This window comes from Pseudomonas onubensis (assembly GCF_965653655.1).
Classification (GTDB): domain Bacteria; phylum Pseudomonadota; class Gammaproteobacteria; order Pseudomonadales; family Pseudomonadaceae; genus Aquipseudomonas.
In genome coordinates this window covers 1-53,319 of record NZ_CBFHAZ010000025.1, presented here as the reverse complement: position 1 = coordinate 53,319, position 53,319 = coordinate 1, and the positions used below count along the sequence as shown (strand labels likewise).

At 59.8% G+C, this 53,319-nt stretch carries 61 protein-coding genes, 1 tRNA gene, 1 pseudogene and 1 riboswitch (1 of these 64 only partly in view); of the genes and pseudogenes, 29 read left to right on the top strand and 34 right to left on the bottom strand.

The genetic code is table 11. The annotated features are described in order from the left end of the window. From uca to ACTD9P_RS11315, 6 genes are all read right to left on the bottom strand, one after another. Window positions 1–1,695, bottom strand: partial view of an urea carboxylase gene (gene uca, locus ACTD9P_RS11340; protein ID WP_438867804.1) — the 5' end (the start) only. The gene continues 1,932 nt to the left of window position 1, outside the view; 1,695 of the gene's 3,627 nt are visible here — the first part of the coding sequence; the start codon lies at window positions 1,693–1,695; the stop codon falls past the left edge of the window. A 257-nt stretch (window positions 1,696–1,952) separates the two neighbouring features. Continuing rightward, window positions 1,953–2,582 carry an urea amidolyase associated protein UAAP2 gene (locus ACTD9P_RS11335; protein ID WP_438867802.1) on the bottom strand — a complete coding sequence of 210 codons (630 nt, stop codon included), beginning with the start codon at window positions 2,580–2,582 and terminating at the stop codon, window positions 1,953–1,955. A gap of 9 nt (window positions 2,583–2,591) precedes the next feature. After that, window positions 2,592–3,317 carry an urea amidolyase associated protein UAAP1 gene (locus ACTD9P_RS11330; RefSeq protein WP_438867801.1) on the bottom strand — a complete coding sequence of 242 codons (726 nt, stop codon included), beginning with the start codon at window positions 3,315–3,317 and terminating at the stop codon, window positions 2,592–2,594. Further along, on the bottom strand, window positions 3,314–4,078 hold the full coding sequence (locus ACTD9P_RS11325) for an ABC transporter ATP-binding protein (protein WP_438867800.1): 765 nt from the start codon (window positions 4,076–4,078) through the stop codon (window positions 3,314–3,316). The genes ACTD9P_RS11330 and ACTD9P_RS11325 overlap by 4 nt, the downstream gene beginning before the upstream one ends. Continuing rightward, a complete protein-coding gene (locus ACTD9P_RS11320) occupies window positions 4,075–4,890 on the bottom strand; it encodes an ABC transporter permease (RefSeq protein ID WP_438867799.1) in 816 nt (271 codons plus the stop codon). Before ACTD9P_RS11320 ends, ACTD9P_RS11325 begins: the two co-directional genes overlap by 4 nt. A gap of 12 nt (window positions 4,891–4,902) precedes the next feature. Continuing rightward, window positions 4,903–5,970 (bottom strand): putative urea ABC transporter substrate-binding protein, encoded by a 1,068-nt coding sequence (locus ACTD9P_RS11315; protein ID WP_438867798.1) that lies wholly within the window; start codon window positions 5,968–5,970, stop codon window positions 4,903–4,905. Between the two features lie 60 nt (window positions 5,971–6,030). After that, window positions 6,031–6,134, bottom strand: a riboswitch (guanidine-I (ykkC/yxkD leader). 312 nt (window positions 6,135–6,446) lie between these two features. Between ACTD9P_RS11315 and ACTD9P_RS11310 the strand changes: the two genes are divergently transcribed. Both ACTD9P_RS11310 and ACTD9P_RS11305 read left to right on the top strand, forming a co-directional pair. Then, window positions 6,447–6,785 (top strand): hypothetical protein, encoded by a 339-nt coding sequence (locus tag ACTD9P_RS11310; protein ID WP_438867797.1) that lies wholly within the window; start codon window positions 6,447–6,449, stop codon window positions 6,783–6,785. Between the two features lie 165 nt (window positions 6,786–6,950). Further along, window positions 6,951–7,382, top strand: coding sequence for a DUF3757 domain-containing protein (locus tag ACTD9P_RS11305; protein ID WP_438867796.1), 432 nt, complete (start codon window positions 6,951–6,953; stop codon window positions 7,380–7,382). 7 nt (window positions 7,383–7,389) lie between these two features. On the opposite strand, the gene dspII is transcribed toward ACTD9P_RS11305, so the two are convergent. Beyond that, on the bottom strand, window positions 7,390–8,502 hold the full coding sequence (dspII, locus tag ACTD9P_RS11300; protein ID WP_438867795.1) for an enoyl-CoA hydratase/isomerase DspII: 1,113 nt from the start codon (window positions 8,500–8,502) through the stop codon (window positions 7,390–7,392). A 136-nt stretch (window positions 8,503–8,638) separates the two neighbouring features. Here dspII and ung point away from each other — a divergent pair, with 136 nt between their 5' ends. Continuing rightward, entirely contained in the window at window positions 8,639–9,331 is a 693-nt protein-coding gene (gene ung, locus ACTD9P_RS11295) for a uracil-DNA glycosylase (RefSeq protein WP_438867794.1), read from the top strand. A 126-nt stretch (window positions 9,332–9,457) separates the two neighbouring features. Here ung and ACTD9P_RS11290 read toward each other — a convergent pair whose 3' ends face one another. From ACTD9P_RS11290 to ACTD9P_RS11270, 5 genes are read right to left on the bottom strand one after another with little or no spacing between them, the layout of a single operon-like run. Then, on the bottom strand, window positions 9,458–10,495 hold the full coding sequence (locus tag ACTD9P_RS11290; protein WP_438867793.1) for an AbrB family transcriptional regulator: 1,038 nt from the start codon (window positions 10,493–10,495) through the stop codon (window positions 9,458–9,460). After that, window positions 10,488–12,002 (bottom strand): tripartite tricarboxylate transporter permease, encoded by a 1,515-nt coding sequence (locus ACTD9P_RS11285; RefSeq protein ID WP_200430701.1) that lies wholly within the window; start codon window positions 12,000–12,002, stop codon window positions 10,488–10,490. The genes ACTD9P_RS11290 and ACTD9P_RS11285 overlap by 8 nt, the downstream gene beginning before the upstream one ends. 1 nt (window position 12,003) lies before the next feature. Beyond that, the gene (locus tag ACTD9P_RS11280) at window positions 12,004–12,462 is read right to left on the bottom strand and encodes a tripartite tricarboxylate transporter TctB family protein (protein WP_056857383.1); all 459 of its coding nucleotides are present in this window, start codon (window positions 12,460–12,462) and stop codon (window positions 12,004–12,006) included. Window positions 12,463–12,522: 60 nt separating this feature from the next. Then, the gene (locus ACTD9P_RS11275; RefSeq protein WP_438867792.1) at window positions 12,523–13,506 is read right to left on the bottom strand and encodes a Bug family tripartite tricarboxylate transporter substrate binding protein; all 984 of its coding nucleotides are present in this window, start codon (window positions 13,504–13,506) and stop codon (window positions 12,523–12,525) included. A gap of 32 nt (window positions 13,507–13,538) precedes the next feature. Next, entirely contained in the window at window positions 13,539–14,828 is a 1,290-nt protein-coding gene (locus ACTD9P_RS11270; RefSeq protein WP_438867791.1) for an OprD family porin, read from the bottom strand. Between the two features lie 235 nt (window positions 14,829–15,063). Here ACTD9P_RS11270 and ACTD9P_RS11265 point away from each other — a divergent pair, with 235 nt between their 5' ends. Next, window positions 15,064–15,735, top strand: coding sequence for a response regulator (locus ACTD9P_RS11265; RefSeq protein ID WP_200430697.1), 672 nt, complete (start codon window positions 15,064–15,066; stop codon window positions 15,733–15,735). Then, a complete protein-coding gene (locus tag ACTD9P_RS11260; RefSeq protein WP_438867790.1) occupies window positions 15,728–17,113 on the top strand; it encodes a sensor histidine kinase in 1,386 nt (461 codons plus the stop codon). Before ACTD9P_RS11265 ends, ACTD9P_RS11260 begins: the two co-directional genes overlap by 8 nt. Here ACTD9P_RS11260 and ACTD9P_RS11255 read toward each other — a convergent pair whose 3' ends face one another. Together ACTD9P_RS11255 and ygfZ are read right to left on the bottom strand one after the other, a co-directional pair. Next, a complete protein-coding gene (locus tag ACTD9P_RS11255; protein WP_438867788.1) occupies window positions 17,114–17,935 on the bottom strand; it encodes an HDOD domain-containing protein in 822 nt (273 codons plus the stop codon). 36 nt (window positions 17,936–17,971) lie between these two features. Continuing rightward, window positions 17,972–18,913, bottom strand: coding sequence for a CAF17-like 4Fe-4S cluster assembly/insertion protein YgfZ (gene ygfZ, locus ACTD9P_RS11250; protein WP_438867787.1), 942 nt, complete (start codon window positions 18,911–18,913; stop codon window positions 17,972–17,974). A 140-nt stretch (window positions 18,914–19,053) separates the two neighbouring features. On the opposite strand from ygfZ, the gene ACTD9P_RS11245 reads away from it, so the two are divergent. Beyond that, complete coding sequence (locus ACTD9P_RS11245) at window positions 19,054–19,308, top strand: FAD assembly factor SdhE (protein WP_438867786.1); 255 nt, start codon at window positions 19,054–19,056, stop codon at window positions 19,306–19,308. Next, complete coding sequence (locus tag ACTD9P_RS11240) at window positions 19,292–19,738, top strand: protein YgfX (RefSeq protein WP_438867785.1); 447 nt, start codon at window positions 19,292–19,294, stop codon at window positions 19,736–19,738. The genes ACTD9P_RS11245 and ACTD9P_RS11240 overlap by 17 nt, the downstream gene beginning before the upstream one ends. Here ACTD9P_RS11240 and nadB read toward each other — a convergent pair. After that, a complete protein-coding gene (nadB, locus tag ACTD9P_RS11235) occupies window positions 19,707–21,323 on the bottom strand; it encodes an L-aspartate oxidase (RefSeq protein ID WP_438867783.1) in 1,617 nt (538 codons plus the stop codon). The two genes, ACTD9P_RS11240 and nadB, sit on opposite strands and share 32 nt — an antisense overlap. Window positions 21,324–21,786: 463 nt before the next feature. Here nadB and rpoE point away from each other — a divergent pair, with 463 nt between their 5' ends. From rpoE to ACTD9P_RS11215, 4 genes are all read left to right on the top strand, one after another. Continuing rightward, the gene (gene rpoE, locus ACTD9P_RS11230; RefSeq protein WP_003172477.1) at window positions 21,787–22,368 is read left to right on the top strand and encodes an RNA polymerase sigma factor RpoE/AlgU; all 582 of its coding nucleotides are present in this window, start codon (window positions 21,787–21,789) and stop codon (window positions 22,366–22,368) included. Between the two features lie 32 nt (window positions 22,369–22,400). Then, the gene (locus ACTD9P_RS11225) at window positions 22,401–22,988 is read left to right on the top strand and encodes a sigma-E factor negative regulatory protein (protein ID WP_034096393.1); all 588 of its coding nucleotides are present in this window, start codon (window positions 22,401–22,403) and stop codon (window positions 22,986–22,988) included. Window positions 22,989–23,004: 16 nt separating this feature from the next. Continuing rightward, window positions 23,005–23,964, top strand: coding sequence for a MucB/RseB C-terminal domain-containing protein (locus ACTD9P_RS11220; protein WP_438867780.1), 960 nt, complete (start codon window positions 23,005–23,007; stop codon window positions 23,962–23,964). A gap of 234 nt (window positions 23,965–24,198) precedes the next feature. Further along, window positions 24,199–25,647 (top strand): DegQ family serine endoprotease, encoded by a 1,449-nt coding sequence (locus tag ACTD9P_RS11215; RefSeq protein WP_438867779.1) that lies wholly within the window; start codon window positions 24,199–24,201, stop codon window positions 25,645–25,647. Window positions 25,648–25,714: 67 nt separating this feature from the next. Here the strand turns inward: ACTD9P_RS11215 and ACTD9P_RS11210 are convergent, their stop codons facing one another. Further along, complete coding sequence (locus ACTD9P_RS11210) at window positions 25,715–27,148, bottom strand: M48 family metallopeptidase (protein ID WP_438867778.1); 1,434 nt, start codon at window positions 27,146–27,148, stop codon at window positions 25,715–25,717. 95 nt (window positions 27,149–27,243) lie between these two features. Here ACTD9P_RS11210 and ACTD9P_RS11205 point away from each other — a divergent pair, with 95 nt between their 5' ends. Together ACTD9P_RS11205 and ACTD9P_RS11200 are read left to right on the top strand one after the other, a co-directional pair. Then, window positions 27,244–27,483: a sulfurtransferase TusA family protein gene (locus tag ACTD9P_RS11205; RefSeq protein ID WP_438867777.1), complete on the top strand. Its 240-nt coding sequence runs from the start codon at window positions 27,244–27,246 to the stop codon at window positions 27,481–27,483. 31 nt (window positions 27,484–27,514) lie between these two features. Next, complete coding sequence (locus tag ACTD9P_RS11200) at window positions 27,515–28,585, top strand: AI-2E family transporter (protein ID WP_200430689.1); 1,071 nt, start codon at window positions 27,515–27,517, stop codon at window positions 28,583–28,585. Window positions 28,586–28,623: 38 nt separating this feature from the next. Here ACTD9P_RS11200 and ACTD9P_RS11195 read toward each other — a convergent pair whose 3' ends face one another. Next, window positions 28,624–29,097, bottom strand: coding sequence for a peroxiredoxin (locus ACTD9P_RS11195; protein WP_017137335.1), 474 nt, complete (start codon window positions 29,095–29,097; stop codon window positions 28,624–28,626). Window positions 29,098–29,107: 10 nt separating this feature from the next. Next, window positions 29,108–29,668 (bottom strand): glycine cleavage system transcriptional repressor, encoded by a 561-nt coding sequence (locus tag ACTD9P_RS11190; RefSeq protein ID WP_017137336.1) that lies wholly within the window; start codon window positions 29,666–29,668, stop codon window positions 29,108–29,110. A 273-nt stretch (window positions 29,669–29,941) separates the two neighbouring features. Here ACTD9P_RS11190 and dapA point away from each other — a divergent pair, with 273 nt between their 5' ends. The 7 genes from dapA to hepT all read left to right on the top strand — a co-directional run bounded on the left by dapA (window position 29,942) and on the right by hepT (window position 34,584). Further along, complete coding sequence (dapA, locus tag ACTD9P_RS11185; RefSeq protein ID WP_438867776.1) at window positions 29,942–30,820, top strand: 4-hydroxy-tetrahydrodipicolinate synthase; 879 nt, start codon at window positions 29,942–29,944, stop codon at window positions 30,818–30,820. A gap of 17 nt (window positions 30,821–30,837) precedes the next feature. Then, window positions 30,838–31,953, top strand: coding sequence for an NlpB/DapX family lipoprotein (bamC, locus tag ACTD9P_RS11180; RefSeq protein ID WP_438867775.1), 1,116 nt, complete (start codon window positions 30,838–30,840; stop codon window positions 31,951–31,953). A 4-nt stretch (window positions 31,954–31,957) separates the two neighbouring features. Continuing rightward, window positions 31,958–32,716 (top strand): MBL fold metallo-hydrolase, encoded by a 759-nt coding sequence (locus ACTD9P_RS11175; protein WP_438867774.1) that lies wholly within the window; start codon window positions 31,958–31,960, stop codon window positions 32,714–32,716. A 27-nt stretch (window positions 32,717–32,743) separates the two neighbouring features. Then, the gene (gene purC, locus ACTD9P_RS11170; protein WP_017137340.1) at window positions 32,744–33,457 is read left to right on the top strand and encodes a phosphoribosylaminoimidazolesuccinocarboxamide synthase; all 714 of its coding nucleotides are present in this window, start codon (window positions 32,744–32,746) and stop codon (window positions 33,455–33,457) included. An 83-nt stretch (window positions 33,458–33,540) separates the two neighbouring features. After that, window positions 33,541–33,630 (top strand) — tRNA-Ser (locus tag ACTD9P_RS11165). 119 nt (window positions 33,631–33,749) lie between these two features. Next, on the top strand, window positions 33,750–34,145 hold the full coding sequence (mntA, locus tag ACTD9P_RS11160) for a type VII toxin-antitoxin system MntA family adenylyltransferase antitoxin (RefSeq protein WP_438867773.1): 396 nt from the start codon (window positions 33,750–33,752) through the stop codon (window positions 34,143–34,145). After that, a complete protein-coding gene (gene hepT / locus ACTD9P_RS11155) occupies window positions 34,135–34,584 on the top strand; it encodes a type VII toxin-antitoxin system HepT family RNase toxin (RefSeq protein WP_438867772.1) in 450 nt (149 codons plus the stop codon). The genes mntA and hepT overlap by 11 nt, the downstream gene beginning before the upstream one ends. A 69-nt stretch (window positions 34,585–34,653) precedes the next feature. Here the strand turns inward: hepT and ACTD9P_RS11150 are convergent. Continuing rightward, window positions 34,654–34,941 (bottom strand): annotated as a pseudogene (locus ACTD9P_RS11150) (type II toxin-antitoxin system RelE family toxin). Next, entirely contained in the window at window positions 34,931–35,170 is a 240-nt protein-coding gene (locus tag ACTD9P_RS11145; RefSeq protein WP_026013721.1) for a type II toxin-antitoxin system RelB/DinJ family antitoxin, read from the bottom strand. The pseudogene ACTD9P_RS11150 and the gene ACTD9P_RS11145 overlap by 11 nt, the downstream one beginning before the upstream one ends. A 535-nt stretch (window positions 35,171–35,705) precedes the next feature. Here ACTD9P_RS11145 and ACTD9P_RS11140 point away from each other — a divergent pair. Then, entirely contained in the window at window positions 35,706–35,990 is a 285-nt protein-coding gene (locus tag ACTD9P_RS11140; RefSeq protein ID WP_438867770.1) for a DUF6124 family protein, read from the top strand. Between the two features lie 73 nt (window positions 35,991–36,063). Here the strand turns inward: ACTD9P_RS11140 and ACTD9P_RS11135 are convergent, their stop codons facing one another. Further along, complete coding sequence (locus tag ACTD9P_RS11135; RefSeq protein WP_069788564.1) at window positions 36,064–37,290, bottom strand: MFS transporter; 1,227 nt, start codon at window positions 37,288–37,290, stop codon at window positions 36,064–36,066. 355 nt (window positions 37,291–37,645) lie between these two features. Continuing rightward, window positions 37,646–38,512, bottom strand: coding sequence for a DUF6216 family protein (locus ACTD9P_RS11130; RefSeq protein WP_438867769.1), 867 nt, complete (start codon window positions 38,510–38,512; stop codon window positions 37,646–37,648). 277 nt (window positions 38,513–38,789) lie between these two features. Between ACTD9P_RS11130 and ACTD9P_RS11125 the strand changes: the two genes are divergently transcribed. The 3 genes from ACTD9P_RS11125 (at window position 38,790) to ACTD9P_RS11115 (ending at window position 39,782) form a co-directional block, all read left to right on the top strand. Beyond that, entirely contained in the window at window positions 38,790–39,044 is a 255-nt protein-coding gene (locus tag ACTD9P_RS11125; protein ID WP_056857345.1) for a hypothetical protein, read from the top strand. A 186-nt stretch (window positions 39,045–39,230) separates the two neighbouring features. Further along, on the top strand, window positions 39,231–39,386 hold the full coding sequence (locus tag ACTD9P_RS11120; RefSeq protein WP_438867768.1) for a hypothetical protein: 156 nt from the start codon (window positions 39,231–39,233) through the stop codon (window positions 39,384–39,386). A 147-nt stretch (window positions 39,387–39,533) separates the two neighbouring features. Beyond that, entirely contained in the window at window positions 39,534–39,782 is a 249-nt protein-coding gene (locus tag ACTD9P_RS11115) for a hypothetical protein (RefSeq protein ID WP_438867767.1), read from the top strand. 34 nt (window positions 39,783–39,816) lie between these two features. On the opposite strand, the gene ACTD9P_RS11110 is transcribed toward ACTD9P_RS11115, so the two are convergent. The 5 genes from ACTD9P_RS11110 to ACTD9P_RS11090 all read right to left on the bottom strand — a co-directional run bounded on the left by ACTD9P_RS11110 (window position 39,817) and on the right by ACTD9P_RS11090 (window position 43,501). Next, entirely contained in the window at window positions 39,817–40,842 is a 1,026-nt protein-coding gene (locus ACTD9P_RS11110) for an AraC family transcriptional regulator (protein WP_438867766.1), read from the bottom strand. A 17-nt stretch (window positions 40,843–40,859) separates the two neighbouring features. Further along, entirely contained in the window at window positions 40,860–41,681 is an 822-nt protein-coding gene (locus ACTD9P_RS11105) for an SDR family NAD(P)-dependent oxidoreductase (protein ID WP_138816291.1), read from the bottom strand. A gap of 121 nt (window positions 41,682–41,802) precedes the next feature. Further along, window positions 41,803–42,222 carry a type II toxin-antitoxin system YafO family toxin gene (locus ACTD9P_RS11100; protein ID WP_438867765.1) on the bottom strand — a complete coding sequence of 140 codons (420 nt, stop codon included), beginning with the start codon at window positions 42,220–42,222 and terminating at the stop codon, window positions 41,803–41,805. 6 nt (window positions 42,223–42,228) lie between these two features. Then, the gene (locus ACTD9P_RS11095) at window positions 42,229–42,375 is read right to left on the bottom strand and encodes a hypothetical protein (protein ID WP_200430620.1); all 147 of its coding nucleotides are present in this window, start codon (window positions 42,373–42,375) and stop codon (window positions 42,229–42,231) included. Between the two features lie 187 nt (window positions 42,376–42,562). Beyond that, complete coding sequence (locus ACTD9P_RS11090) at window positions 42,563–43,501, bottom strand: LysR family transcriptional regulator (RefSeq protein WP_438867764.1); 939 nt, start codon at window positions 43,499–43,501, stop codon at window positions 42,563–42,565. A gap of 155 nt (window positions 43,502–43,656) precedes the next feature. Between ACTD9P_RS11090 and ACTD9P_RS11085 the strand changes: the two genes are divergently transcribed. The 3 genes from ACTD9P_RS11085 (at window position 43,657) to ACTD9P_RS11075 (ending at window position 47,392) form a co-directional block, all read left to right on the top strand. Beyond that, window positions 43,657–44,976: an MFS transporter gene (locus ACTD9P_RS11085; protein ID WP_438867763.1), complete on the top strand. Its 1,320-nt coding sequence runs from the start codon at window positions 43,657–43,659 to the stop codon at window positions 44,974–44,976. Between the two features lie 13 nt (window positions 44,977–44,989). After that, the gene (locus tag ACTD9P_RS11080; RefSeq protein ID WP_438867762.1) at window positions 44,990–46,219 is read left to right on the top strand and encodes a Zn-dependent hydrolase; all 1,230 of its coding nucleotides are present in this window, start codon (window positions 44,990–44,992) and stop codon (window positions 46,217–46,219) included. Window positions 46,220–46,366: 147 nt separating this feature from the next. Beyond that, entirely contained in the window at window positions 46,367–47,392 is a 1,026-nt protein-coding gene (locus ACTD9P_RS11075; protein WP_438867761.1) for a histone deacetylase family protein, read from the top strand. On the opposite strand, the gene ACTD9P_RS11070 is transcribed toward ACTD9P_RS11075, so the two are convergent. The 5 genes from ACTD9P_RS11070 to ACTD9P_RS11050 form a co-directional block, all read right to left on the bottom strand. Continuing rightward, complete coding sequence (locus ACTD9P_RS11070) at window positions 47,389–47,613, bottom strand: cold-shock protein (protein ID WP_438867760.1); 225 nt, start codon at window positions 47,611–47,613, stop codon at window positions 47,389–47,391. The two genes, ACTD9P_RS11075 and ACTD9P_RS11070, sit on opposite strands and share 4 nt — an antisense overlap. A gap of 69 nt (window positions 47,614–47,682) precedes the next feature. After that, on the bottom strand, window positions 47,683–47,895 hold the full coding sequence (locus ACTD9P_RS11065) for a cold-shock protein (RefSeq protein WP_438867759.1): 213 nt from the start codon (window positions 47,893–47,895) through the stop codon (window positions 47,683–47,685). A 175-nt stretch (window positions 47,896–48,070) separates the two neighbouring features. Continuing rightward, a complete protein-coding gene (locus ACTD9P_RS11060; RefSeq protein WP_438867758.1) occupies window positions 48,071–48,943 on the bottom strand; it encodes an NHL repeat-containing protein in 873 nt (290 codons plus the stop codon). A 49-nt stretch (window positions 48,944–48,992) separates the two neighbouring features. Continuing rightward, the gene (locus ACTD9P_RS11055; RefSeq protein ID WP_438867757.1) at window positions 48,993–49,307 is read right to left on the bottom strand and encodes a type II toxin-antitoxin system RelE/ParE family toxin; all 315 of its coding nucleotides are present in this window, start codon (window positions 49,305–49,307) and stop codon (window positions 48,993–48,995) included. Next, complete coding sequence (locus ACTD9P_RS11050; protein WP_438867756.1) at window positions 49,304–49,720, bottom strand: ribbon-helix-helix domain-containing protein; 417 nt, start codon at window positions 49,718–49,720, stop codon at window positions 49,304–49,306. The genes ACTD9P_RS11055 and ACTD9P_RS11050 overlap by 4 nt, the downstream gene beginning before the upstream one ends. A 209-nt stretch (window positions 49,721–49,929) precedes the next feature. On the opposite strand from ACTD9P_RS11050, the gene ACTD9P_RS11045 reads away from it, so the two are divergent. Continuing rightward, window positions 49,930–50,832, top strand: a complete 903-nt coding sequence (locus tag ACTD9P_RS11045; RefSeq protein ID WP_438867755.1) for a LysR family transcriptional regulator — start codon at window positions 49,930–49,932, stop codon at window positions 50,830–50,832. On the opposite strand, the gene ACTD9P_RS11040 is transcribed toward ACTD9P_RS11045, so the two are convergent. Both ACTD9P_RS11040 and ACTD9P_RS11035 read right to left on the bottom strand, forming a co-directional pair. Further along, on the bottom strand, window positions 50,824–51,582 hold the full coding sequence (locus ACTD9P_RS11040; protein WP_438867753.1) for a substrate-binding domain-containing protein: 759 nt from the start codon (window positions 51,580–51,582) through the stop codon (window positions 50,824–50,826). The two genes, ACTD9P_RS11045 and ACTD9P_RS11040, sit on opposite strands and share 9 nt — an antisense overlap. Continuing rightward, complete coding sequence (locus ACTD9P_RS11035) at window positions 51,582–52,886, bottom strand: MFS transporter (protein WP_438867751.1); 1,305 nt, start codon at window positions 52,884–52,886, stop codon at window positions 51,582–51,584. Before ACTD9P_RS11035 ends, ACTD9P_RS11040 begins: the two co-directional genes overlap by 1 nt. Window positions 52,887–53,082: 196 nt before the next feature. Between ACTD9P_RS11035 and ACTD9P_RS11030 the strand changes: the two genes are divergently transcribed. Beyond that, entirely contained in the window at window positions 53,083–53,226 is a 144-nt protein-coding gene (locus tag ACTD9P_RS11030; RefSeq protein WP_178112694.1) for a hypothetical protein, read from the top strand. Window positions 53,227–53,319: the final 93 nt, after the last annotated feature.

Below are 53,319 nucleotides of genomic sequence, written 5' to 3'. Positions count from 1 at the left end.
GCACAGGTAGCTGCGCGCACCTGCTCCAGCAATAGTGCCAAGGCTCAACGTCGAGCCTGCTTCAACCAACAGCGCGGTGTTCATCGACACCGGCTGGTCATTCAGCAACAGCGTGATGGCTGCACCGGTAACGGCGACAACCGCCGTGCAGTTGAAGCGCAGCCGCGGCCCGTTCATGGTGATTTCCAGCGCCGCCGCGCCGTCATCATTGCCCAGCAGGCGATTGCCCAAGCGCAGCGCGCGGCTGTCCATCGGCCCGGAGGGCGGCACGCCGACGGCCCAGTAGCCGAGGCGGCCGGGGTAGTCCTGCACACTGGTTTGGGTGCCGGCGCTGAGCACTTCGAAGGTGCTGGCGTTGTAGACCAGGCCTTCCAGGCAACGCGTCCACGGGCGGCCGCTGGCAAACGGCGGGGCCAGCAGGATTTGGCGCAGGTAATCGCGGTTGGTTTCCACGCCGTAGAGCTGGCTGTCGCTCAAGGCCTGATGCAGATTCAGACGCGCCTGTTCGCGGGTCGGCGCCCAGCTGATGAGCTTGGCGATCATCGGGTCGAAGTAGGGCGGGATCTCACAACCGGCTTGCACCCAGGTGTCGATCCGCAAACCTTCAGCCGTCGGGAAGTCCACTCGGGTCAACAGGCCTGGGCTCGGCTGGAAGTCCTTGCCTGGGTCTTCCGCGTACAGCCGCGCCTGAATCGCGTGGCCCTGAGGGCGCAGCTTCAACTCGCTCAACGCGGGTAATTCACCGGCCGCCAATTGCACCATCCAGCGCACCAGGTCGACGCCCCAGACTTGTTCGGTGACGCCGTGTTCTACCTGCAGGCGCGTGTTCACTTCGAGGAAGTAGAAGCGGCCATCAGCGCTGTCAAAGATAAACTCCACGGTGCCGGCGCTGCGGTAGTTGACGGCCTTGGCCAGGGTGATGGCCGCCGTGCACAAGGCCTGCGCCATGCCGTCGGGCAGGTTCGGCGCAGGTGTTTCTTCGAGCACTTTCTGGTTGCGCCGTTGCACGGAGCAGTCGCGCACGCCAAGGGCGATGACTTCGCCCAAGCCGTCGCCGAATACCTGCACTTCCAGGTGGCGGGCGTGCTCGATGTATTTCTCGATAAACACACCGGCGTCGCTGAAGTTGTTTTGCCCCAGGCGTTTGACTGCCTCAAATGACTCGCTCAACTCGGTTGCATTGCGGCACACACGCATGCCTATACCGCCGCCGCCTGCGGTGCTTTTGAGCATGACCGGATAGCCCACAGTTTCGGCTGCCAGCAACGCGGTATCGAGGCTGTCGAGCAGCTCGGTGCCTTCCAATAATGGAATTTGATGATGCTTGGCCAAGGCCCGCGCGGTGTGCTTGAGGCCGAATACACGCAGCTGTTCGGGTGTAGGGCCGACGAAGGCGATACCCGCATCTTCACAGGCTTGGGCAAAGGCGGCGTTCTCTGAGAGAAACCCGTAGCCGGGATGAATCGCCTTGGCGCCACAGGCCTTGGCGGTGGCAAGTATTTTTTCCACTACCAGGTAGGTCGCTGCCGCCGCGCCATCACCGAGGCTGTAGGCTTCGTCGGCTTGTTGAATATGCAGGCTGGCTGCGTCGGCTTCGGCGTACACGGCGATGCCTTTGACCTGCAGCTCGCGCAAGGTGCGCAGGATGCGGCAGGCGATGGCGCCACGGTTGGCGATCAAGAGTTTTTCGAACATGGCAAAACCCTGCGGGCCGTCCCGCAAAGTGGGGGAGCGACTGCGGTCGTCCGCAGTGCTAATTCTGAAAGCAATGAAGATCCAAGTGTGGGAGCGGGCTTGCTCGCGAAGGCGTAGTGTCAGTTACAGATGCACTGGCTGACCCACCGCATTCGCGAGCAAGCCCGCTCCCACATTTGAACGTCAGTGTTTTCGGATGCATTGCCCGGCTCGGGCCTGGCACAGGGCGAAGAGCCAACGGCGCAGGTGTTTCATTTTCAGTTCCATACCAGTAACTCCGCAGGGGTCGGGTTGTAGCCATTGCACGGGTTGTTCAATTGCGGGCAGTTGGAGATCAGCACGATCACGTCCATCTCTGCGCGCAGGTCGACGTACTTGCCGGGCGCGGAAATGCCGTCTTCAAAGGTCAGCCCGCCGTCGGCGGTGACTGGCACATTCATGAAGAAATTGATGTTCGGCCCGATGTCGCCTTTGCCCAGTCGACCGTCATGGGCGCAGGCGCGCAGGTAGTTGTCGCGGCAGCTGTGCATGTAGCGTTTTTCCAGGGCGTAGCGCACGGTGTTGCTCTCTTGGGCGCAGGCGCCGCCGAGGGTGTCATGGCGCCCGCAAGTGTCGTCGACGATGGTCAGCATCGGCTGGCCAAGGTTGGAATACAGCACGCTGCCGGTGCCCAGGTACACGCGGTTTTGCCGACGTAATGTGCGCTGTACGTCGTAGCGTTCCTTGGGGTTTTTGCAGCTGTAGAACAGCGTGTCGACGGCCTGGTTGCCCTCCAGGTCGAGGATGCGCAGGGTTTGCCCGGCCTTGACCTCCATCAGCCACGGCTCGCCGGCAGGAATGGTGGCGCGGTACACGGCGGCCTCGGGTTGTTTCAGCGCGATTGACATGGCAGCTCCTCAGGCGAACAGGCGGTCGGTGTTGATAAAGCCGCGCTCGTTTTCCGGGCGCGACGTACGGCAGTGTTCGGCGACGCTGGAATCGGCGTTCATCCAGCTGAGTTTCAGCGGTTGCGGCGCGTAGTTCGGGTTGGGGTCCATCGGGTGTTGCAGCGCGGTCAGCACCACCAGTGTGTCCATCGGCGCGTAGAGTTCGATGTAGTCACCCGCCCTGGAATTGCCCGGCACAAAGTGCAGGCCGCCGCTTTCGTCAACGCTGACTCGGCTGAACAGGTTGAGGGTCATCAACAGGTCGCAAAGCCCCAACCCCCACTTGCCCAATTCCACCAGCAGGTTGTCGGTGCCGTTGCGGAAGAAGCCGTTGCGCAGTTCCTGATAACGGCCCTGGCCGTACTTTTCAGCGACCTCGGCGGCGCACAGCACGCCGCCGATGCTGTCACTCCAGCCACAGGTGTCGGCGGTGATGGCGGCCAGTACGCGACCCATGTCCGAGTACAGGCAGTGGCCGCGGGTGAGCTTGGCGGTGTGTTGGCATTTGAGGCTGTCGGGCAGGCTCAAGCGCTCGGCTTTTTCATTGGCATTGAGCAAGGTCAGGCTGACGTTGGCGCCGCCGCGAATATCCGTGAGGCGCAGCAGTTGGCCGCGCTTGAGCACAAAGGAGCGGTGGCCGCCGCCGGGTAGCATTTCTTCGGCGAAGGGGGGAAACAGTTGAATGGAATCGGTCATTTGGCAGTCGCTCCAAGTTCGGCGGCCAGCGCTTTGCGGCGCTCGCTGTTCAAAGGGATGTCGTAGGTGATGCGCGCGCCATAGGCGCCGGGGGCGTGTGGGTCGACGCGGACTTTGTCGAACACCAGCAAGCGCGTGCCGAGGCTGAAGCCTTCGCTGAGGTCGTGGGTGACCATGAACACGGTCAGCCGGGTTTCGCGCCACAGCGCCAGCAACAGCTGATGCATGTCTTTGCGAATGCCCGGGTCGAGGGCGCCGAAGGGTTCGTCCAGCAGCAATACGCGCGGTTTCATGATCAGGGCCTGGGCGATGGCCAGGCGTTGTTGCATGCCGCCGGAGAGCTGCGCCGGGTATTTGTCCAGTGCGTGGCCGAGGCCGACTTTTTGCAGCAGGGCGGCGGCCTGTTCCCGTGCCTCTTGTTTGGCTTTGCCGAACAGCCGACCCAGCAAGCGTGAGCGCGGTAGCTCAAGGCCCAGCGCAACGTTGTCCAGCACAGTCAGATGCGGGAACACCGAGTAACGCTGGAACACCACGCCACGGCTGGCATCCGGCTCGCCGGCAAGGGGTTGGCCGTCCAGCAGGATCTGGCCCTTGCTCGCGGTTTCCTGGCCCAGCAACAAGCGCAGGAAGGTCGATTTGCCGCAGCCGGAGGTGCCCACCAGTGTGCAGAATTCGCCTTCATCGACGTGCAGGTTGAGCCCTTCCAGCACCACCTGTTCGCCATAGCGCTGCCACACATTGTTGACGCTGATAAAGCTCATGCCCGCGCTCCTTCGTACCAGGGGAACGCACGCCGCGTGAGGGTTTTGAGGCCCCAGTCCATCAGCCAGGCGAGCAGGGTGATCCACACCACGTAGGGCACAATCACGTCCATCGCCAGGTAGCGGCGCACCAGGAAGATCCGGTAGCCGAGGCCGTCGGTGGAGGCGATGGCTTCGGCGGCGATCAGGAACAACCACGCCGAGCCGAGCATCAGCCGCAGCGAGATCAGCAGGCGCGGCAGCAATTGCGGCAGCACCACGCGCAGCATCAAGGTCCAGGTGGACGCGCCGAGGGTTTGCGCCTTGACCAGCAGCTCCACGGGGATTTCCCGCGCGCGTTGCTCCAGGTCACGGGCCAGCGCCGGGGTGATACCGATGACAATCAGCATCACCTTGGACAGTTCGCCCAGGCCGAACACGATGAACAGAATCGGCAATATCGCCAAAGGCGGCACCATTGACAGCACCGTGAGCAGGGGCGACAACGGCGCGCCAAACAGCGGCAGCGTACCGGCGGCAATCCCCAGGCACAGGCCGGCGAGGGCACTGATGCCTAAACCGATGGCCAGGCGGCGCAGGCTGGAGGCGCTGTCTTGCCACAGCACGTATTCACCGGTGCGCGTATCGGCACTGAACGCCAGGCGTTTAACCGCGTCGCCCATCTGCAGGGCGCTGGGCAGCAGCTTGTCATTGGGGTTATCCGCCAGGCGCTCGGCCGAGCCCACAAAGTAGGCGAACAGCAGCAGGGCGAACGGCAGAAGCACCAACAGCAGGCGGCTGGAGCGTTCCGGGTGACGGTTGATCAGGCGCATGGCCGGGTCCTCTTACAGCGTGCCGTCGGCGGCCATCTGCACGTAGCTGGGGTCGAAATGCAGCTTGAGGTTGGTGGTGTCGCCGCTGGTTATGCCATTGGCGAAGCTCATGCCCACGGCGTTGGTGTCCTTGGCGCCTTCGCCGAGCAGGCCGTGTTCAAACGAGAACTCGGCGACCTTGCGCATGGTGGCAGGCAATTGCGCGCTGGTGGCGAAGGCCAGGGCTTCCTTGGGCGTGGCGAACAGCTTGGTGGTGTCCAGTTGCGCCTGGAAACCCTTGAGGTCGGTGCCCGAGGCTTTGGCCATATGCCCAAGCGCCTCGGTGCTGGCAGCGTTTTTGGCGTTCATCAGCGCGACGACTTCAAACCACGCGCCGGTCAGCGCTTTGCCCAGGGCCGGGTTGTCTTTGAGGGTTTGGGTGTTGACCACCATCATGTCCATGATTTCGCCGGGCACTTTGCTGGAGTCGAACACTTGGGTGACGCCCGGTTTGGCCTTGATCTCGGAGAGCATCGGGTTCCAGGTGGTCACGGCTTGTACCTGGTCGGTGTTGAAGGCCGCAGCGATGTCGGCGTCGGAGGTGTTGACCACTTTGAGGTCTTTTTCGGTGAGGTCGGCCGACTCCAGCGCGCGGGCCAGCAGGTAGTGGGAGACCGAGAGTTCCACCAGGTTGACGTTCATGCCCTTGAGGTCGGCCACGGTCTTGCCGGTGCCCTTGATCACCACGCCATCGTTGCCATTGGAGAAGTCGCTGACCACCAGCGCAGTGCTGTCCACACCACCGGCGGCGGGAATGGTCAGGGCGTCCATGTTGGTCATGGTGCAGCCGTCGAACTGGCCGGCGGTGTATTGGTTGATGGACTCGACATAGTCATTGAGCTGCACCATGTCGATCTTGATGCCGTACTTGCTGGCCCACTTGTCGAGGATGCCTTGGCTGCCGGCGTATTCCCACGGCATCCAGCCGGCATAGATCGTCCAGCACACACTGAAGTGGTCTTTGGCAGCAGCTTGGGTTTGAAAGCTCAGCACGGCGGCGAAGGCGGCGGCGAGCAGGGCGGGTAAACGGATTGCGGGCATGGGGCTTCTCCAGTTGAACATGGGCGAGCAGGAGCAACGCGGCACCGTGAACGGTGGCTTGTCTCCCGGGCTTTTATCCCGCCGTGTAACCTCAACTGGAGGTCGCCAACTCTCGGACCAGCCACTCGCTTTTCAAGCGAGCCGGAACCCTAGTCGGCCATTGCAAATTGTGGTGCCGCGAACCTGTGATGAATCCTGCACAGGCTTGCTAAAGCGAGAGTCGTGCCAAGTACTCGGCGGGCCTGTAGGACGCAGGTTTGCATGGGGTGGGTGTGCGTTGTGACGCTGAAGTGCGTTGTGCTGGTGCGCCATCGCACTGCAATGAGGCGTTCATCTCGTCTGAAACAGGTATTTCAAGCTGTGTCAAAAACGCACCAGATTCGGTTTTTGATGTCAGATATTTCGTCATTCATTGAAAGACGAATGCCGCCCTTCAGCGTCGCTGGAGGTGCTCCCCAGCGGTCCAGGAGGCCGCCATGTATCGACGACTGCTGCTTAGTGCTTTATTCGGCCTGACCCTTTCTGCGTGTGTGCCCTATTACGATGGCGGTGCCACTTACTACCGCTCCGAGGTCTACACCGCACCGGCGCCAGCTTATTATTACGGCGGCCCCACCTACCTGTACGGGCGCGGCTACTATGCGCCGCCGCCGCGCTATTACTCGGCGCCGCGCTATTACCAGCCGGCGCCGCGTTATTACCCACGGCCCGGTTACCGGCCTTACCCGAACCAGGGCTGGGGAGGCGGGCATTGGGGCAACGGCGGGCGGGGCCCGGGCGGCGATCATGGCGGTGGCCGCGGTGGCCATCGATAGCGGGCAATGACTTCAAGCGGCGCGCCAAGCGCCGCTTTTTTTTTTTATGTGTACCGTTTATCCATACTGTCAGAATTAACAGCTATCTTCGGGGTTTCAGTTGTACTTCACTGCCGGTACGCCGTTGTGCGTGCCGTTGGTATCAGTGGGTTAATGGAACGTCTTATGATCAAGCGATTGGTATGTTTATGGTTTGTGATAGCCATGGGTATTGCACAGGCCAAGGCCGAGCAGGGGTGCCCTTATGCCGAGTCGGTCAAGTATATGGACGGCCACTTCCAGGCCGAGAGTGGGAGTGCGCTGTGGCAGAGCCCCAATGTCGGCTTAAGTGATTTTGCCGACCGTTTTGTGGGTGCGCTCTTTACGCCGGGCAAAGGGCAGGAGCGGCAAAACGGCTTCCTGGAAAAGTGTGTATACCGTATGGGCAGCGGTGGGGTGGTCGCGTTGCGGTACGGCGTGCCGGGAAAACTCAATACGATGTCGCTGACCTCGACCTTGTATTGGCAAGCCACCGTTGATCCGTTGGGGCAGCCTGTTTATATCTGCCAGGACAGCCAGCCGGATAATTGCTCATTTACCGTCCGGCGGCTGAATTGATCGCCTGTCAATAGTCGGACAAGTCTGCCAGCGGGTGCCTGCCATCCCACGCTTTGGCGAAGTGCGCCTGCACCACAGCGTCCGGCACGCTGTTGACATCCGGCCAATGCCAATGGGGCGTCTGGTCCTTATCGATCAAGCGCGCCCGCACACCTTCGGCAAACTCCGGGTGACGGCAGCAATTGAGGCTCAGGGTGTATTCCATCTGAAACACTTCGGCCAAGGACAGGTGCCGCGCTCGCTGGATCTGCTCCCACACCAAATGAGCAGTCAGCGGGCAGCCTTCACTCAGGTTTTTGCCGGCGCGGCTGAACAGCGGGTCGGCATGTTCGCGTAACAGGCTCAAGGCACGCCAGGCACAGCGCACATCACCCACATCCAGCCACTCATCGATCTGCGCACGGCGGGGCAGCCATTGCGCTTCGGGTTGCTGGCCGACGGCTTCCTGGGCGAGTGCCTTGAGCAGGCTGTTGAGCTGCATCGCGGTTTGTTCCTGCCAGTTCAGTTGCAGCAGGCCGTCTATCAACGCTTCCTGCTGGTCATCGCGCAGGAAACGGTCGGCCAGGCCCAGGTCCAGCGCATCACGGCCGTTGATATGGGCGCCGGTGAGGCCAAGAAATAACCCCAGCTTGCCCGGTAACCGCGACAGGAACCCACTGGCCCCCACATCCGGGTACAACCCTATGCTGATCTCGGGCATGGCCAGGCTGCTGCTCGGTGTGACGATGCGCACCGAAGCGCTCTGCAGCAGGCCCATACCGCCGCCCAGCACATAGCCGTGGCCCCAGCAGATGAGCGGTTTGGGGTAGGTGTGCAGGCGGTAGTCGAGGCGGTACTCAGCGGCGAAGAACTGCGCGGCCAGCGCTGGCACGACGCCGGGCTGCTCACGGCAGGCCTGGGCAAGGCTGCGGACTTCGCCACCGGCGCAAAAGGCTTTTGGCCCATTGCCGCGCAGCAGCACACACACGATATTCGGGTCTTTGGCCCAGGCCTCCAGGCGTTCGTCCAAGGCCAGAATCATGGGCAGGGACAGCGCGTTGAGGGATTTTTCCGCGTCCAGGCTAGCGATGCCGAGGCGGGCACCGTCGCTGCCGGTCAGCTCTTCGAAGTGCAGGTTCATTGTGACCTCAATCGAGACAGTGAGAGATCAGTATGATCGCTCCGTGGGAAAGTGCCGATGATGTGTCAGATCAATTGACAAGCGGGGTCGGCTTTCCTAGGGTTCGCCCATTCTTTTTTTACACGATGAACAGACCATGACCGAAGGCGACCGTATCAAACTCGAACCCAGCTGGAAACACGCCCTGCGGGATGAGTTCGACAAGCCCTACATGGCCGAACTGCGCGAATTCCTGCGCCAGGAACATGCCGCCGGCAAAGAGATCTACCCGCCTGGCCCATTGATTTTCAACGCGCTCAACTCAACGCCGTTGGACAAGGTCAAGGTGGTGATCCTCGGCCAGGACCCTTACCACGGCCCCGGCCAGGCCCATGGCCTGTGTTTCTCGGTACAACCGGGCGTGCCGACGCCGCCGTCGCTGGTCAATATCTACAAAGAACTCAAGCGTGACCTGAACATCGACATCCCCAGCCACGGCTGCCTGCAAAGCTGGGCCGACCAGGGCGTGCTGATGCTCAACACCACCATGACCGTGGAGCGCGCGAATGCCAATGCCCACGCGGGCAAGGGCTGGCAGTTCTTTACTGATCGTGTGATCGAAGTGGTCAGCGAGCACCAGCCGCATCTGGTGTTCCTGTTGTGGGGCGCCCATGCGCAAGGCAAGCAAAAGCTGGTGGATGCGACCAAGCACCTGGTGCTGACGTCGGTGCACCCGTCGCCGCTGTCGGCGTATCGTGGGTTTTTGGGGTGTGGGCACTTCGGCCGTACCAACAAGTTTCTTGAGCAGAATGGCGAGACGCCGATTGAGTGGCGATTGCCGCCCATTTAAGGCCAAACACATTCAAATGTGGGAGCGGGCTTGCTCGCGAAGAGGGAGTGCCAGTCACTGAATGTATCGACTGACACACCGCTTTCGCGAGCAAGCCCGCTCCCACATTTTGAACTGCGCCTGGCTTTATATCTTGTTCGGCTGACGATTCCAGTGCCTGAACAACGGCTCGGCCAAAAACAGCACAAACAACAAACGCATTACCTGCATCGCCGTTACCAAAGGCACCGACAGTTGCAAGGTCTCGGCGGTGAGGCTCATTTCGGCAATGCCGCCCGGCATCATGCCCAGGGTGAGTGAGCGCAAGTCCAGCTGCGTCAGCGCACTCAAGCCCACTGCCGCCAATGTCGCAAGTGCCATGGTCAAGGCGGTGCCGATCAAGGTACGGCCCATAAACGACGGCGCACGGCGGAAGAACTGACGGTTGAAGTGGCAGCCCAGGCCGCTGCCGATCAGCCATTGGCCGATCTGGCTGCCGCCGTCCGGCAGGCCGTAATGCAAGTCCCAGACAACACTGGCCGTCGCGCTGACCAACAGCGGCCCGAACAGCCACGGGTTGGGTTGACGTAAACGCTGCCAGCCCCAGGCCACCAGCGCACCCAGCGGAAACAGCAGCGCCAGCCAACCCCAACTTACCGGCGCGGGGTGAAACTGCGGCGTGCCACCTTCGAGCAAGTACTTGAAGATCGCCGGTACACACAGCACCACCACCAGCACCCGCAGGCTTTGGCCCGCCGCGACGCGGCTGAGCACTGCGCCATTGCGGGCGCCGAGGTTGACCATTTCACCGGAACCGCCCGGCATGCTGGAGAAAAACGCGGTGGCGCGGTCTTCACCGCTGCGGCGCATCAACCACACACCGACCACGCTCGACAGGCTGGTGATCAGCGCACCGAAGAAAATCAGGCCGAAGTGGCTCATCACCTGCTCGATCACCACCGGCGTGAAGTGCAGGCCGATGCCAATGCCTACTACCCATTGGCCACATTTGCGCCCGCCGGGAATCTCGGCCAACTGCCACGGCGTGAGGCAGCGCACCAGGATAATCGCCAGCAACGAGCCGACCATATACGGCAAAGGCCAGCCGACAAGGCTGGCCAGGTAACCGCCGGCCAGGCCGACCAGCGGTGTTGCCCACCATTGTTTAAAAGTGACCTCAGACATCGGCCAGGGCACGACGCTGTTGGGCACGTTTACGCCAGATACGCAGCAGCGGTACGAACAACATGATTGCCGTCAGTACCCACACGCCAAAGGTGATGGGGCTGGACCAGAGGATCTCCAGCGCACCGTTGGAGATCGACAGCGCGCGGCGCAGGTTCTGCTCCATCAGGCCACCGAGGATAAAGCCCAGCAGTACCGGCGACAGCGGGAAGTCGAGCTTGCGCAGGATGTAACCGAAGATGCCGATGCCGACCATCAGGAACAGGTCGAAGGTGGTGGCGTGAACCGCGTACACCCCGATTGCGGTGATGATGGCGATGATTGGCACCAGCGCCCAGTTCGGCACGGCGAGGATGCGCGTGAAGATGCGGATCATCGGGATGTTGAGGATCACCAGCATGACGTTGGCGATAAACAACGAAGCGATCAGGCCCCAGACGATGTCCGGCTGTTGTTGGAACAGCAGCGGGCCGGGGGTGATGTTGTACAGCGACAGGGCGCCGATCATCACTGCGGTGGTGCCAGAACCTGGCACGCCGAGAGTCAACATGGGGACCAGAGCGCCACAAGCGGCCGCGCCGATCGCGGTTTCCGGTGCAGCCAGACCGCGTTTGTCACCTTTACCGAATTCGCCCGAGGCACCGGCGATGCGCTTCTCGGTCATGTAGGCCACGGCACTGGCCAAGGTCGCGCCGGCACCCGGCAAGACACCCATGATAAAGCCGAGCACGCCGCAACGAATGTTCACGACAAACACCGATGCGGCTTCCTTGACGTTGAACATCATGCGCCCAGTGGCTTTCACGGCTTCCTGGCCACGGTGGGTTTTTTCCAGCAACAACAGGATTTCGCTGATGGAGAACAGGCCCAGTACCAACACCACAAACTGGATGCCGTCGGTGAGGTGGATGTTGTCGCCGGTAAAACGGTACACGCCGCTGTTGGCATCGATGCCGACGGCGGAGAGGAACAGGCCGATCAACGCCGCAACAAACGTCTTCAGCGGTTTGTCACCGGCCATGCCGCCCAGGCAGACAATCGCGAACACCATCAGTACGAAATATTCCGCCGGGCCGAAGGCAATCGCCCATTTGGCCAACAGCGGCGCAAACAGCACCATGCCGCAGGTGGCGATAAACGCGCCGATGAACGAACTCCATGCCGACAGCGACAACGCCACACCGGCCAGGCCTTTGCGGGCCATCGGGTAGCCGTCGAGGGTGGTCATTACGGTAGACGCTTCGCCCGGGATGTTGAGCAGGATCGAACTGATACGGCCGCCGTATTCGCAGCCCAGGTACACGGCTGCGAGCAGGATCAGCGCCGACTCCGGCGGCAGGCCCAAGGCGAACGCGATGGGGATCAACAAGGCCACGCCGTTGATTGGGCCCAGGCCCGGCAACAGGCCGACCACAGTGCCGATCAAGGTGCCGCACAGCGCGGTCACCAGGTTGTAAGGGGTCAGTGCAACGCCGAAGCCCTGGCCCAAATAGCTGAACGTATCCATATCAGTTCTCCAGAACTTCAAGCAGGCCGAGGGGCAGCGGTACATCCATGGCCTTGTCGAACAGCAGGTACAGGCCGATAGCCATGAGGGTGACGATCACCACGCTGGGCAGCCAGCGCCCGCCATACAGGCGTGCCATCGGAATGCCGATCAGCATGCTGCTGAGGATGAAACCCAAGGGCTCGAAAGTGCCGGCAAACACGATCAGCAGGGCGACGCAGATACTGATCTTGATCAGGGTTTCGCGGTCCAGTGCCGGTTCTTCTTCGGTGTGCTTGGTAGGCTGCGGGCGAAAGATCATGTAGATCAGGCCCAGGCTCATCAGGCCGAGCATCAGCAGCGGGTAGGCACGTGGCCCGACCGGCTCGTAGGAAAACGCCGCCTGATACGGCCAGGCCATCAGTGCCAGGCCGGCGCAGACCAGCAGCATCACCGAGGCGAAAATGCGTTGTAAGAGCATGTGGAACTCCTGGGCCGCGCCGCCCGTTGAGGAGGGCGCGGCCGAGCAAAAGAGGGGCGATTACTGGATCAGGCCGAACTCTTTGGCCAGCACTTTGTAGTCAGCCACCTGCTTCTTCACGTAGGTGTCCAGCTCCGGGCCGGTCATGGCAAACGGGAACAGCTCGCGCTGGTCACGCAGCTTGGCGAACTCTTCGGAGGCCAGCAGTTTGTCGAACGCGTCTTTCCACCAGGCGTAATCGGCATCGCTGACTTTTGGCCCGAGGTAGAAGCCACGAACCACTGGCCAGACGATGTCGTAGCCTTGCTCTTTGGCGGTCGGAATATTCTTCATTTCCGGCTCGTCCAGGCGCTCTTCAGCGAACACGGCGAGCAGGCGCATGTCACCGCTGAGGATGTGCGGCATGGAGTCGGAGATGTCGGTACTGCCCACCTGGATGTGGCCGCCGAGCAGGGCGGTGGCGATTTCACCGCCGCCTTCGAGGGCCACGTAACGCAGCTCGCGCGGGTTGATCCCGGCGGCCTTGGCGATCAGGGCGGTTTGCATCCAGTCCTGGCTGCCAACTGTGCCGCCGGAACCGATCACCACGCTGCCCGGATCTTTCTTCAGGGCTTTGACGAGATCGTCGAGGTTTTTGTAGGGCGAGTCGCTTTTCACTGCGATGGCACCGTAGCTGGTGCCGACCGCTGCCAACCAACGCACCGCGCTTTCATCAAAACGGCCGAACTTGCCTTGGGCCAGGTTCAACAACGAACCGCTGGACCAGGCCACCAGCGTGCCGGCGTCGGCCGGGCGCTGGGCGACCACCGCGTTGTAGGCCACCGCGCCTACGCCGCCGGGCATGTAGGTGACGCGCATCGGTTTACTCAACAGCTTTTCATTGACCAACGCGCTTTGCGCCAGTTTGCAGGTCAGGTCAAAACCACCGCCAGGCGAAGCTGGGGCGATGCATTCCGGGCGCTTGGGTTCGTCGGCGGCCAGCAGTTGCCCGGCGAACAGCATGCAGCCGGCGGCGAGGGCCAATTTACGCAGTGAATAGGTCATTTTTAACTCCGTCTTGTTGTTATGGGGTACGACTACCAAAGAGCCAGGCTGTAACTCACCAGCACGCGCACTTCATCCGCATCACGGGCCGAGTAGTTGGAACGATACGTGGCATTACGCAGGCGAAACGCGACATCCTTGAACGTGCCGCTTTGTACGATGTAGCGAATCTCGCTGTTGCGCTCCCACTCCTTGCCGGTCTCGCCGTTCTTGAGCTTGATGTTGTCACCTGACAGGTAACGGCTCATGAAACTCAGGCCGGGAATGCCCAGCTTGGCGAAGTCGTAGTCGTAGCGCGCTTGCCAGGAGCGTTCTTCGGCGCCGGCAAAGTCGTTGATCTGTACGAAGTTGACCAGGTACGGGTCGGCCCCATCCACATACGGAAAGGCGCTGTCGCCGGACATGTGCTGGTAGCCGGCGCTGAGCTTATGGCCATTGAGGGCATAGCTGAACAGGCCGTTGAGGGATTTGTTGTCGATCTTGCCGCCATGGGCCGCGCCCGTGTCATCGCTGATGGCCAGGCGCAGGTCGGTGCCGAAGGTGCCGGGGCCCAACGGGCGCGAGGCGACCAGGCCGAGGAAGTGCTGGCGGTACACGTCATCAAGTTGGGCGAAGTGGTAGCTGCCGGTGATCTTGTCGGCGAACTTGTAGTCAACGCCGCCGAAGTTGAAGTGCTTGCCGGTAGCGCCGCTGACGAAACGGCTGTTCTTGTTGTTGAGGGCGATTTCTTCGTAGTCGGTGGAGTCGCGGTCTTTGGCTTTATCCAGGCGGCCGCCGGTAAACACCAGGTTCTTGAATTCTTTGGAGGTCAGCAAGCCACCGTTGAAGGTCTGCGGCAGGATGCGGCCGTCGTTGGGCTTGAGGATCGGCAGTTCAGGGATCAGCGCGCCGATCTTGAGTTCGGTGGCCGAGATCTTCACTTTGCCGGTCAGGCCGAGTTTGGAGTAGTCGTCAACAGCCCGGCCGTTGTCGGTGGGCAGCAAGCCGCTGCCGGTGCGGTCGGGGCTGGAGTCGAGCTTGACCCCAAGCATGCCCAGCGCGTCCACGCCAAAGCCGACGGTACCGTCGGTGTAGCCCGATTGCAGATTGAGCATGAAGCCCTGCGCCCATTCGTCGCGCTTGGATTGTTGCGCGCTGGTGCCGTCGCGAAAGTCGCGGTTGAAGTACATGTTGCGAGTTTCCAGCGTAGCGCTGCTGTCTTCGAAGAAGGCAGCCTGGCTAAGCGGCGAAAAGCTGGCAAGGGCGGTGGCACTGGCAAGGGCGGTCTTGGCAAGACGGGAAAAACGCACAGGCGGGCAAGCCTGGGGCTGGGTCGACAGCATTGTGGTGTACTCCGTTATTGTTCTTATTTTGGCGAAAACGCTTCGAGGCGTTTTTCGGGCGCTACGGATCAGGTAGCTCAGCGGGCATTACCCACCGTTGCTGGATGCTAAAGGGCGAAGCTTTCACTAACCTTTCAGTTGTCTTTCAATGTTTTCGGGCTTCACAGGGCAGGCGGCGCCTGTAAACTGCCCGCCAAAGCGTGGCGTCGACCATGCCAGAACGAGGTGAAAATCCATGCGCGTCCTCTTGGTTGAAGACCATCTGCAACTCGCCGAAAGTGTTGCCCAAGCGCTCAAGAGCACGGGTTTGACCGTCGACGTGTTGCACGACGGCGTGGCCGCGGACCTGGCCTTGAGCAGCGAGGAATATGCAGTGGTGATCCTCGATGTGGGGCTGCCGCGCATGGACGGTTTTGAGGTGTTGGCGCGTCTGCGGGCGCGTGGGAAAAATCTGCCGGTGTTGATGTTGACGGCGCGCAGTGATGTAAAAGACCGTGTGCATGGCCTGAACCTGGGCGCTGATGACTACCTGGCCAAGCCCTTCGAGTTGACCGAGCTGGAAGCGCGGGTTAAGGCGCTGCTGCGCCGCAGTGTGCTGGGCGGGGAGCGTCAGCAGGCGTGCGGCGTGCTGGTCTATGACCTGGATACCCGGCGTTTCAGCGTGGGCGGCGAGCTGATGACGCTGACCTCCCGCGAGCAGGCGGTGCTTGAGGCGCTGATCGCGCGACCCGGCCGCGTGATGAGTAAGGAGCAACTGGCCTCGCAAGTGTTCGGCCTGGACGAGGAAGCCAGCCCTGACGCGATCGAAATCTATGTGCACCGCCTGCGCAAGAAACTCGACGGCCAGCCCATCGCCATCGTGACCTTCCGTGGCCTTGGCTACCTGCTGGAAGCCCGCGATGCATAAGCCCAGCAGCCTGCGCTGGCGGTTGCTATGGAACCTGGCGCTGCTGCTGGTGGTGTTGATGCTCGCCAGCGGCATGAGTGCCTATTGGAATGGTCGCGAAGTCGCCGACACCGCCTATGACCGCACCTTGCTGGCCTCGGCGCGCACCATCGCCGCCGGGTTGACCCAGGTGGACGGCACCCTGAGTGCCAATGTGCCGTATGTGGCGCTGGACACGTTCGCCTACGACAGCGCCGGGCGAATTTACTATCAGGTCAATGACATCGATCGCAAGCTGATCTCCGGCTACGAAAACCTCCCTGGCCCGCCGCCGGGCACGCCGCGCACCGATGATTACCCGGCGTTGGCGCGCTTCTACAACGCCATGTACCAGGGCCAGCATGTGCGGGTGGTGAGCCTGCTCAAGGCGGTGTCGGAGCCGAACATGAACGGTATGGCGGAAATTCGCGTGGCCGAAACTGACGAGGCGCGCGAAAGCATGGCCCGCAGCCTGATGGCCGACACGCTGCTGCGGCTGGGCATGTTGGCGGTCGGTGCGTTGTTGCTGGTGTGGTTTGCCGTGAGTGCGGCGCTGCGCCCGTTGGAGCGCCTGCGCACCGCCGTGGAGGAACGCCAGCCCGACGACTTGCGCCCGCTGCCGCTGGTGGAGGTGCAACATGAGTTCGGCCCGTTAGTGCGCTCGCTCAATCACTTCACCGAGCGCTTGCGCGGCCAGTTCGAGCGCCAGGCGCAGTTTATTGCCGACGCCGCCCACGAACTGCGCACTCCGCTGGCGGCGCTCAAGGCCCGGCTTGAGCTGGGCTTGCGCAGCAGTGACCCGGCAACCTGGCGCAGCACCTTGGAAACGGCGGCCCAAGGCACCGACCGTCTGACCCACTTGGCCAACCAATTGCTGTCGCTGGCGCGTATCGAAAACGGCGCCCGCGCGATTGCCGAAGGCGGTGCGCAATTGCTCGACCTCAGCCAGCTGGCGCGGGAACTGGGCATGGCCATGGCGCCGCTGGCCCACGCGCGGGGCGTTGCCCTGGCGTTGGAAGCGGATGAGCCGGTGTGGCTGCGCGGTGAGCCGACGTTGTTGAATGAACTGCTGAGCAACCTGGTGGATAACGCCCTGGCCCACACGCCACCGGGCGGCAATGTGATTCTGCGGGTGACCGCGCCGGCCATCCTCGAAGTTGAAGATGACGGCCCAGGCATCCCGCTGGATGAGCGGGACCGGGTCTTCGAACGTTTCTACCGCCGCAGCCAGCAGGGCATGGGCTCAGGCTTGGGGCTGGCAATTGTCGGCGAGATCTGCCGCGCGCATTTGGCCCAGATCAGCCTGCATGATGGTGAATTGGCGGGGTTGAAGGTGCGGGTGAGTTTTATCGCGGGGTAGTCAATAGAACATCGAGCGCGCTTCATCCAACTCCGCACGCAATGTTTCGCTGTACGGGTCGATGCGCAGTTTTTTGAGCGCCGGCAGGCTGATAATGTCTACGTTGGCCAATGGATGCGCGGTGCCGCGGTGGCAATACAGTGCGGCGATTTGCACCACGTCGATGTAATCCAGGCGTGGGGAGTCGCGCTCCAGGTCCAGGTACCGCCCCGGCAGCTTGGCCAGCATCTCCGGGAAATCCCACACACCCAGCAATTTGTCGCCCAGCAACGGATGGATGCTGTCGATCACATGGTTGAGGCTGACCGGGTCGGCCAGCAGCTCGTAATGGTCTTCGGCGTAGGTGAGGATCGGCAACACGCCAATCTGATGCACCAGCCCACCGAGGGCCGCCTGGTCTGGCTTGAGTTGGCTATGGTTGCGGCACAGGGCATAACTCACGCCCGCCACTTCCAGGCTGCGGCGCCACACTTCGCGCATTTTCAGTTCGACGACTTCGGAGCGGGCGTGGAAGATCTGTTCCATGACCAGGCCGATGGCCAGGTTGCTGCTGTAGTTGGTGCCCAGCCGCGTGATGGCGGTATGCAGGTCGGTGACTTCCTGGGTTGCGCGCAGCAGCGGGCTGTTGACCACTTTGATCAGGCGCGCCGACAGAGCGGTATCGCGACCGATCACTTTGCTCAAGTGGCTGATGCTGATTTCCGGGTCTTCGGCCGCCTGACGTATGTTCAGGGCAACTTCCGGTAATGTCGGCAGAACCAGGTCATCGTTGTCGATGGCCGTCACCAAAGCCTGTTGGACTTTTTCCGCCAGCTTGTTCATTCATGCTCTCTAGGGTGTTGCAAAAAGGTACGGCGATTAACGCTGGATCTCTTTATCGCGATCCAGTAGGTACGGCAGGTCGAGCAGTTGTAAACCGGGGCCTTCCAGGGTGCCGACATGCACATCGCCGCTTTCGGCAGCTTCGGCTTGCAGCACGGCCAGAAGTTCAATTGATTGGTCAGCTTTTGCCGCGATGACGACTTCGCCGATCGCGCTGTTATGGTTGGGCGAGAACATCGGTGTGCCTGGCTCGGGCAATTGCTCGGCATTGAGGCTCAGGCGATACAGGCGGCGCTTGAGTTTGCCCAGGTACTGCATGCGCGCGACGATTTCCTGGCCGGTGTAGCAGCCTTTTTTGAAGCTGACGCCGCCAATGGCCTGCAAGTTGAGCATTTGCGGGATGAACAGTTCGCGGGTCTGCGGCATGACCTGGCCGATGCCGGCGCGGATTTGGCCGAGCAGCCAGGCATTCAAGTCAGCTTGTTGCAGTTGGCTGGCCAATTGCTGGCGTACCGCTTCGGCGTGCTCGGCAGGCACCCAGAGTTCGGCGCGGTTCGGGGAGACACGAATGGCAATCAGTGTGTTGGTGCGCACCACGCTGTCGGTGTCGGCCGGCAACTCAAGGCCGAGGGCAGCCAGGGTGTGATCCGCATTCGACAAGCCAAAGCGTGCCCAGGCGGCGCTTTCGTCGGTGAGCTTGGATTTGGAGAACACCGCGTATTTCTTCAGGTCTGCCAGTTGCGGTTCGAGCAGCTCGGTGGCCATTGCCAGCAACACGCCGTCACCTTGCAGCAGGATGCGAAAACTCGACTGCATGCGGCCTTTTTGCGTACAGCGCGCGCCGAGGCTGGCCTGGGCGTCGCTCAGGTAATTGAGGTTGCAGGTCAGTTGCCCTTGCAGGAACTTGGCAGCGTCGGAGCCGCGGACGGCAAGGACGCCTTCGTGTGTCAGGGGGCAGAAAAATGCAGAGTCGGCCATGGGTCTTCGCAGGTCAAAAAGTCATGCGTGCATCATAGAGGGGCGCCCGGCAAATGGATAGTTTCCGTATGGGGCGACCAAAGCCGAGTGTCCCGCTGCCGTCGGGCCTGTATACTTGCGCGCTATTTGAGGAGCAGTCCATGGTAGAAGAAGTAGAAATCAACCGCCTCTACTGGCACAGCCGCCGTGGCATGCTGGAGTTGGATGTGTTGCTGGTGCCGTTCACCAGAGAGGTGTACTCGACACTCGATAAGGTGGACCGCGAACTTTATGAGCGGCTGCTGACGTGCGAAGACCAGGACATGTTCGGCTGGTTCATGGAGCGCGCCGAATCTGACGATCCGGAGCTGCAGCGCATGGTTCGCAAGATTCTGGATCGTGTCCAGCCCAAGTAATCGCTTCGAATGCCGCTGGCAGGCCTCTCGGCTGTTGCTGGCGGCGTACCTGCTTGCCCAGTTGTTCGCGCTGGGTGCCTTGTTGTTTATCGATTTGCCCTTCGCAAGCCTCGGCATTCTGCTGTGCCTGGCGCATGCCGCCTGGGTGTTGCCGCGTCATATCCAGCTGACTCACCGTTCGTCGATTCGTGGCCTGCGCCGCGATGAAGACGGCTGGCAGTTGTTCAGTGCCGAGCGCGGCTGGCACAGCGTGCAGTTGCGCCCCGACAGCCTTGCGTTGCCGCTGATCGTGGTGCTGCGCTATCGGGTGCAGGGCGAGTGGTGGGTGCGTTCTGTTTGCGTACCGATGGATTCGCAGGTCGCCGATGTGCATCGGCGCCTGCGGGTACGCCTTAAGTTCAGCCGCCGTAGGTGGCTGGCACCAGAATAGTGTCGCGGGCTTCGGGCAGCATTTGCGGGTAGTCGAGGGTGTAATGCAGGCCGCGGCTTTCCTTGCGCTCCATGGCTGAGCGGATCATCAATTCCGCAACCTGGGCCAGGTTGCGCAACTCGATCAGGTCGCGGCTGACTTTGTAGTTGCTGTAGAACTCGTCGATCTCGTCCAGCAGCAAACGCACGCGATGTTGAGCCCGTGCCAGGCGTTTGTTGGTGCGCACAATGCCCACGTAGTCCCACATGAAGCGGCGCAGTTCGTCCCAGTTGTGGGCGATGATCACGTCTTCATCCGAATCGGTCACTTGGCTGGCGTCCCAGCGCGGCAGGGCGGCGGGCACCGGGATGCGGGGTAGCTGCTCAAGGATGTCGGCGGCGGCGGAGCGCGCATAGACGAAACATTCGAGCAACGAGTTGCTGGCCATGCGGTTGGCGCCATGCAGGCCGGTGAAGCTGGTTTCGCCGATCGCATACAGGCCCGGCACGTCGGTGCGGCCGTGCTGGTCGACCATCACGCCGCCGCAGGTGTAGTGCGCAGCCGGCACCACCGGGATCGGGCCTTTGGTGATGTCGATGTTGAACGCCAGGCAGCGTTCGTAGACGGTGGGGAAGTGGGTCTTGATGAAGGCTTCGGGTTTGTGGCTGATGTCCAGGTACACGCAGTCGATGCCCAGGCGCTTCATTTCGTGGTCGATGGCGCGGGCCACGATATCTCGTGGCGCCAGCTCGGCGCGCGGGTCGAAACGCTGCATGAAGCGCTCGCCGTTCGGCAGTTTCAGGTGCGCACCTTCACCGCGCAGGGCTTCGGTAATCAAAAAGCTTTTGGCTTGCGGGTGATACAGGCAGGTGGGGTGGAACTGGTTGAATTCCAGGTTGGCTACCCGACAGCCTGAACGCCAGGCCATGGCGATGCCGTCGCCGCAGGCGCCATCGGGGTTACTGGTATAGAGGTAGACCTTGGCGGCACCGCCTGAGGCCAGAATGGTGAAGCGTGCGCCGTAGGTATCCACTTCGCCACTGGCGCGGTTTAGCACGTAGGCGCCGAGGCAGCGTTCGCCGTCCAGGCCCAGGCGCTTTTCGGTGATCAGGTCCACGGCGACGCGTTGCTCCAGCAGTTCGATGTTGGGGCGTTGGCGGGCTTGCTCGAGCAACGTCTTGAAGATGGCGGCGCCGGTAGCGTCGGCGGCGTGGATGATGCGGCGATGGCTGTGGCCGCCTTCGCGGGTCAGGTGGAACTCGAATCCGCCGTCATCGCTGCCAGCGTGTTCGTCGCGGGTGAACGGCACGCCTTGGTCGATCAGCCATTGGATGGCTTCGCGACTATGCTCGACGGTGAAGCGCACCGCCTCTTCGTTGCACAGGCCGCCGCCGGCGTTGAGGGTGTCCTCGACGTGGGATTGCACGGTGTCGGTGTCGTCCAGCACGGCCGCGACACCGCCCTGGGCCCAGAATGTCGAGCCGTTGGCCAGGTCGCCCTTGCTCAGGACCGCAATGCGCAGGTGGCTGGGAAGGGTCAGTGCCAGGCTCAAGCCGGCCGCACCACTACCGATCACCAGAACATCGTGTTGAAACTGTTGGCTCATTTGAAGGATTCCGCAAAAAGCGATCCAAAGGGCTGGCGCAAACAGGACGCCTGGATCGGCGAATCAAAGGGTCACACGGGCCACTAGTATATAGAGGGGGGGAGCGGCACAATAGCGGGGCATTCGTGGCAAAGTGAAATTACGGTGCACAGCTGGGGTCCTATGGGCCGGCTATTGAGATGGGAACTTTTTGCATGAGCCCCGACTCAATAGCAGGTTGCCCGAAAGCTGGGAAAACGTTGAGTTTATTGGCCCGTCGGGAGCACTGGACGCGTCAGAAAACCGGCGACAAGATTATTCGCGCAGCCGGCCTAGCCCGCGCTGCGTTTTTCGTGTGTGCCAAATCAGTGCATGCCGGAAACTTGCTTGGAGGGGGAGAACTTTTGCGAGAAGTCCTAGTCTATGTTTGCAAGCCTGATCGTTTAGTTATGCAAGCCTCCTCCAAGTACAACGAGGAGTGTTCATGCTAACCCAGGAAGAGGATCAGCAGCTGGTCGAGCGCGTTCAACGCGGCGACAAGCGAGCATTTGATCTGCTAGTGCTGAAATACCAGCACAAAATTCTCGGGTTGATCGTGCGGTTTGTGCACGACACCCATGAAGCGCAGGACGTTGCACAGGAAGCCTTTATCAAGGCGTACCGTGCACTTGGCAATTTTCGCGGCGATAGTGCGTTTTACACGTGGCTGTACCGCATCGCCATTAACACGGCGAAGAACTATCTGGTGTCTCGCGGCCGCCGCCCACCGGACAGTGATGTAAGTTCAGAAGATGCAGAATTTTACGATGGTGATCACGGCCTCAAAGATCTCGAGTCGCCGGAACGTGCTTTGCTGCGCGACGAGATCGAGGGAACCGTTCATCGCACTATTCAGCAACTGCCAGAAGATTTGCGTACGGCGTTAACTTTACGTGAATTCGATGGTCTCAGTTACGAAGACATTGCGAGCGTCATGCAATGTCCGGTGGGGACTGTAAGGTCACGGATTTTCCGGGCCCGGGAAGCCATCGACAAAGCCTTGCAACCGTTGTTGCAGGAAAACTAAAGACAGCGGCGACAGCCAAGAGAGGAACCGCCATGAGTCGTGATGCCCTGCAGGAATCGCTGTCCGCAGTGATGGATAACGAAGCGGATGAACTGGAACTTCGTCGAGTGCTCAATGCATTTGATGATGCCGAAACCCGTGATACCTGGTCTCGTTACCAAGTCGCTCGGGCGGTGATGCACAAGGATCTTTTAATCCCTCGTCTGGATATTGCTGCGGCCGTTTCTGCCGCATTGGCCGATGAAGCCGTTCCGGCAAAAGCTGCTCGTGGTCCATGGCGTAGCCTGGGTCGCCTGGCAGTAGCTGCCTCGGTGACTGTTGCCGTGTTGGCCGGTGTTCGCCTGTACAACCAGGACGAAATTGCCGGTGCCGAACTGGCCCAGCAGACTCAGCAGCCGGTCATGGCCGGTCCGCAAGTCAAAGGCCCAGCGGTACTGGCCGGCTACAAGGAAAGCTCTGATGCCACCGGCCCTATGGCCAACGGCGTACTTCAAGGGCAATCCGGCTGGCAGGACCAGCGTCTTCCAGGCTACCTGCGCCAACACGCACAGGAATCGGCCTTGAAAGGCACTGAAAGCGCTCTGCCATACGCTCGTGCAGCCAGCCTGGAAAACCGCTAAACCACTAAGGGGCCCTATGCGCGCCATACCGCTCCTTACGCTTTTGCTCAGTGGTTGTTTTGCACTATCCGCCCATGCCGACGAAGCCCAAGACTGGCTGACTCGACTTGGGCGTGCAGAGCAGCAGCAAAGCTTTGCAGGTACGTTCGTCTACGAGCGTAACGGCAGTTTTTCTACTCATGACATCTGGCATCGTGTTCAGGACGGTCACGTCCGCGAGCGGCTGTTGCAACTCGACGGTTCTGCTCAGGAACTGGTGCGGGTAGATGGTCGTACACAATGTGTCAGTGGCACCTTGGTTGCCGGCCTCGGCAACTCACCGGATGCGCCTTCGCGCGCTCTGGATCCGCAAAAACTCACTCAATTTTATGAACTGGCCGTCATTGGCAAATCTCGCGTGGCTGGTCGCAATGCGGTGATTGTGTCGATCAGCCCGCGTGATCAATACCGATATGGCTTTGAGTTGCACCTGGATCGTGAAACCGCGCTGCCACTCAAGTCCCTGTTGCTCAATGAGCAGGGCCAGCTCTTGGAGCGTTTTCAGTTCACCCGGCTGAACACTTCGGCTGCGCCATCAGATCGTGACTTACAGCCCAGCAGCGAATGTTCACCTGTCGCTGTTTCCAGCACCAAAGCCCCCGAGGTGCCCGCTACCCACGCATGGCATCTGGACTGGTTGCCTCCAGGTTTTCAGCTCACCAACAGCGTTTCGCGAAAAGATACTCGAACCCAAACCACTGTCGACAGCCTGATGTACGACGACGGGCTTGCACGTTTCTCAGTGTTTCTTGAGTCCACCGACGGTGCGAGTGTGAGCGAAACACGCACGCAGCTTGGCCCGACGGTCGCGGTGTCGCGCCGCCTGAACACAGTCGATGGCGAAGTCATGGTGACGGTTGTCGGCGAAATCCCCATCGGCACCGCCGAACGCATCGCGCTGTCGGTGCGCGGCGAAAAGACCGCCGCCAAGCCATGAGCCGTTAATCCTATGTTCATCCTGACCTTTCAATGTGAGCCTTTGCGTGGTTGGGGGCTGAGAGCATGAAATTTCTGGATCAGTATTTTCACTTGCAAAAAATCCCCATGTTTTTTATAGGTCAGAGCTTGTCGGCTCTGACCTTATTTTGTTCGCGGAACAAAAATGCCGGTCGAAGTTTTCGGCGTTTCTTGAACCCTGTCGCTCAACCCTGCTCGTCGTAACGGGAGCTGTATGTCGATACCACGTTTGAAGTCTTACCTAACCATAGTCGCCACGGTATTGGTGCTGGGTCAGGCAGTGTCCGCGCAAGCGGCCGAGCTGCCTGACTTCACCCAATTGGTGGAGCAGGCTTCGCCTGCCGTGGTGAACATCAGTACCACGCAGAAACTGCCGGATCGCAAAGTCTCGAACCAGCAGATGCCAGACCTGGAAGGCTTGCCGCCGATGCTGCGCGAGTTCTTTGAGCGTGGTATGCCGCAACAACGTTCCCCGCGTGGCGGCGGTGGCGGCGGTGGCGGCCAGCGTGAGGCGCAGTCCCTGGGCTCGGGCTTCATCATCTCGCCGGATGGCTACATCCTCACCAACAACCATGTAATTGCCGACGCTGACGAAATTCTCGTGCGCCTGGCCGACCGCAGTGAGTTGAAAGCCAAGCTGGTGGGCACCGACCCGCGTTCCGACGTGGCCCTGCTGAAAATCGAAGGTAAAGACCTGCCTGTGCTGAAGCTGGGTAAATCCCAGGACCTTAAAGCCGGGCAGTGGGTGGTTGCGATCGGTTCGCCGTTCGGCTTCGACCATACCGTGACCCAGGGTATCGTCAGCGCCATCGGTCGCAGCCTGCCCAATGAAAACTACGTGCCGTTCATCCAGACCGACGTGCCGATCAACCCGGGTAATTCCGGTGGTCCGCTGTTCAACCTGGCGGGCGAAGTGGTGGGGATCAACTCGCAGATCTACACCCGTTCCGGTGGTTTCATGGGCGTCTCCTTCGCCATTCCAATCGACGTGGCCATGGACGTTTCCAACCAGCTCAAAAGCGGCGGCAAGGTCAGCCGTGGCTGGTTGGGTGTGGTGATCCAGGAAGTGAACAAAGACCTGGCTGAATCGTTCGGCCTCGACAAGCCGGCCGGTGCCCTGGTCGCGCAGATCCAGGACGACGGCCCGGCTGCCAAAGGCGGCTTGCAAGTGGGTGACGTGATCCTGAGCATGAATGGCCAGCCGATCATCATGTCCGCCGACCTGCCGCATCTGGTAGGCGCCCTGAAAGCCGGCAGCAAAGCCAAGCTTGAAGTGATTCGTGACGGCAAGCGCCAGACCGTTGAGCTGACCGTCGGCGCGATCCCGGAAGAGGGCGCAACCCTGGATGCACTGGGTAATGCCAAGCCAGGCGCTGAGCGCAGCAGCAATCGCTTGGGCATTGCCGTGGTTGAGCTGAACGACGAGCAGAAGAAGAGCTTCGACCTCAAGAGCGGTGTCGTGATCAAAGAAGTTCAGGACGGCCCAGCCGCCTTGATCGGCCTGCAACCGGGCGACGTGATTACCCACCTGAACAACCAGGCGATCAACTCCACCAAGGAATTCACCGACATCGCCAAAGCGTTGCCGAAGAATCGCTCGGTGTCGATGCGCGTGCTGCGTCAGGGTCGTGCAAGTTTCATCACCTTCAAGCTGGCCGAGTAATCCGCTAGCTCAATAAAAAGCCCCGCTTTCGGTTAACGAAAGCGGGGCTTTTTTGTGGGCGATGGTTTTAGCTCATCATTCCTTTGACCAGACGTTCCTGTTCGATCAGCTCACGCTGACGCGCGTCGATGCGCGAGGACAGTGGGAAGTTGTTGCCGGCTCGACGCTTGGCAAAGTCCAGTTGCTGTATAGCCTGCTTGAAGTCACCCACCAGTGCAAAGTACTCGGCACGCGCCTGATGCAGGCCAATGATATTGCCGGACAGGCCGCGAGTCTCTGCCACCTGGTACCACACATCCGGATCATCGGGCCGCGACTTGAGTAACCCATCCAGTGCCTTTTCAGCATCGGCCGTACGGTTCTGCTTGAGCAGCACATCGATGCGTATCTGATTCAGCGGATAGCTGCCGGGGTACAGGGCCAGCATCCGATCAGTACGTTGCTGGGCATCCGGCAGGCGATTGCTGTCGATATCCAACTCGATCTGCGCCAGGTTGTAAGTAATGTCGTTGGGCGCCTTGGCCAGCAGCGGCTGCAAGCTTTCCCGTGCCTCTTTGTACTGGGTGCCCTTGATCTGCGCGATGGCCAAGCCATAACGCGCTATATCGTTTTTCGGGTTCTCGTCCAATTGCGCCTGGAAGCGCTTGGCGGCCAGTCCCGGTGTGTCTTCGTATTGCAGTTGTACCCGTGCGCGAATCAGTTGATAGCGCAAGCTGTCTTCCTTGCCGCCGGGTTTGGCTTGTTCGGCGCGGTTACGGGTGTCGGCAATCCGCGACTCGGTTACCGGGTGAGTCAGTAAAAACTCCGGCGGCTTGGCGTCGAAACGGTATTGGCGCATCAGGCGTTCGAACATGGTCGGCATGGAGCGTGGGTCGTAACCGGCTTTTTCCAGGTTGAGGATGCCGATACGGTCAGCCTCTTGTTCGTTCTGGCGCGAGAACCTGCGCTGTTCCTGGATAGCTGCCGCCTGGCTGCCCGCAATCGCCGCAATACCGGCATCGCCCGCACCCGCTGCGGCCGCGATAATGCCACCGAGCAGGGCGGCCATCATCGGGATCTGCATGCGCGACTGCGCTTCCACACCTCGCGCAAAGTGACGTTGGGACAAGTGAGCCAATTCGTGAGCGAGTACCGAGGCATATTCGCCTTCGGTTTGGGCATTCAGGAACAGGCCGCCGTTAACCCCGACAATCCCGCCGGGTGCGGCAAAGGCGTTGAGCTGTGGGCTGTCGATAAGGATGAACTCCAGGCGCCGGTCATTCACCTGGCTGGTCTCCACCAGCTTGTACACGCTGGTTTCGACGTAATCCTTAAGCTGTGGGTCGTTGAGTTGCGAGACCTGGCCCCGCAGGTAGGCCAGCCATGCGCGCCCCAGTTGGAACTCTTGTTGCGGTGAGACAATGGCAGAACTGGCGTCGCCGAGTGACGGCAGGTCGTCAGCGAAGGCCGGGGAGGCCAGCAGGCAAGCCAGCGTCAGCAGGGTAGGGCGCAAAAAAGTCATGCACAAAGCCTTTCGACAAAGAGCTTACTGTAGCCGGACACTGAGCTTCGGACCAGATATTCTAAGCACTCCAAACGCATGCCCGGAGCAAACCGATGACCAACGCTGTAGCCTTTGACGCCGAACTCGATGCCAGTGGCCTCAATTGCCCGCTGCCCCTGCTCAAGGCCAAGCTGGAACTCAACCGCTTGGCCAGTGGTGCCGTGCTCAAGGTGATCGCCACGGACGCGGGCTCCCAGCGTGATTTCCGTACTTTTGCCAAGCTGGCCGGGCACACGCTGCTGCACGAAGAAGACGCTGGCGGTGTGTACCGTTACTGGTTGCGCAAGGCCTGAACTGTTCGCCCCTACCACCCGAGGTTGATTGATGTTCAAAGTGTTACGAGACTGGATTCAGCGCTATTTTTCCGATGAAGAAGCGGTGGTGCTGGCTGTCCTGCTGTTTCTGGCCTTTACCGCCGTGCTCACCTTGGGCGGCATGCTGGCGCCGGTACTGGCGGGCATGGTGCTGGCGTACCTGATGCAGGGCCTGGTCACTACCCTTGAGCGTTTGCGTTTACCCGGCGGCCTGGCGGTAGGGCTGGTCTTTGCCCTGTTCATGGGGCTGTTGGTGGTGTTTATCGTGGTGGTGCTGCCATTGCTGTGGCATCAGTTGATCACCTTGTTCAACGAGTTGCCGGGCATGCTCGCCAAGTGGCAATCACTGTTGCTGCTGTTGCCGGAGCGCTATCCGCACCTGGTGTCGGACGAGCAAGTGTTGCAGGCCATCGAAGTGGCGCGCGGCGAAATCGGAAAATTCGGACAATGGGCGCTGACGTTTTCCCTGTCCAGCCTGCCGCTTTTGGTCAACATCATGATCTACCTGGTGCTGGTGCCGATCCTGGTGTTTTTCTTCCTCAAGGACCGCGAGATGATCGGCCGCTGGGTCAGTGGCTACCTGCCGCGTGAACGGGCGCTGATTACCCGGGTCGCCGAAGAAATGAACCGGCAGATCGCCAACTATATTCGCGGCAAAGTCATTGAGATCGTGATTTGTGGCGGCGTCACCTACATCGCGTTTGTCGCGCTCGGGCTGAACTACGCGGCGCTGCTGGCTTTGCTGGTGGGCGTATCGGTGGTGGTGCCGTATGTGGGCGCGGTGGTGGTGACCGTGCCGGTGATGTTGATTGCGTTGTTCCAGTGGGGCTGGAGCGATCAGTTCATCTACCTGATGGCGGTGTACGGGATTATCCAGACCCTGGATGGCAACGTGCTGGTGCCGCTGCTGTTCTCGGAGGCCGTCAACCTGCACCCGGTGGCGATTATCTGCGCGGTGCTGTTGTTCGGAGGGTTGTGGGGGTTCTGGGGCGTGTTCTTTGCAATCCCGCTGGCGACGCTGTTCAAGGCCGTACTGGATGCGTGGCCGCGGCAGGAGCCGGTGGTGGCGCCTTTGTTGTAAACAATGGGGGCGAACCAAAGGTTCGCCCCCATTATGGTTCAAGCTTTATTCAATGCCTGCGCCGCCGCCAACACCGCATCCACATGACCCGGCACTTTCACACCGCGCCATTCCTGACGCAGCACGCCATCCTTGTCGATCAGGAACGTGCTGCGGTCAACGCCCAGGTATTCCTTGCCATATAGCTTCTTTAGCTTGATTACATCAAACAGCTGGCAAACCGCTTCGTCCTTGTCGCTGATCAGCTCGAAGGGGAATTCCTGCTTGGCCTTGAAGTTCTCGTGGGACTTCACGCTGTCTCGCGACAGGCCAAACACTTCGGTGTTGGCGGCCTTGAACGCGGCGTACTGGTCACGAAAACCCTGGCCTTCGGTGGTGCAACCCGGGGTGCTGTCCTTGGGGTAGAAGTAGATCACCACTTGCTTGCCCTTGAGGGCGGCAAGGCTGAACGTCTGGCCGCTGGTGGCCTGGGCTTCGAAATCGGCCACGGGTTTGTCGATGGCTACCGGCATAGGTACTTCCTTACATTGGGTTCTGTGGGCGCCATGGCTCGATCAGTGCGTCGAGGTTCAAGGCATCGGCGAAATCCAGAAACTGGTCACGCAGCCAGCTGATCTGCACGCCGGCCGGCAAGGTCACGGTGAACGTGGCGTTGAGCATGGTGCCGCCGGTTTGCGGTGCCTGGTAGGTGTCGCAGGTGAGGTTTTCCAGTTCGACATTGTGGTCGATGAAAAACTGGCACAGCTCATTGACGATGTCCGAGCGGTAGGCCGAGCTGACATACGCCACATAAGGCAGGGCCTGTGGGCGGTTTTCCAGGGCGGCGCTACGCACGACGTTGACGGTGAAGTTGTGCTTCTTGGCCAGGCCCGGCAAGCCGGTTTCGAGGCGCGCCAGGGCGTCCCAGCTGCCGGAGATCTGCAGCACCAACGCGCTGCACTCACCGTGGCGGGTGAGGCGGGAGGTCACGACGGCGCAGCGGTTCTCATGGCTGGCGCGGCACAGGACGTTGGTCAGCTCCATGGGGTTGGCGCCGAGGGCACTGATAACAAGGAATTGTTCGCGAACTGTGGGGGTGGACATGCAGCCTTCCTAAAGCGATGAGCGGTCGATACCGTGTGGGCTGTATCGATCAAAGGATGAAGGGTAGCGAAAACCATCGCCAAGGGCTAGGAGGTGGCGTTTTCATTACGCGATCGGTCTGATTTCAGCGTGCTTCAAGCCGCGCTTTGGCCCAATGATGGCATTGCCCGTCGTTTAGTTGGCCCAGAACGCATCCTCAGGCGGTACTTCGCTTGTACAAGCATCTTGGCGCCAGTACCATTACGGCTCTCTTTTTCCGGCAGGAGCGGTTGCATGATTGCGGGCAGTATGGTGGCACTGGTCACACCCATGGATGCACAAGGTCATCTCGACTGGGACAGCCTTGGCAAACTGGTGGACTTCCACCTGCAAGAAGGCACCAACGCCATCGTGGCGGTCGGCACCACAGGTGAATCGGCCACCCTTGATGTGGAAGAACACATCCAGGTCATCGAATTCGTAGTCAAGCGCGTGGCGGGCCGCATTGCCGTAATCGCCGGCACGGGCGCCAACTCGACGCGTGAAGCGATCGAGCTGACCAACAACGCCAAGAAAGCCGGTGCCGATGCCTGCCTGCTGGTAACCCCGTATTACAACAAACCGACCCAAGAAGGTTTGTACCAGCATTTCAAGGCCATTGCCGAAGCCGTCGACATCCCGCAGATTCTCTACAACGTTCCTGGCCGCACGGCCTGCGACATGAAGGCCGAGACCGTGATCCGCCTGTCGACCGTGCCGAACATCATCGGCATCAAGGAAGCCACCGGTGACCTGCAGCGTGCCAAGGACATCCTGGCCGGCGTAAGCAGCGACTTCCTGGTGTATTCCGGTGACGACGCCACAGCGGTCGAGCTGATCCTGCTGGGTGGCAAAGGCAACATCTCGGTGACCGCCAATGTCGCGCCGCGCGCCATGAGCGACATGTGCGCCGCCGCCATCGCCGGTGACGCGGTAAAAGCCCGTGCGATCCACGAGCAACTGATGCCGCTCAACAAAACACTGTTTATCGAATCCAACCCTATTCCCGTGAAATGGGCGCTGTTTGAGATGGGCTTGATGCCGGACGGTATCCGTCTGCCGCTCACCCGGCTCAGCGAAGCCTGTCACGAACCGCTGCGACAGGCCCTGCGCCAGTCCGGCGTCCTGGTTTAATTGAGGAAGCACTACGCATGAAGCGATTGGCCGGACTTTCCGCACTTGCCTTGATTATCTCCAGCACCAGTGGCTGCGGTTGGGTATGGGGCCCGGAAGGCTACTTCCGTGACCGCGGCAGCGATTACCTGGAAGCACAAGCAACCAAACCGATGCAACTGCCGCCAGACGTCAACGTCGCCAAGCGCCTTGACCCGTTGCTGCCGATTCCGCGCAACGTCGCCGACGACACCACCAAGGGCGAGTACGTAGTGCCACGCCCGCAGCCGATCTCGGCCGTGGCGGACGCCAGCGACTACAGCCTGCAAAAGAGCGGCGACAACCGCTGGATCATGGCTCAACGCCCACCGGCTGAGGTCTGGCCAGTGGCGGTGCAGTTCTTCCAGGACAACGGCTTCAGCATTGATCAGCAACGCCCGCAAACCGGTGAGTTCACCACGGCGTGGCAGCACGGCAGTGAACTGTCCGCCAGCATGGCCAAGCGCCTGCAGGCGAGTGGTGTAGCGCCCGACAGCGAAGCCCGTGTGCGTGTGCGCATCGAGCCAGGCGTGCAGCGTAATACCAGTGAAGTCTACGTGGTCAGCGCCGAGCGTCCTGCCGGCAGCACTGCCAACGTCGATTTCACCCCACGCTCGGTCAACATGGGCGTTGACGCCGCGTTGGTCGACGAGATGCTGGCCAGCATGAGCCGTATCTCCGAGAAAGGCGGTTCGGTTTCCCTGCTCGCCGCCGGTAACTTCGACACGCCTAACCGCGTCAGCCTCACTGAAGACGGCAGCGGCAACGTAGTGCTCACCCTGGGTGAAGACCTCGACCGTGCCTGGGCCAGTGTTGGCCGCGCGTTGGAGCAAGGCCCATGGCGCGTTGAAGACATCAACCGCAGCCTGGGCCTGTACTACATCAACGTAGCGGAAAAGGCCGAGAAGAAAGACGACGAGCCAGGTTTCTTCGGCAAATTGTTCGGCAGCAAGCCGACCAAGGAAGAGATCGAAACCCGTGCCGAGCGTTACCAGGTTCGTTTGAGCAAGGTGGGCGAAAGCGTACAAGTGACCGTCGAGAAGAACATCAACACCGTTGCGCCGGCTGACACAGCGCGCAAAGTGTTGGGCGTGATTCAGGACAACCTGGGCTGATCCGATGCGTTTTGCCGTTCTCGGCAGCGGTAGCCAAGGGAACGGCACGCTGGTCGCACATGACGACACGTATGTGCTGGTGGATTGTGGTTTCTCGTTAAAAGAAACCGAGCGGCGCCTGCTGCGCCTGGGGGTTCACCCCGCGCAGCTGAGCGCAATTGTGGTGACCCACGAACATGCCGACCACGTGCATGGCGTGGGTTTGCTGTCTCGGCGCTACAATCTTCCGGTGTACCTGAGTCGCGGCACCTTGCGCGGGATGCGCAAACCCATAGAACCCGCAGGCTTCCTGGCCGGTGGCGAAGCGCTGCAGGTCGGTGCGTTGAGCATCGACGTAATTGCCGTAGCGCACGACGCCCAGGAACCGACGCAGTATGTATTCAGTGGCGGCCAGCGGCGTTTCGGCGTGCTCACCGACCTGGGCTCCTACTGCTCCAAGGTGCTGGACGGTTACCGTGACCTCGATGCCTTGATGATCGAGTCCAACCACTGCCGCGACCTGCTGGCACGTGGTCATTACCCCTACTTTCTCAAGCAGCGGGTAGGCGGCGAACTGGGACATTTGAACAACCACCAGGCGGCGTACCTGGTGTATGAGTTGGGCTGGCAAGACTTGCAACATCTGGTCCTGGCCCACCTGAGCAGCAAGAACAACCTGCCGCAGCTGGCCCGGCAATGTTTTGTCGACACCCTCGGGTGCGACCCGGACTGGCTGCAACTGGCCGATCAAGATTCAGGGCTCGACTGGCGACACATCGCCTAGCCCACCATTTAGCAAGCGGAGCCCATCATGGAAAAACGTGAAGAACTCTACCGCGGCAAAGCCAAGTCGGTATACAAGACCGACGACGCCAACCGCCTGATCCTGCTGTTTCGCAATGACACCTCGGCGTTCGACGGCAAGCGCATCGAACAGCTTGATCGCAAAGGCATGGTGAACAACAAGTTCAACGCCTTCATCATGCAAAAGCTCGAAGCGGCCGGCATTCCGACCCAATTCGACAAACTGCTGGGCGACAACGAGTGCCTGGTCAAGAAGCTCGACATGATCCCGGTCGAATGCGTCGTGCGTAACTACGCCGCCGGCAGCCTGGTCAAGCGCCTGGGCGTGGAAGAGGGCCTCAAGCTCAACCCTTACACGTTCGAACTGTTCCTGAAGGACGACGCCAAGGGCGACCCGTTCATCAACGAATCCCACGTAGTGGCATTCGGCTGGGGCACCGCTGAGCAACTGGTACGCATGAAGGAGTTGTCCCTCAAGGTCAACGACGTGCTGAGCAAACTGTTCGACGACGCAGGCCTGCTGCTGGTCGACTTCAAACTCGAATTCGGCGTGTTCCACGACGGCACCATCGTCCTGGGCGACGAATTCAGCCCGGACGGCTGCCGCCTGTGGGACAAAGCCACCAAGAAGAAGATGGACAAAGACCGCTTCCGCCAGGGCCTCGGTGACGTTATCGAAGCCTACGAAGAAGTCGCCAATCGTCTCGGCGTACCGCTGTAATCGACGCAAGCATCTGATAGCACGGAAAAAAATCGATTTTTTGGTTTGCTTTCGCGAAACACACTGTTATGATGCGCGCCGTTGGAGAGATGCCAGAGTGGCCGAATGGGACGGATTCGAAATCCGTTGTACCTTCACCGGTACCTAGGGTTCGAATCCCTATCTCTCCGCCATTATTGAATAACGAAAAACCCCCGATAACTTAATTGTTGTTGGGGGTTTTTTGTTTGGGGCAGAAATGTCGAAGTGATTTCTGCTACGGTCATTCATCAGATGACACGTGGGGCGCAACATGAACGTTGAGCAAGTGTTGGCTCACTTATTGGCCGGTATTCCTGATCTGATGGCGGTTTATGTCTTTGGCAGTCAGGCGACAGGTGAGGCACATGCTGACAGCGATCTGGACTTGGCGGTGCTTGCTGCGGGCTCTGTGGACCCGCTCCTGTTGTGGCGGTTAGCTGGAGAGCTTGCTGACATCGTGGCAGTACCCGTCGATCTACTCGACCTGCGGGCGGCGTCCACCGTCATGCAATATCAAGTCATAACAACAGGACGCAGGCTCTGGAACAAGGACAGCCAGGCAGGTATTTTCGAGAGTTACATCCTCAGCGAAAAAACCGAGCTGGACACTGCAAGGGCAGGGTTGCTGGCCGATATCCAGAAGGAAGGGAAAGTGCATGGTCGATGATGTACTTATCAACAAAGCGTCGAGCATTGAGCGTTGTGTCGCTCGTGCTCGCGAGGAATACGACAAGGACCCCACCAGTTTCGCTACTGACTTCACCCGTCAGGATGCGGCGATTCTTAATATTCAGCGTGCGTGTGAGGCCGCTCTGGATATGGGGCAGCATCTAATTCGACGTGAACGACTGGGTGTACCTCAGGGCGCCCGAGACGTGTTTGAGTTGCTATCACGAGGCGGTTGGGTCCAATCGTCTCTGCTGACCAACCTGAAAAACATGGTCGGTTTCCGCAATATCGCAGTGCATGAGTATCAAGTGCTTCAGTTGCCGATCACTGTTGCAATCATCACTCAGCATTTAGATGATTTTCTGGCATTTAGCGCATTTATCCTGACTAAGGATGCAGGGCAGTCAGCGGTTGTCGCAGATACTGGGCTCATTTGAACGAGCTTGACTTGGCCCCAGTGGGCTTTCTGTCCGAGCGCTGTCTTGCGAAGGATGTCAGATCTACTGCTAGCTCAAACGCTCACCCGCTTTACGATAAGCCTGATCACGCTCCCGCTTATCAATGGCCACCACCACCACTGTGATTTACTGATCGATCACCTGATAAACCAGCCTGTAACCGCTGCTGCGTAGCTTGATTTTGTAGCAGTCGGGCAGGTCATGCAGGCGATTGGCTTCAATTCGTGGGTTGTTCAGGATTTCCACCAGCTTCTTCTTGAGCTGCTGACGAATGGTGTCGCCGAGCTTTTGCCACTCCTTCAATGCACGCGCATCGAAATCAAGGCTATAGGTCATCTATAGAAACCTTTACCCGTTGAGGCGATGCCAATCGTTCCCGGACGGTGGCCATCAACGCTTCATCTTCCTCAGTCATCAGAACAGGCTTGAAAGGCAGCTGGCCGCGGTCCGCCACATATTGCAGGGCCTGGCGCATCAGTTCGGAAGGCGTAACGCCGAGCTTTTCCAGTTCGAGATAGGCACGCGCTTTCAGGTCATCATCGATACGGATGCTTATAGTCGCCATGGGAAAGATCCTCGTGTAATGACATTGGTCATTACATTGGATCAAGAGGGGCTTATTGGCAAGCCTGTGGGGACGTATGGCGCTCGCATACTCCCTTGTTAGCGCATCACAATGTCCATGTGTCATAGAAGCTCCTCAGCACACCAGCGATCTTTCTGAGGCTAGCCCAGAGGCTTGGGTACACAAGTTTCATTGTGGGAACACTCATTACTGGGCGTTTCCAAAAGAGTGATTAGCGGTGGCATTGGCTCTGCAGCTCCCGCACGGGCTTGCACTGGTTGAGGCAGGACGCTAACCTTCCGCCGTCGCCCTCATGGCGACCGGTTTTGACAGACCGAATAACGTGCGATCTCTGTGCATCCCCAAACTGGTTCCAGATCTTGTCTGTGCCCATCTGTTATGGCGGCTGTGCGTGGGGCACCTTCGGGTGCGCCGGGTTTCCACGTTTCCGGTCTGTCAACCCGCGTACAGCTGCCACCCAATCCTGTTTGACAGCAGGGAGTGGTAGCTCCTTTTCATAACGTGGAGTTACATCATGAAAAAGATCACCCCCAACCCGACCGATGCTTTCAATGCCGAATCCGACGGTGAACCTCGCAAAATCTTCCACGTAGGCCCCGACGTCGGCACCGAAGAAGCCCTGGCCAACGCCTCCGAAATCCTCGCATCCGCCCTTCAAACCGCCTACCAATGCGCCGACGACCCGGACAGCACGCAGTCACCCGTAATCATGGGTCTGGCGCAATTGATCGAGAACGCTCAGTCATTGGTGGACGCTGCACTTGAGCGTCATTTTCCAGCGGATAAACCAGGCAACTAACCCTCTACCCTGAAACAAAAAAAGCCTGCCGAACTCAATGCTCAGCAGGCTTTTTAGTGGTTAACGAGTCGTATCAGCCCGGCTGCGCCGCCAAGCTATTACTTACATTACGCCCCAACACCAGCACGGTCACAAACCCAAGTCCCACCAGCGCCGTGGCCAGGCTCAAGAGCATTGCACTGCCCATCTGGTCCACGATCCGGCCGCCAAAGAACGAACCCAAGGCGATGATCACCTGAAACAGGGCTACGAACAGCGGCATGCCGCGTTCGACGTCTTTAGGTGCGACCACGAACATCCAGATACTCGCGCAGGCCGGGAAGGCGCCGAAGGCGAAGCCCCAGAGTGCGATCAGCATCGCGGCGCCGGTCATGCCGGTGGCGAAGTGAGGGAACAGCGCGGTGCTGGTGCCGATCATCAGCGCGACCAACAGCAGGGTGTGGCGCACGCTGCGGTTGGCGGCGAAACCGGCAAAGACGTTGCCCATCACGCCGGCCACGCCATACAGCAGCAACAGCGAGCCGATGGTCGGGCCGTCGAAGCCGGAACTGTTTTTGAAGAACGGCGCAACATAGGTGTAGGCAGCAAAGTGCGCCAGGCCGATCAGCAGCACAGCGATCAAGCCGACCCGCGCTTGTGGGTTGATAAACAAGGCCGGCAGGTCACGGATCTGGATGGCCTTTTCCGGGGTAAGTCGCGGCAGCAGGAACACCTGCGCCAGCAGCACCGGCACGCCGACAATCGCGGTCACCAGGAAGGTCATGCGCCAGCCCATCAGGCCACTGAGCCAGGTGCCGACGGGTACGCCCAGCACGGTGGCCAGGGTCACGCCCATCATGATGATCGAGGTAGCCTTCGCTACGCCCACGCCCTTGGGCGCCAAGCGGCCGCTTAGAGCAATCGCAGTGGCCCAGAAGCCGCCGATGCTGATGCCGAGCAGGACACGGCCGAACAGCAGCAGGCTGAAGTCGCTGGCGTAGGCCACCACCGAGTTGGCGATGATCATGATCAGCGTCAGGCCGATCAGCAGGTAACGACGGTCCATTCCACCGATGATCACCGACAGCAACGGCGCGGCGAGGGCGGCCATGATGCCGGGCAGGGTCACCATCAGGCCGGCGTGACCGGCACTGATGCCCAGGTCGCTGGCGACGTCGTTGAGCACGCCCACCGGCAGAAACTCACTGGTTACCAGGGCGAAAGCGCCTACGGCAACCGAGAGAATCGCCAGCCACTGCTGTTTGACACTTTGTTGATTATGTTCGGGACGGCCGCTGTGGGCCTGGCTGGGGCTTGGCATGGTGTTGGGTTCCAGAAGGAATGTCGCCTGAAGCCAGGCGGAGGGGAGGGAAAGTGGAGGCGATTATAGGAACCGGTGCTTGCAATCACACAGGCGCTCGTTTCGATAATAACCATCAGTGCAATCGATTCGACGCTCTGGGGCGGCCTTGATGGCCGGTGAGCCGGCTTGCTACGGCAAGTAGCCTTGTGGCGGGCAGGCTTGTTGTGGCGAGCAGGCTTGCCCTGCGTTGGGCTGCGTAGCGGCCCTTAAACCTGCCACCGTGATTTTACTCCTGGCACTCGACGCCTGGGATGGGGCGGCTTTGCCGCCCAACGCAGGGCAAGCCTGCTCGCCACAGTGACAGTGTTTACCGTTAAGCGGTGGTCTCTGCTGGCGCATTGCTGCTCTGCGCGGCCATCTGGTCATGGAGTTTGCGGGCCACGCCCAAGCGCGAGAGCTTGGTCAAGATACAGAAGACCGCAAATATCGACAGGCAGGCGACGAACAGCAAAAAGCCTTTTTGCTCTTTCAATCCGGTTTTTACGTTTTCAGCGTAGGTGGGCGAAAGAAATAGCGTGCAAATGGTATTGATGGTGCTTTCAGAGAAGTCCTTGTTATAGAACTTTTCCAGCGCTGTCGGTGATTTGCACTCATCGACCGATAATGTCTCGCTGGGCCAGAAGTGGAATTTGGCGTTGTTTTCCGAAAGATAAAAAGACGGTACATCCGTGGCTTTTTTCAACGACACCATCAGGTAGCTGGAATCAGCCAATGGCGGCGTGATGCTGATAATCGCCAGGAAGAACGCGCCCAACCCCAAAAACCAATTACGTTTGAAGGGTGAAAACATTGCCTCTTTGAGCGACAACTGAGTGAAGTCTTTCCAGTCAATGTACTTTCTGATCCTGGCCACATCGTTGTAACTGAAGTGGTTATCAGTGATCCATTTATCGGCCTGCCGCGCGTGTTCCAGGCTTTGCGCGGGGATATTGAATTCGAACCGATAATATTCAACTTCGCGCAAATCTTTGCGGGTGGCTTCATATTTTGGGTTTTCAAACGTGGTCGAGCCACCGAAAAACCGCCACATCAAGTCACGCAGAAATATCAACGAGCCTGAGCGCGAGTAGATATATAAAACCAACGCACATATTGCCAGGCCACTGAGCAGCCCGACGATGGCGGCGTAGTTTTGAAATGTCCATGTGACGATGTTGTCGTTGAGTGCAGGTTGGGACATGCAGGTCATCCTTGAAGGGTTATTAGAGAACCGCGCGTCAGCGAAGTCGCTGTCACTGGCCGGGCGAAAATCTAATAAAAAGAAAGCGACTTTTCAAACATTATCATTGCGTTAAACATCGAAATGGGTGGGTACTACATAACTATGGAATTTTTCTCACGTGCTTTAAAAACAAAGGCTACAGCCAGTTCGTTGCGAAGGAATATTTAACTCACTATCTTCTGACGACGAGTTGTCCACTCGTAGGCTTTCCCCTCAAACGCAAAGGAAATGCAGCATGAGCAAAAATACCAAAAAGACTTCCAGCACTATGGCGACGTTGGCCGCCGAAACCTTGAATAATCCAAACGCCTCGGCCATCGCCAAAAGCCTGGCCGCGTCGGCGCTGTCCCAGACGGGTACTGATAAGCAGACGAGTGCACACATGGAGGAAAAGGCCGGCAAAGCCCTTCAAAGCGATAAGTACAGTGAGGAGACCAAATCCCTGGCTGCATCGGTCCTCTCTCAAGCGAATAAAGAACGGGGCAACTGAGGTACGCCCTGAGTCTCTATGCGACACACAGAAAAGCCCCAGTGCAGAGCGAGCTGTTGGGGCTTTTTTATTGGCTCGCCGGGTATCGCGGGTGCGGGCGAGTGGAAGGGGATGACTTGTACTTTGTCTAGATGCTTGTTAAAAAGGACGGCGCATGGCGCTTTGATATCATGAATGGAGGCAGGGATGAGTGACAAAACCTTTCGAGTGACCTACACCCGGGGCAGCAGTACTTCCGTAATCACGGCAACCGTGCGTGCTAGCAGCGCGAGTCAGGCCAAGGAGCAGATCAAGGAGCGCGAGCGGGGGCAGGCGAAAATCATTTCTGCAGTAGAAAACTGATTCAATCCTCCGCTGCCTGATCAGCAAGACTAACCGTTAAGTTGAGCTTGTGTGTTGGGGGCGGAACCCCATCGTCGGTAGCTCTCTGGCGGCTGCCAGTGGACTAAAGTCTCTTTAATAATATTTGAAAACAAACGGTATTTCAAAATGGATGATGAAAACTCGAATGTCGATCGCCCAGCGCTCAAAGAGCAGATAGATACTGGCCTGGACAAAATGATGAGTAGCGCGTGGGAAGAAGTCAAAAGCGACTTCTCCTATGGCTCCTTTCTTGATAAAGCAGCTTCCAGCGCAAAGTTATTAGGAAAAGGTTCTCTCTACGCCGGTGTGAAAATGATTCAGAATTTGCCAGCTGCCGTGGAGAAAATGAAGGAAAACCAGTCAAAAAAGGGCTAAACCAACACTGTCGAGCTCAACTGCTCGTCAGACATCAATGCGTCGTCGCTGTCTGCTGTGCTCGCCAGCGCGCCGGGGTGGTGCCTTCCCAGGTGCGAAAGGCGCGGTAAAACGAATTGGTGTCTTCATAACCGAGCAGGCAGGCAATCTCCTCGATTTCGATACTTGGCTCGCTCAGCAAATGACGCACAACCTCCTGGCGCGTCTCCAGCATCAGTTGGCGAAAACTACTGCCTTCTTCGGTGATACGCCGCTGCAACGTGCGTTCGCTCATGCCCAGTTCCCGGGCCACTTCGAGCATCTCCGGGCGACCGCTGGCCAGGATGCGCTTGAGGGCGCCCTTGACCTGTTGGCTGATCGTGGCCGTTGCCGTCGCTTCGGCCAAAGCCGCGACCAGGGCCGGGTTCAACAGGTCGAGCAGTTCGGGGTTGTGACTGGCGAACGGCCGTTCCAGATCGGCGATGTCGAACACCATTGCATTACGCTCGGCACCAAAGCGCACAGCACAGCCAAAAAAGTCAGCCAGAGCGTGATTGTCCTGCGCAGGCCGGGCCAACTCGACACGGCGCGGCGTGATGTGCACCCCCGAGCCGCGCCGGCCCAACTCCACAAACGTGGCAAAGGCTGCATCGATCAACAACGTGGGTGAATGCTGCTGGGTGCGCAGCCAGTCGACAGTGACGGTGCAGTGATCGCCGTCTTCGATTACCCGCACACGCTCGGGTGTGCACAGTTGCTTGAAGCGCGCCAGACGGTGCAGGCCATCGCGAAAGTCGCGGGCTATAAACGCCGCAAAGCTGGAAGGCGGCAGGGTGCTGCTGTCCAGTTGGGTGACCATTCGCACGGCGGCCGCCGGGTCGGGGTTAAGCACGCCCACGGCTTCCCACAAACGGAAGAATTCCTCGGTATTGACCTGGCGCCTGTCGCGACGCTCGCGAAGGTTGAGCGTTACGGGCAGGCGTGCCTGACGCAACACCGTCGCGGGTTCCAGCCCGATCGTTCGCAGGGCTTGCCAGAAAACGTCCGGGATATTGAACCGCGGTTGGCGGGCGTCAGGCATGCAGCACCTATCTCTAATTAATCCGAGGCCGACACACTCAGGTCATGCCATTTTTCGTCACTGGCCGCCAGGTCTGCCGCTGCGTGCGCTGCGTACTGCACCGCGTCACTGCCGATCAGCAGGCGCAACGGCGCGTCCTTGCTCAGGGCCAGCTCCAGCACAATCTCGGCAACCCGCGCAGGACCCGTCGGCAGAATACCGGGCGAGTTAAGCAGTTCAACCAGCGCACCGACGCTTTGCTGGTAAGGCGCGCTGATGGTCGGGATGGTCATGGAACTGCCTGACCAATCCGTGCGCATGCCGCCCGGCTCCAGCACCGTCACTTGCACACCGAACGGATTGACCTCCTGCGCCAGCACGGTTGAAAACCCACCGACGGCCCATTTTGCACTCTGGTAAGCCGCCAGGCCCGCCATGCCAATCCGCCCGCCCAGCGACGATACCTGAAAGATATGCCCGCTGCCCTGGGCACGCAGCACCGGCACCACGGCCTTGCTCACATACACCACACCGTAAAAGTTGGTATCGATCTGTGCCTTGAAATCTTCCAGGGTCACATCCTCAACCGAGGCCAGGTCACCGTAACCCGCATTGTTGACCACCACATCCAAGCGACCAAAGTGCGCCACAGCGGCGTCGACGGCCTGCACCACCTGCTGGTGGTTGGTCACATCCAAAGCCTGCGGGTAAACCGCATCACCGAATTCGGCGACCAGATCATCCAGCTGGCGCGGGTTGCGTGCAGTGGCAACCACACGATCACCGGCGCGCAGGGCGGCCTCGGTGATGGCGCGGCCAAGGCCACGGGAACTGCCGGTAATAAACCAGATTTTGGACATGTGAACACCTCTTCGTGTGGGATGGCTGTTGCAGCCAGTGAGCGAAGGATGGTCGATGACGGTTTTTAGGGCACTAGCAGGAAGGCGCCAAGTGACTTGCAAAAGGCGCCAATTTAGGTTGTCAGTAGTCTTCAAGATCTGGAAAGGCGATGCGCCCCAAAATCCACGGCGTCACCACATCGTTATGGATTGTCCGCAGAAACGATCCCCACTCGGCACGACTGTGCGCATCCGGGCCCATGATAGTTAGCAGGAGGTAACTGTCACAATAATCGTCATAGGCGTAAATAAACCAGAAGTCGTTCTGTGGGTCATTCAAGGTATTTGTGCGGTAGTACTGACGCTTGATCTTGGCCCATTGGACTTGTGTCCGAACTGTGCCGGCCAAGTGGATATGATGCATGTCGCTAAGGTCGAGGCTTTCATCTCGACCAAAGATAGAGGGGAGTTCGCCGCACACTTTGTAGTTGAAAAAGTGTGCGGCGAAATTTTCCCAGCGATTGATTGTTAGGAACAGCGGGGAGATTTTGACGGCGGGCATTCAATCCTACTTGGAGATTGGAAGCTTGCCGCTGATCACATAGGTGTCGAAGACTTTTTGACCATCACGCGCGGCTTGCCGAACATCAAGGAATGTCAGCTCTTCGCTGACGGCCTTTTTGCGCGACTTGTCGACTTTTTTGGTGGTGGCCATCGGAGCCTCCGAAGGATGTGTGTTCATGGCGTCCAGCTTAAGTGAATAGTGATTACTGATCAAACAGCGCCTCGATGCGCTGGCTCACAAGACTGTATGCGCTGCCTGGGCACCCCTTCAAGGTCTTCGCTGAAGGACCCGTCTGTTAAGAACGTCAGGCAAATCTCTAAATACCCAGTAGGCGTTTTTACTGCGCCAATCGAGCCAAAAGACACTCTATAAACACCGTTTCCGCCCGGCTCATCTTCTGCTCCCGATTCCACAGCAGGTGAATATCCACATCCGCAATCCCTTCATCCGGCGGTAGCCGCCATAGCAGCCCCTGCTTCACATCGTCTGCCACCACATGGATCGGCAGGCAGCCCAGGCCGTAGCCCGCAATCACCAGCCGGCGCACTTCTTCAAGGCTTGATGATGACGCCACGATGCGCCCACTAAAGCCTTGCTGGTCTCGAAAGATCGTCAGCGGCGACAACATGCCGCCGATCTGGTCGCTGGTAAAACTGACGAAGTTTTCCGACTGCAAATCGCCCTCGGCCAATCCGGTGCGGCCGAACAGTGGATGGTGTTTGCCGCAAAAAAACGCATAGCGCTGGCGCAAAAACAGGTGCTGTTCCAGGCGTGGTTGTGGGCGACGGTTGAGGCTCAAGCCCAGGGTCGCGGTTTTTTCCAGCAGGGCGGCAACGATGTCGGAGCTGCGCATCACCTCCACTTCAAGGTCCACCCGTGGGTGCTCGCGGTGAAAGCCTGCGAGGAAGTCGTCGAAGGTGTCCGAGTTGATGCGGCTGATCATCAGCAGGCGCACTTTGCCGATCACTTCATCGCCAGGCTTTTGCAGGGCGTTGCTCATCTGCGAAACCTGGCCATAGATCTCGCCGGCAATGGCGAAAATCTGTTCACCGGCTTCGGTGAGTACAAAACGCGGGCCACGACGGGCGATGAGTTGGCAGTCGAGTTGCTCTTCAAGGCGTCTGAGCGCCTGGCTGATCGCCGGTTGAGTCAGGTGCAGGCGCGCGGCGGCGCGGCTGATGCTCAGCTCCTGGCCGATCACGCGGAAGGTGCGCAGCAGGTTCCAGTCCAGGCGGTCGTTGAGCAGCGGGTGAATGTCGCGGCGCGTCTCGGGCATGCGATCGCTCGATAATAAGCAGGATTTATAATTTGAATAATAAATAGAAAATTGACTAATCATAGCCCCGCGACGATAAATCACCTTACAAGCGCCCCTAGAGCGCATCGGTTTGACTTTCTCCTGCCAAAAAAATAACCAAAGGAGCCCACCCCATGAAGCCATCCGCTTCGCCGCAGCCGCGCCGTGCTGCCGCCGCCGCTTTTATCGGCACCATGATCGAGTGGTACGACTTTTACATCTACGCCACCGCCGCTGCGCTGGTGTTCGGCCAACTGTTTTTCCCCTCCGAAGACAAACTGTTCAGCACCATGGCCGCCTTCGGCACCTTTGCCGTGGGCTTCTTCGCACGGCCGCTGGGCGGCATTGTGTTTGGGCATATCGGTGACCGTATCGGGCGTAAAAAATCCCTGGTGATCACCTTGGTGATGATGGGCGTGGTCACCGTGTGTATCGGCCTGTTGCCGACCTATGCACAGATCGGCGTCGCGGCGCCGGTGCTGCTGGTTCTGCTGCGCGTGGTGCAAGGCATCGCCGTCGGTGGCGAATGGGGCGGGGCGGTGTTGATGGCTGGCGAACATGCGCCTAAAGGCCGGCGCAATTTCTTCGCCTCCTTTGCACAGCTCGGCAGCCCGGCAGGTTTGATTCTGTCGCTGCTGGCCTTCAGTGCGGTCACGCGGTTGCCGGAAGAAGACCTGCTCAGTTGGGGCTGGCGCTTGCCATTCCTGGCCAGTGCGCTGTTGCTGATCGTCGGCTTGGCGATTCGCCTGGGCGTCAATGAATCGCCCGAGTTCCTGGAAGATAAAGCCATCGCCGAAAAGGCGCGGGCGATCAAGAAAGACCAGGCGCCCGTCATCGAAGTGCTGAGAACTGCCTGGCGCCCACTGTTGTTGTGCATCGGTGCCAATACCCTGGGCATCGCCGGTGTGTATTTTACCAACACCTTCATGATTGCCTACAGCACTCAGCAACTGGGCCTGCCGCGCTCGCTGATTCTGGAATGTCTGTTCGTTGTCGCCATCATCCAATTCTGTGTGCAGCCACTGGCCGCCTGGGTCGCCGAGAAGGTCGGCGCTACGCGTTTTCTCTGCGCCATGACGGTACTGGCGATGGCCTCGCCGTACCCGATGTTCGTGCTGGTCAGCAGTGGCCAGGCGCCGTTGATCATTCTGGGTATCGCCTTGGCGGTGGTGTGCATGGCGTCGTTTTATGCAGTGATCGCAGGTTTTGTCAGCGGCCTGTTCGAGACGCGCGTGCGCTACACCGCGATCTCGTTGGCCTACCAGGTGTGTGGTGCGCTGGCCGGTGGCTTGACGCCATTGATCGGCACCTGGCTGGCCCATGAATACCAAGGCCAATGGTGGCCGATGGCAGTGTTTTACAGCCTGATCGCGGCGGTCTCGTTGGTGTGCGTGCTGGCATTGTCACGCCGCCACGCCAGCGCTCACCGGCTTGAAATGGCACACGGCATTTAAGGGAGGTTTTGCAATGTTGAAAATTAATGGCCGGCGCCTGTGGGCCAGCCTGATGGACATGGCCGAGATCGGCGCCACGGCGCGTGGCGGCAGTTGCCGCCTGGCCTTGAGTGCCGAAGACAAGGCCGGTCGCGAGCTGTTCAGCCATTGGTGCACAGCCGCCGGGCTGAGCCTGAGCGTGGACGCCATCGGCAACCTGTTCGCCCGTCGCGCCGGCACCGACCCGGAGGCTGCCCCGGTATTGATGGGCAGCCACCTCGACACCCAGCCCGAAGGCGGGCGCTTCGATGGCGTGTATGGCGTACTGGCGGGTCTGGAAGTCATCCGCAGCTTCAATGACCATGGCATTCAGACCCGCAAACCACTGGAAATTGCCGTGTGGACCAACGAAGAGGGCGCCCGATTTACGCCGGCGATGCTCGGTTCGGCGGTATTCACCGGCACTCTGGCACTGGACCAGGCGCTGGCCATGGTAGATGTCGACGGCGTCAGCGTGGCCGAAGCGTTGCGCACCACCGGCTACAACGGTGAGCGCGCTTTGGGTGGAGCGGTGGATGCGTATTTCGAGGCGCATATCGAGCAAGGTCCGATTCTGGAAGACAATGCCAAGAGCATCGGCGTGGTCACCGGTGGCCAGGCGATTCGCTGGCTCGATGTGCGGGTTGAAGGCATGGCCGCGCACGCTGGCACCACGCCGATGCCGTTGCGTAAAGACGCCCTGTATGGCGCCGCGAAAATGATCCAGGCCCTGGAAAATCTGGCGACGGATTTCGCCCCCGAAGGGCTGACCACCGTCGGCGAGTTGAGCATTGCCAAATCCTCGCGCAACACTATTCCCGGCTTGCTGAACTTCACCGTCGACTTGCGCCATCATCGCGATGCCGACATTGAAGCCATGGAGCAACAAGTGCGTGCGCGCTTGCAGGCGATTGCCGAGAAGCGTGGCCTGACGGTCACTATCAGCCCTCACTGGATCAGCCCAGCCACGCCATTCGATACCGAGTGTGTCGCCTGTGTGCAGTCGTCGGTGGATGCCTTGGGTTACAGCCAGCAACGCATTGTCAGCGGTGCTGGGCACGATGCAATTCACTTGGCCCGTTATTGCCCGACGGCGATGATTTTCATCCCGTGTGTCGGCGGCCTCAGCCATAACGAAGCCGAAAATGTATTGCCCGAGGACGTGCGCCAGGGCACCGATGTATTGCTTAACGCCGTGCTGCAACGCGCCGGCCGCACCAACTGACAACATCTCTATTAGCCACACCGGATTTAAATGTGGGAGCTGGCTTGCCTGCGATAGCGGCCTTTCAGCCGACATCTCTGGCACTGATAAATTGCCATCGCAGGCAAGCCAGCTCCCACAGGTTCCGTGTTCATTCAGGAGTACTGCATGAAGACCTTTTTCCACCCCGAACAGCTCTTGCACCACCCGCGCAGTTATTACTCCCGTGGTCAGATGCGTACACCGCAGGAAGTCCCCGAACGTGCTCGCAACTTGCTGGTGGCCGCGCAGACTCTGGGCTTTGAGATTCAGCAACCGTCAGACTTCGGTCTTGAACCACTGCTCGCCGTACACGGTGCGCCTTACCTGACCTTCCTTCAGGAAGCCCACCAGCGCTGGAAGGAAATCCCCGAAGACTGGGGCGACGAGGTCATGTCCAATATCTTTGTGCGCGAACCCAATGCCCTGCGCGGCGTTCTGGCCCAAGCGGCACGCTACCTGGCGGATGGCAGTTGCCCGATTGGCGAACTCACGTGGCGCTCGGCTTATTGGTCGGCGCAAAGTGCTGTCGCCGCCGCCAAGGACATCCTCGACGGCGCACCGGCCGCCTACGCGTTGTGTCGCCCGCCGGGTCACCACGCGCGTTTCGATGCGGCGGGCGGGTTCTGCTACATCAACAATGCAGCGGTGGCGGCGCAGATGTTACGCGAAGGTTTCCAGCGCGTTGCGGTGCTTGATACCGACATGCACCACGGCCAAGGTATCCAGGAGATTTTCTACCAGCGCGATGACGTGTTGTATGTGTCGATCCACGGTGACCCCACCAACTTCTACCCAGGCGTCGCGGGCTTTGCCGACGAGCGCGGCAGCGCTGCCGGTGAAGGATTCAACCTCAACCTGCCGATGGCCCACGGTTCCAGTGAAGCGGTTTTTTTTGAGAAGCTCGAACTGGCCCTGGCGGCGGTGAAGGACTTTTCGGCGGACGTACTGGTGTTGTCCCTGGGCTTTGATATTTACGAGCTGGACCCGCAAAGCAAAGTCGCGGTGACGCGCGAAGGGTTTGCACGGCTGGGCGAGTGCATTCGCGCATTGGAGTTGCCGTGTGTGATCGTGCAGGAAGGTGGCTATCACCTGGAGACGCTGGACAGTAATGCGCGGGCGTTTTTTGGCAGCCCGCAGGCCTGGAAGCGCTAATTCAGCGTCGGTTCCTCGACAATTTCGATATTGGCGGCCATCCACGCTCCGCCAGGCCCTCTTACCAATTCATAGGTGACGACCTGCCCCTCTCGCAACACCAACCCACTCTGGCGAGAGGTGGTGTTGCGAAAGAAGATGTCCTGTTCATCGTAGGCAGTAGTGTGTTGACGGGTTGCACTGCAGTTGGACTGTACAGCCCGTGGAGTTTTTTTGGTCATGGCCGTTCTCCTTTTCAGCGCAGTGCATCGCCCGTTTTGGGCTAGGTGCAGTGGTGATAAAACCAAGGCTTACTCCGGACGAACCTGGGCTGCCTGCATGCCCTTTTGCCCCCTTTCGGCAACAAAAGAAACTGTCTGACCCTCTGCCAGTTTTTTGTGGCCTTCCATTTCAATTGCTTTGAAATGGACGAAAAGGTCGTCTCCGCCACCCTGCGGCGTGATGAAACCAAAGCCTTTTTCGTCGTTGAACCACTTCACAGTGCCGATTTGTCTGTTGCTCATCTTGTTCATCCTCGAAACCGAAATTATCCGCAGAAAGCCGGTGGTGTGCCGGCGGCGGTACCTCTAAGCAAAGGCCTGAAACGACAGGGCGTCAATGCTCGGCAGGACAAGCGGTACTGTCATTTATGACAGGTTTGCGGACTTGAAAATGGGCACATACTGCGAAGTTTGATGGCTAAGGTGTACGAGTCGCAGGCGTCAGTTCCAACACCCGATTCCTCCCGCCTTCCGCCAGCAGATAAGTGCCACGATCCGTCGGTACAATCGACTGCGGCGCCTTCAGGAACGACAAAATCGTCTGCTGCTGCCCCTGTTTATCAATCAACAACAACCTTGCGCGGTGCGTCGAATCTTCATTGACCCACAACCCGCGCTCATCGCACATCAAAAACGTCGGTTTGTTCAACCCTGCCAGCACCACCGGATCGCTGCCGTCATCGGTCAGCTCGCGCACTACGCCTTTCTTCTTTTCGGTGTAGAGCATTCGGCCATCGGTGCAACGGGTGATGGACTCGCCTTCGTTCAGCTTGTCGCGCACTACCGTTAACGATTGGTCGCTCCAGCGATAATGCAATAGCCGCCCGTTATCCTTACGGTCCTCGATGGCGTAGAGGTCGTCGCCCTCAACCCACAAACCCTGTACGTTTTCACCGCGAAACAGCTCGGTCACCACACCGTCCTTGAGAAAGCTGACGGGAGCATCGCCGGTTTCCTGGCTGAACACCCAGCCGCCGTGGGTGGCGAACATGCCATCGGGCTTGGACAGGCTGCCCACCACCACGTCACGTCGCCCGTCGGGATGAATACGTACGATGCTGCCTTTGGCGTCATTGAGTTCCTGGCTGATCATCAGTGAGCCATCAGGCATTGGCATCAACGAAGCGGCTTTGGGCACGTCACGGTGCACGGTTTGCACGCTCCAGCCGGTGGCAGCGCTGACGGGGTAGAAGCTTTGCCAGGCGAAAAAGCCCAGGGTCGCAACAGCCAGCAATCCGATCAGGCTTAACCCCCGTCGCAACGGTCGACGCAGGTTTGGAGTGTCGGTCATTTTTCTTCCTTGTTTTTGGGTGTGCCGTCGGTGGGCTTGGCGCCTGTTCTCAATCGTGATTCTGAAACTGGGCGGCGTAATCCTGGCCGCCGTAAAACACGCCCAGGATCGACACGGTTTCAGTCTCGGCGGCCACGCGGAATGCGATGGCGGTGGTGTGCCGGTAATGGGTGATGCGCAAGGCGGGCAGCAGGTCGTTACGGCATTTACCGCGCAATGGAAACACGCCAAGGCTGTCGCAGTAGCTGATGATGTTGTCGATAAAACGTGCTGCAACATCGGGGGCTTCGGTTTTGCTGATGTAGTCTTCAAGGGCGTCCAGTTGGGCTAACGCCTCAGGCGCAAAGGCTACCGTATAGCTCACGGTTTTTCTGTACCGGTTCGCTGGCGTTTGGCTGCCATGTGTTCGCGAACCTGCTCGGCGGAGAGCGCCCGGCCAGGGGCTGCGTCGAGGGCGGCGGCGGCGGGGATTACCTGATCGCGCAACCAGTCTTCCATGGCGCGATCACGGGCCATCAGCGCCCTGAGGCCGTCGCGTATCACTTCACTTTCGCTTGCGTATTCACCGCAAGTGACCTTGGCTTTGACCAGGGCGGCCATCTCGAGTGGCAAGGTAATGCTCATTTGCTGGGTTGAGCGCATGTCGAAGCCTGCGGACAGTGGGTAGGATTCAATCCTACTCGACCATTGGCGTGTTGCAAGGAGCAACTGCCCGATGTCGGTGTCCGGCGTCTCATCGTCGATCCAAAATAGGTAGGGGTTCTGGCAGGTTTCCATGAGCGTTTCTCTCTCCTGTTGAGTAACTCAGGTTGCAAGTATTGACGCTTTTCAGTGACTGCGTGGCGCCACTCAGCCAATAACGCACTGATATGTATGACTTCATATTTGTAGCAGGGTTATTAACGCAAACCGCCCCCGGCACGCATGGCGCCTTACCACCGGCCATACGATAATGCCCCCCAAATCGACCACACTGGCCCATCCCCGTGATCATCAACTTCGACCTCAACGACCTCCAAGCCTTCCGCGCCGTGGTAGACAAGGGCAGTTTTCGCGGCGCCGCCGAGGCCATCCGCATCTCACAGCCGGCCCTGAGCCGGCGTATCGAAAAGCTCGAGTCCGCCCTCGACGTCAAGCTGTTCGAACGCACCACGCGGCGGGTCAGCCTGACCATGGTCGGGCGCGCGTTCCTGCCTCAGGTCGAGCGCATCCTCGACGACCTCGATATCGCCTTGATGGGCATCAGTAACGTTGCCTCCACGCGCATGGGCAACGTCACCATCGCCTGTGTGCCGTCCACCGCGTACTACTTCATGCCCCACGTGATCTCCGAGTTCCACAAGCTGTACCCGAAGATTCGCCTGCGCGTGCTGGATGCCAGCGCCGGCGAGGTGTGCAATGCGGTGGAAAGCGGCGAGGCGGATTTCGGCGTGAGTTTCAGCGGCAGCCTGGCCGATGAGGTGGAATTCGAGTTGCTGTTCCAGGAGCGCTACGTGCTGGCCTGCCGGCGTGACCATTTATTGGCCGAACGCGACAGCGTGAGCTGGGCCGAGGCCTACGAGCACGATTACATCACCGTGGACAAAACCTCGGGCAACCGCTTCCTGCTGGACCAGGCGTTGCGGGGTGTGCGGGTGAAAAAACCGAGTATTTGCGAGACCCACCACGTGACTACCATGATCGGGCTGGTGGAGGCGGGGCTGGGCGTGGCGATGGTGCCGTCGATTGCGATGCCGGCGGGCGAGCACCCGATTCTGGTGAGTGTGCCGCTGGTCGAACCGCAGGTGATGCGCCATGTGGGCTTGATAAAACGCCGCGGGCGGACATTGCCGCCAGCGGCGCTGGAGTTGGAGCGGTTGGTGCGCGAGATGCCGTTTCGGTCAGTGTGACACCGAGTCCAGGCCGGTGGATTGCACCACCGGTTGCGCCTCGGGCGAGGCCAGGAATTGCAGCAACGCCTTGGCCTGGGCCGGGTGTTCGGCGTTAACCGGAATGCCCGCCGCAAAGCGCGTCACCGACTGCACGTCTTCCGGGATCTTGCCCACGTACGTCACGCCCGGCACCGGCAACAATTCGGCCACCTGCTGCAGGCCCACCTCGTAATCACCCTTGGCGACCTTTTCGGCCACCGGGGTGCGCTCGACCATCGTGCCCTTGGCGGGCATGCCGAGCTTCTTGAACAACTCTTTCTCGACATACACACCGCTGGCGCTGTCCGAATACGCCACGGACTTGGCCTTGCTCAGCACTGCCTTCAACTCGGCGTCAGTGCCGATCGCAGGTTTGGCTGCGCCGGCTTTGACCACCAGGCCGATCCGCGAATCTGCCAGTTCCACGCGGGACGCCGGGTCGACCTTGCCTTGTTTGATCAAGTCATCCAGGGCATAGCCGACCATGATCACCACGTCGGCATGTTCGCCACGGGCCAGGCGGTTGGGAATCGCTTCCGGCGCCTTGCCCATCGACGGGCCGAGGATGGTGTCCAGGGTGTCACCGCTGTGCTGGGCATATTGCGGGCCGAGCAGTTTATAGGCGGCGGTAAAACCGCCGGAGGTCATTACCTTGAGCTGTTCGGCCTGGGCCGTCAGCGCCAGGGCGCCGAGGGCCAGGGCCGTCAGGGTGTTGAGCAGCAGCTTCATTACACCGCCCCCTGCATCACCTGCCCACGCGTGTTGGCGCGACGGTACAGTGCCAGGGTCGAGCACAAGGCACACAACGCGGCAAACATCATCCAGTACGCCGGCGAGGCTTTGTCTTCGGTGATGTGAATGAACCACGTGGAGATCGCTGGCGTGAAGCCACCGAAGATCGCCGTTGCCAGGCTATAGGCCAGGGAGAAGCCTGCCACACGCACTTCCACCGGCATGATTTCGGTCAGCGCCGGGATCATCGCGCCGTTGTACATGCCGTACAGGAACGAGAACCACAGCAGGGTTTCGAGCATATGCGCAAAGCTTGGCGCGTTGACCACGAACGACAGCGCCGGGTAGGCGGTGATCACGGTCAGGGCGGTCATTGCCACCAGCACCGGCTTGCGCCCGAAACGGTCACTCAGGGTGCCGCCGATCGGCAGCCAGACAAAGTTCGACACGGCCACCAGCAAGGTCACCAGCAGGGCGTCGGAGGTGCTCAGGTGCAGCACGGTCTTGCCGAAGGTCGGCGCGTACACCGTGATCAGGTAGAACGCGGTGGTGGTCATGGCCACCATCAGCATGCCGCCGATGACAACGGTCCAGTTCTTCACCAGGGTCGCCAGCACTTCACGCATGGTCGGACGATGCTTGCGGTTGGCGAACTCTTCGGTTTCCTGCAAGTTGCGGCGCAACACGAAGATGAACGGGATGATCACGCAGCCGATGGCGAACGGAATGCGCCAGCCCCAATCGGCAACAACCGACGGTTCCATCCACACGTTCAGGCCGTAGCCCAGCGCGGCGGCCACCACGATGGAGATCTGTTGGCTGCCCGACTGCCAGCTGGTGTAGAAGCCTTTGCGGCCCGGCGTGGCCATTTCAGACAGGTAAACCGACACGCCACCCAGTTCTGCGCCAGCCGAGAAGCCTTGCAGCAGGCGGCCCAGCAGCACCAGCAACGGCGCCCACAGGCCAATGGTCTGATAACCCGGCACCAGCACGATCAACAGCGTACCGCTGGCCATGATCGACAGGGTTACGATCAAGCCTTTGCGACGACCAACGTCATCGATATAGGCACCCAGAATAATTGCGCCCAGGGGTCGCATCAGGAAGCCTGCACCGAACACGGCGAAGGTCATCATTAATGACGCAAACTCATTAGCGGCGGGGAAGAACGCGGCAGCGATGTAGGTGGCGTAGAAACCGAACAGAAAGAAGTCGAACTGTTCGAGGGAGTTGCCCGAAGTAACGCGGAATACCGCACCAACTTTCGAGCGGGCAGAGTCGGGCCGGGAAGGGCTAGTCATGGTTTTGTGTCTCCAGCGTTCTTTTTAAAGTGCTTGTTTCGCTTAAGACCGCGGATAGTGGCTGACACATTTAGAAATGATAAGTGAGTAATTTGGATGGATTGATGCGTCTTGGCTATCAATCGACGAGTCCGCCAAAATCACACGGCTGTTCTATGCTTCACGGGTGACCAATTCTTACGGATGGGAGGTGCGTATGGGTAACGAGCACAAACGCCAGGACGAGCCGGAGCACAAGCAGCCCCGGCAACGCGAAGAAGAAAAGCCGCAGACCTGGAAACATCCGGACGACGGCACCGAGCTGTCCGAGCGCGATCAGGAGCGACCGCTCAAACCCTGATAAAGAGCGTACTCGGTCCAAATGTGGGAGCGGGCTTGCTCGCGAATACGGTGTGTCAGCCACTGAAGTGTTGACTGATACACCGTATTCGCG

Bases quoted from the DNA above. Each gene is read 5' to 3' on its own strand.
- ACTD9P_RS11205 (WP_438867777.1), top strand. From the start codon at position 27,244: ATGACCAACGCTGTAGCCTTTGACGCCGAACTCGATGCCAGTGGCCTC.
- ACTD9P_RS11115 (WP_438867767.1), top strand. From the start codon at position 39,534: ATGGATGATGAAAACTCGAATGTCGATCGCCCAGCGCTCAAAGAGCAG.
- ACTD9P_RS11285 (WP_200430701.1), bottom strand. From the start codon at position 12,002: ATGGATACGTTCAGCTATTTGGGCCAGGGCTTCGGCGTTGCACTGACC.
- ACTD9P_RS11225 (WP_034096393.1), top strand. From the start codon at position 22,401: ATGAGTCGTGATGCCCTGCAGGAATCGCTGTCCGCAGTGATGGATAAC.
- ACTD9P_RS11035 (WP_438867751.1), bottom strand. From the start codon at position 52,886: ATGACTAGCCCTTCCCGGCCCGACTCTGCCCGCTCGAAAGTTGGTGCG.
- hepT (WP_438867772.1), top strand. From the start codon at position 34,135: ATGGTCGATGATGTACTTATCAACAAAGCGTCGAGCATTGAGCGTTGT.
- ACTD9P_RS11085 (WP_438867763.1), top strand. From the start codon at position 43,657: ATGAAGCCATCCGCTTCGCCGCAGCCGCGCCGTGCTGCCGCCGCCGCT.
- ACTD9P_RS11135 (WP_069788564.1), bottom strand. From the start codon at position 37,290: ATGCCAAGCCCCAGCCAGGCCCACAGCGGCCGTCCCGAACATAATCAA.
- ACTD9P_RS11040 (WP_438867753.1), bottom strand. From the start codon at position 51,582: ATGAAGCTGCTGCTCAACACCCTGACGGCCCTGGCCCTCGGCGCCCTG.
- ACTD9P_RS11080 (WP_438867762.1), top strand. From the start codon at position 44,990: ATGTTGAAAATTAATGGCCGGCGCCTGTGGGCCAGCCTGATGGACATG.
- ACTD9P_RS11210 (WP_438867778.1), bottom strand. From the start codon at position 27,148: ATGACTTTTTTGCGCCCTACCCTGCTGACGCTGGCTTGCCTGCTGGCC.
- ACTD9P_RS11290 (WP_438867793.1), bottom strand. From the start codon at position 10,495: ATGTCTGAGGTCACTTTTAAACAATGGTGGGCAACACCGCTGGTCGGC.
- ACTD9P_RS11325 (WP_438867800.1), bottom strand. From the start codon at position 4,078: ATGAGCTTTATCAGCGTCAACAATGTGTGGCAGCGCTATGGCGAACAG.
- ACTD9P_RS11120 (WP_438867768.1), top strand. From the start codon at position 39,231: ATGAGTGACAAAACCTTTCGAGTGACCTACACCCGGGGCAGCAGTACT.
- ACTD9P_RS11100 (WP_438867765.1), bottom strand. From the start codon at position 42,222: ATGCCCGCCGTCAAAATCTCCCCGCTGTTCCTAACAATCAATCGCTGG.
- dspII (WP_438867795.1), bottom strand. From the start codon at position 8,502: ATGAACCTGCACTTCGAAGAGCTGACCGGCAGCGACGGTGCCCGCCTC.
- ACTD9P_RS11070 (WP_438867760.1), bottom strand. From the start codon at position 47,613: ATGACCAAAAAAACTCCACGGGCTGTACAGTCCAACTGCAGTGCAACC.
- ACTD9P_RS11265 (WP_200430697.1), top strand. From the start codon at position 15,064: ATGCGCGTCCTCTTGGTTGAAGACCATCTGCAACTCGCCGAAAGTGTT.
- ACTD9P_RS11125 (WP_056857345.1), top strand. From the start codon at position 38,790: ATGAGCAAAAATACCAAAAAGACTTCCAGCACTATGGCGACGTTGGCC.
- ACTD9P_RS11255 (WP_438867788.1), bottom strand. From the start codon at position 17,935: ATGAACAAGCTGGCGGAAAAAGTCCAACAGGCTTTGGTGACGGCCATC.
- ACTD9P_RS11330 (WP_438867801.1), bottom strand. From the start codon at position 3,317: ATGACCGATTCCATTCAACTGTTTCCCCCCTTCGCCGAAGAAATGCTA.
- ACTD9P_RS11305 (WP_438867796.1), top strand. From the start codon at position 6,951: ATGATCAAGCGATTGGTATGTTTATGGTTTGTGATAGCCATGGGTATT.
- ACTD9P_RS11095 (WP_200430620.1), bottom strand. From the start codon at position 42,375: ATGGCCACCACCAAAAAAGTCGACAAGTCGCGCAAAAAGGCCGTCAGC.
- ACTD9P_RS11075 (WP_438867761.1), top strand. From the start codon at position 46,367: ATGAAGACCTTTTTCCACCCCGAACAGCTCTTGCACCACCCGCGCAGT.
- nadB (WP_438867783.1), bottom strand. From the start codon at position 21,323: ATGAGCCAACAGTTTCAACACGATGTTCTGGTGATCGGTAGTGGTGCG.
- ACTD9P_RS11315 (WP_438867798.1), bottom strand. From the start codon at position 5,970: ATGCCCGCAATCCGTTTACCCGCCCTGCTCGCCGCCGCCTTCGCCGCC.
- dapA (WP_438867776.1), top strand. From the start codon at position 29,942: ATGATTGCGGGCAGTATGGTGGCACTGGTCACACCCATGGATGCACAA.
- purC (WP_017137340.1), top strand. From the start codon at position 32,744: ATGGAAAAACGTGAAGAACTCTACCGCGGCAAAGCCAAGTCGGTATAC.
- ACTD9P_RS11270 (WP_438867791.1), bottom strand. From the start codon at position 14,828: ATGCTGTCGACCCAGCCCCAGGCTTGCCCGCCTGTGCGTTTTTCCCGT.
- ung (WP_438867794.1), top strand. From the start codon at position 8,639: ATGACCGAAGGCGACCGTATCAAACTCGAACCCAGCTGGAAACACGCC.
- bamC (WP_438867775.1), top strand. From the start codon at position 30,838: ATGAAGCGATTGGCCGGACTTTCCGCACTTGCCTTGATTATCTCCAGC.
- ACTD9P_RS11145 (WP_026013721.1), bottom strand. From the start codon at position 35,170: ATGGCGACTATAAGCATCCGTATCGATGATGACCTGAAAGCGCGTGCC.
- ygfZ (WP_438867787.1), bottom strand. From the start codon at position 18,913: ATGGCCGACTCTGCATTTTTCTGCCCCCTGACACACGAAGGCGTCCTT.
- ACTD9P_RS11310 (WP_438867797.1), top strand. From the start codon at position 6,447: ATGTATCGACGACTGCTGCTTAGTGCTTTATTCGGCCTGACCCTTTCT.
- ACTD9P_RS11260 (WP_438867790.1), top strand. From the start codon at position 15,728: ATGCATAAGCCCAGCAGCCTGCGCTGGCGGTTGCTATGGAACCTGGCG.
- ACTD9P_RS11245 (WP_438867786.1), top strand. From the start codon at position 19,054: ATGGTAGAAGAAGTAGAAATCAACCGCCTCTACTGGCACAGCCGCCGT.
- ACTD9P_RS11215 (WP_438867779.1), top strand. From the start codon at position 24,199: ATGTCGATACCACGTTTGAAGTCTTACCTAACCATAGTCGCCACGGTA.
- ACTD9P_RS11140 (WP_438867770.1), top strand. From the start codon at position 35,706: ATGAAAAAGATCACCCCCAACCCGACCGATGCTTTCAATGCCGAATCC.
- ACTD9P_RS11280 (WP_056857383.1), bottom strand. From the start codon at position 12,462: ATGCTCTTACAACGCATTTTCGCCTCGGTGATGCTGCTGGTCTGCGCC.
- ACTD9P_RS11200 (WP_200430689.1), top strand. From the start codon at position 27,515: ATGTTCAAAGTGTTACGAGACTGGATTCAGCGCTATTTTTCCGATGAA.
- ACTD9P_RS11090 (WP_438867764.1), bottom strand. From the start codon at position 43,501: ATGCCCGAGACGCGCCGCGACATTCACCCGCTGCTCAACGACCGCCTG.
- ACTD9P_RS11105 (WP_138816291.1), bottom strand. From the start codon at position 41,681: ATGTCCAAAATCTGGTTTATTACCGGCAGTTCCCGTGGCCTTGGCCGC.
- ACTD9P_RS11065 (WP_438867759.1), bottom strand. From the start codon at position 47,895: ATGAGCAACAGACAAATCGGCACTGTGAAGTGGTTCAACGACGAAAAA.
- mntA (WP_438867773.1), top strand. From the start codon at position 33,750: ATGAACGTTGAGCAAGTGTTGGCTCACTTATTGGCCGGTATTCCTGAT.
- ACTD9P_RS11130 (WP_438867769.1), bottom strand. From the start codon at position 38,512: ATGTCCCAACCTGCACTCAACGACAACATCGTCACATGGACATTTCAA.
- ACTD9P_RS11110 (WP_438867766.1), bottom strand. From the start codon at position 40,842: ATGCCTGACGCCCGCCAACCGCGGTTCAATATCCCGGACGTTTTCTGG.
- rpoE (WP_003172477.1), top strand. From the start codon at position 21,787: ATGCTAACCCAGGAAGAGGATCAGCAGCTGGTCGAGCGCGTTCAACGC.
- ACTD9P_RS11195 (WP_017137335.1), bottom strand. From the start codon at position 29,097: ATGCCGGTAGCCATCGACAAACCCGTGGCCGATTTCGAAGCCCAGGCC.
- ACTD9P_RS11030 (WP_178112694.1), top strand. From the start codon at position 53,083: ATGGGTAACGAGCACAAACGCCAGGACGAGCCGGAGCACAAGCAGCCC.
- ACTD9P_RS11060 (WP_438867758.1), bottom strand. From the start codon at position 48,943: ATGACCGACACTCCAAACCTGCGTCGACCGTTGCGACGGGGGTTAAGC.
- ACTD9P_RS11175 (WP_438867774.1), top strand. From the start codon at position 31,958: ATGCGTTTTGCCGTTCTCGGCAGCGGTAGCCAAGGGAACGGCACGCTG.
- ACTD9P_RS11275 (WP_438867792.1), bottom strand. From the start codon at position 13,506: ATGACCTATTCACTGCGTAAATTGGCCCTCGCCGCCGGCTGCATGCTG.
- ACTD9P_RS11220 (WP_438867780.1), top strand. From the start codon at position 23,005: ATGCGCGCCATACCGCTCCTTACGCTTTTGCTCAGTGGTTGTTTTGCA.
- ACTD9P_RS11320 (WP_438867799.1), bottom strand. From the start codon at position 4,890: ATGCGCCTGATCAACCGTCACCCGGAACGCTCCAGCCGCCTGCTGTTG.
- ACTD9P_RS11335 (WP_438867802.1), bottom strand. From the start codon at position 2,582: ATGTCAATCGCGCTGAAACAACCCGAGGCCGCCGTGTACCGCGCCACC.
- ACTD9P_RS11190 (WP_017137336.1), bottom strand. From the start codon at position 29,668: ATGTCCACCCCCACAGTTCGCGAACAATTCCTTGTTATCAGTGCCCTC.
- ACTD9P_RS11050 (WP_438867756.1), bottom strand. From the start codon at position 49,720: ATGGAAACCTGCCAGAACCCCTACCTATTTTGGATCGACGATGAGACG.